This window comes from Lacrimispora sinapis (genome assembly GCF_043633585.1).
GTDB lineage: Bacteria > Bacillota > Clostridia > Lachnospirales > Lachnospiraceae > Lacrimispora > Lacrimispora sinapis.
Genome location: NZ_CP141832.1, coordinates 749,064 through 806,734 on the forward strand (window position 1 = coordinate 749,064; position 57,671 = coordinate 806,734).

General features: G+C 43.8%; 48 protein-coding genes and 2 pseudogenes (1 of these 50 only partly in view). 35 read left to right on the forward strand and 15 right to left on the reverse strand.

Features of this window, described 5'->3' with window-relative positions; genetic code table 11:
* On the forward strand, window positions 1–964 hold the 3' portion of the coding sequence (locus VIG27_RS03420; protein WP_394525218.1) for an aminotransferase class I/II-fold pyridoxal phosphate-dependent enzyme. Its footprint begins 323 nt before the window's first position; 964 of the gene's 1,287 nt are visible here — the last part of the coding sequence; the start codon falls outside the window, past its left edge; it ends in the stop codon at window positions 962–964.
* 89 nt (window positions 965–1,053) lie between these two features.
* On the opposite strand, the gene VIG27_RS03425 is transcribed toward VIG27_RS03420, so the two are convergent.
* The 4 genes from VIG27_RS03425 to VIG27_RS03440 form a co-directional block, all read right to left on the reverse strand.
* Window positions 1,054–1,932 carry a LysR family transcriptional regulator gene (locus tag VIG27_RS03425; protein WP_394525220.1) on the reverse strand — a complete coding sequence of 293 codons (879 nt, stop codon included), beginning with the start codon at window positions 1,930–1,932 and terminating at the stop codon, window positions 1,054–1,056.
* 100 nt (window positions 1,933–2,032) lie between these two features.
* A complete protein-coding gene (locus VIG27_RS03430) occupies window positions 2,033–2,581 on the reverse strand; it encodes a GNAT family N-acetyltransferase (RefSeq protein ID WP_394525223.1) in 549 nt (182 codons plus the stop codon).
* An 82-nt stretch (window positions 2,582–2,663) separates the two neighbouring features.
* Window positions 2,664–3,860 (reverse strand): NADP-dependent isocitrate dehydrogenase, encoded by a 1,197-nt coding sequence (locus tag VIG27_RS03435; RefSeq protein ID WP_394525225.1) that lies wholly within the window; start codon window positions 3,858–3,860, stop codon window positions 2,664–2,666.
* Between the two features lie 72 nt (window positions 3,861–3,932).
* Window positions 3,933–4,352: a metal-dependent transcriptional regulator gene (locus tag VIG27_RS03440; protein ID WP_394525227.1), complete on the reverse strand. Its 420-nt coding sequence runs from the start codon at window positions 4,350–4,352 to the stop codon at window positions 3,933–3,935.
* A 155-nt stretch (window positions 4,353–4,507) separates the two neighbouring features.
* On the opposite strand from VIG27_RS03440, the gene VIG27_RS03445 reads away from it, so the two are divergent.
* The 10 genes and pseudogenes from VIG27_RS03445 to VIG27_RS03490 all read left to right on the forward strand — a co-directional run bounded on the left by VIG27_RS03445 (window position 4,508) and on the right by VIG27_RS03490 (window position 15,166).
* Window positions 4,508–4,819 (forward strand): FeoA family protein, encoded by a 312-nt coding sequence (locus VIG27_RS03445; protein ID WP_394525228.1) that lies wholly within the window; start codon window positions 4,508–4,510, stop codon window positions 4,817–4,819.
* Window positions 4,810–6,168, forward strand: a complete 1,359-nt coding sequence (locus tag VIG27_RS03450) for a FeoB small GTPase domain-containing protein (protein WP_394525230.1) — start codon at window positions 4,810–4,812, stop codon at window positions 6,166–6,168. The genes VIG27_RS03445 and VIG27_RS03450 overlap by 10 nt, the downstream gene beginning before the upstream one ends.
* Before the next feature lie 118 nt (window positions 6,169–6,286).
* Window positions 6,287–7,555 carry a cytochrome c biogenesis protein CcdA gene (locus VIG27_RS03455; protein WP_394525232.1) on the forward strand — a complete coding sequence of 423 codons (1,269 nt, stop codon included), beginning with the start codon at window positions 6,287–6,289 and terminating at the stop codon, window positions 7,553–7,555.
* 4 nt (window positions 7,556–7,559) lie between these two features.
* The gene (locus VIG27_RS03460) at window positions 7,560–9,071 is read left to right on the forward strand and encodes a VanW family protein (protein ID WP_394525234.1); all 1,512 of its coding nucleotides are present in this window, start codon (window positions 7,560–7,562) and stop codon (window positions 9,069–9,071) included.
* Between the two features lie 114 nt (window positions 9,072–9,185).
* Window positions 9,186–9,329, forward strand: coding sequence for a hypothetical protein (locus VIG27_RS03465; protein ID WP_394525235.1), 144 nt, complete (start codon window positions 9,186–9,188; stop codon window positions 9,327–9,329).
* Complete coding sequence (locus tag VIG27_RS03470) at window positions 9,326–10,927, forward strand: recombinase family protein (protein ID WP_394525240.1); 1,602 nt, start codon at window positions 9,326–9,328, stop codon at window positions 10,925–10,927. The genes VIG27_RS03465 and VIG27_RS03470 overlap by 4 nt, the downstream gene beginning before the upstream one ends.
* A 22-nt stretch (window positions 10,928–10,949) precedes the next feature.
* A pseudogene (locus VIG27_RS03475) lies at window positions 10,950–11,795 on the forward strand (nucleoside recognition domain-containing protein); the annotation flags it as partial.
* Window positions 11,796–11,859: 64 nt separating this feature from the next.
* The gene (locus tag VIG27_RS03480; RefSeq protein WP_394525241.1) at window positions 11,860–12,087 is read left to right on the forward strand and encodes a hypothetical protein; all 228 of its coding nucleotides are present in this window, start codon (window positions 11,860–11,862) and stop codon (window positions 12,085–12,087) included.
* A 238-nt stretch (window positions 12,088–12,325) separates the two neighbouring features.
* Window positions 12,326–13,834, forward strand: a complete 1,509-nt coding sequence (locus tag VIG27_RS03485; protein WP_394525242.1) for a metallophosphoesterase — start codon at window positions 12,326–12,328, stop codon at window positions 13,832–13,834.
* Between the two features lie 123 nt (window positions 13,835–13,957).
* Window positions 13,958–15,166, forward strand: a complete 1,209-nt coding sequence (locus VIG27_RS03490) for a YibE/F family protein (RefSeq protein WP_394525243.1) — start codon at window positions 13,958–13,960, stop codon at window positions 15,164–15,166.
* A 58-nt stretch (window positions 15,167–15,224) separates the two neighbouring features.
* Here the strand turns inward: VIG27_RS03490 and VIG27_RS03495 are convergent, their stop codons facing one another.
* Entirely contained in the window at window positions 15,225–15,623 is a 399-nt protein-coding gene (locus tag VIG27_RS03495) for a bacteriohemerythrin (protein WP_394525246.1), read from the reverse strand.
* Between the two features lie 216 nt (window positions 15,624–15,839).
* On the opposite strand from VIG27_RS03495, the gene VIG27_RS03500 reads away from it, so the two are divergent.
* The 9 genes and pseudogenes from VIG27_RS03500 to VIG27_RS03540 all read left to right on the forward strand — a co-directional run bounded on the left by VIG27_RS03500 (window position 15,840) and on the right by VIG27_RS03540 (window position 24,114).
* Window positions 15,840–16,637, forward strand: a complete 798-nt coding sequence (locus tag VIG27_RS03500) for a pseudouridine synthase (RefSeq protein WP_394525247.1) — start codon at window positions 15,840–15,842, stop codon at window positions 16,635–16,637.
* Window positions 16,618–18,576: an NAD-dependent DNA ligase LigA gene (ligA, locus tag VIG27_RS03505; RefSeq protein ID WP_394525248.1), complete on the forward strand. Its 1,959-nt coding sequence runs from the start codon at window positions 16,618–16,620 to the stop codon at window positions 18,574–18,576. Before VIG27_RS03500 ends, ligA begins: the two co-directional genes overlap by 20 nt.
* Before the next feature lie 3 nt (window positions 18,577–18,579).
* Window positions 18,580–19,512, forward strand: a complete 933-nt coding sequence (gene metA, locus VIG27_RS03510; protein ID WP_394525250.1) for a homoserine O-acetyltransferase MetA — start codon at window positions 18,580–18,582, stop codon at window positions 19,510–19,512.
* Between the two features lie 567 nt (window positions 19,513–20,079).
* Window positions 20,080–20,499 (forward strand): hypothetical protein, encoded by a 420-nt coding sequence (locus VIG27_RS03515; protein WP_394525253.1) that lies wholly within the window; start codon window positions 20,080–20,082, stop codon window positions 20,497–20,499.
* The gene (locus tag VIG27_RS03520) at window positions 20,496–21,119 is read left to right on the forward strand and encodes a hypothetical protein (RefSeq protein WP_394525254.1); all 624 of its coding nucleotides are present in this window, start codon (window positions 20,496–20,498) and stop codon (window positions 21,117–21,119) included. Before VIG27_RS03515 ends, VIG27_RS03520 begins: the two co-directional genes overlap by 4 nt.
* Before the next feature lie 112 nt (window positions 21,120–21,231).
* Window positions 21,232–21,636 (forward strand): annotated as a pseudogene (locus tag VIG27_RS03525) (IS66 family transposase); the annotation flags it as partial.
* Window positions 21,622–21,831: a transposase domain-containing protein gene (locus VIG27_RS03530; RefSeq protein ID WP_394527386.1), complete on the forward strand. Its 210-nt coding sequence runs from the start codon at window positions 21,622–21,624 to the stop codon at window positions 21,829–21,831. The pseudogene VIG27_RS03525 and the gene VIG27_RS03530, both read left to right, overlap by 15 nt.
* Before the next feature lie 676 nt (window positions 21,832–22,507).
* Window positions 22,508–23,305 (forward strand): polymorphic toxin type 44 domain-containing protein, encoded by a 798-nt coding sequence (locus VIG27_RS03535; RefSeq protein WP_394525255.1) that lies wholly within the window; start codon window positions 22,508–22,510, stop codon window positions 23,303–23,305.
* 320 nt (window positions 23,306–23,625) lie between these two features.
* On the forward strand, window positions 23,626–24,114 hold the full coding sequence (locus tag VIG27_RS03540) for a hypothetical protein (RefSeq protein ID WP_394525257.1): 489 nt from the start codon (window positions 23,626–23,628) through the stop codon (window positions 24,112–24,114).
* A 229-nt stretch (window positions 24,115–24,343) separates the two neighbouring features.
* Here the strand turns inward: VIG27_RS03540 and VIG27_RS03545 are convergent, their stop codons facing one another.
* The 4 genes from VIG27_RS03545 to VIG27_RS03560 all read right to left on the reverse strand — a co-directional run bounded on the left by VIG27_RS03545 (window position 24,344) and on the right by VIG27_RS03560 (window position 27,638).
* Complete coding sequence (locus tag VIG27_RS03545; protein WP_394525258.1) at window positions 24,344–25,045, reverse strand: ABC transporter permease; 702 nt, start codon at window positions 25,043–25,045, stop codon at window positions 24,344–24,346.
* The gene (locus VIG27_RS03550) at window positions 25,033–25,959 is read right to left on the reverse strand and encodes an ATP-binding cassette domain-containing protein (RefSeq protein WP_394525259.1); all 927 of its coding nucleotides are present in this window, start codon (window positions 25,957–25,959) and stop codon (window positions 25,033–25,035) included. Before VIG27_RS03550 ends, VIG27_RS03545 begins: the two co-directional genes overlap by 13 nt.
* Window positions 25,960–26,068: 109 nt before the next feature.
* Window positions 26,069–26,938, reverse strand: a complete 870-nt coding sequence (locus tag VIG27_RS03555; protein WP_394525261.1) for a sensor histidine kinase — start codon at window positions 26,936–26,938, stop codon at window positions 26,069–26,071.
* 4 nt (window positions 26,939–26,942) lie between these two features.
* Window positions 26,943–27,638: a response regulator transcription factor gene (locus VIG27_RS03560; protein ID WP_394525263.1), complete on the reverse strand. Its 696-nt coding sequence runs from the start codon at window positions 27,636–27,638 to the stop codon at window positions 26,943–26,945.
* A 1,545-nt stretch (window positions 27,639–29,183) separates the two neighbouring features.
* Between VIG27_RS03560 and VIG27_RS03565 the strand changes: the two genes are divergently transcribed.
* Window positions 29,184–30,464: a LysM peptidoglycan-binding domain-containing protein gene (locus tag VIG27_RS03565; RefSeq protein WP_394525265.1), complete on the forward strand. Its 1,281-nt coding sequence runs from the start codon at window positions 29,184–29,186 to the stop codon at window positions 30,462–30,464.
* A 25-nt stretch (window positions 30,465–30,489) separates the two neighbouring features.
* Here VIG27_RS03565 and VIG27_RS03570 read toward each other — a convergent pair whose 3' ends face one another.
* From VIG27_RS03570 to VIG27_RS03580, 3 genes are all read right to left on the reverse strand, one after another.
* Window positions 30,490–31,200: an alpha/beta hydrolase gene (locus VIG27_RS03570; RefSeq protein WP_394525266.1), complete on the reverse strand. Its 711-nt coding sequence runs from the start codon at window positions 31,198–31,200 to the stop codon at window positions 30,490–30,492.
* 310 nt (window positions 31,201–31,510) lie between these two features.
* Window positions 31,511–32,845: a serine hydrolase domain-containing protein gene (locus tag VIG27_RS03575; RefSeq protein ID WP_394525267.1), complete on the reverse strand. Its 1,335-nt coding sequence runs from the start codon at window positions 32,843–32,845 to the stop codon at window positions 31,511–31,513.
* Between the two features lie 13 nt (window positions 32,846–32,858).
* A complete protein-coding gene (locus tag VIG27_RS03580; RefSeq protein ID WP_394525268.1) occupies window positions 32,859–35,105 on the reverse strand; it encodes a helix-turn-helix domain-containing protein in 2,247 nt (748 codons plus the stop codon).
* A 324-nt stretch (window positions 35,106–35,429) separates the two neighbouring features.
* Here VIG27_RS03580 and VIG27_RS03585 point away from each other — a divergent pair, with 324 nt between their 5' ends.
* From VIG27_RS03585 to VIG27_RS03630, 10 genes are all read left to right on the forward strand, one after another.
* The gene (locus VIG27_RS03585) at window positions 35,430–37,013 is read left to right on the forward strand and encodes an extracellular solute-binding protein (protein WP_394525271.1); all 1,584 of its coding nucleotides are present in this window, start codon (window positions 35,430–35,432) and stop codon (window positions 37,011–37,013) included.
* Window positions 37,014–37,031: 18 nt separating this feature from the next.
* The gene (locus VIG27_RS03590; RefSeq protein ID WP_394525273.1) at window positions 37,032–37,991 is read left to right on the forward strand and encodes an ABC transporter permease; all 960 of its coding nucleotides are present in this window, start codon (window positions 37,032–37,034) and stop codon (window positions 37,989–37,991) included.
* Window positions 37,992–38,008: 17 nt separating this feature from the next.
* Entirely contained in the window at window positions 38,009–38,845 is an 837-nt protein-coding gene (locus VIG27_RS03595) for a carbohydrate ABC transporter permease (protein ID WP_394525278.1), read from the forward strand.
* Window positions 38,846–38,926: 81 nt separating this feature from the next.
* The gene (locus tag VIG27_RS03600) at window positions 38,927–40,447 is read left to right on the forward strand and encodes a glycoside hydrolase 43 family protein (RefSeq protein WP_394525279.1); all 1,521 of its coding nucleotides are present in this window, start codon (window positions 38,927–38,929) and stop codon (window positions 40,445–40,447) included.
* On the forward strand, window positions 40,410–42,188 hold the full coding sequence (locus VIG27_RS03605) for a family 43 glycosylhydrolase (RefSeq protein ID WP_394525280.1): 1,779 nt from the start codon (window positions 40,410–40,412) through the stop codon (window positions 42,186–42,188). The genes VIG27_RS03600 and VIG27_RS03605 overlap by 38 nt, the downstream gene beginning before the upstream one ends.
* Window positions 42,142–42,822 (forward strand): rhamnogalacturonan acetylesterase, encoded by a 681-nt coding sequence (locus tag VIG27_RS03610; RefSeq protein ID WP_394525281.1) that lies wholly within the window; start codon window positions 42,142–42,144, stop codon window positions 42,820–42,822. Before VIG27_RS03605 ends, VIG27_RS03610 begins: the two co-directional genes overlap by 47 nt.
* A gap of 10 nt (window positions 42,823–42,832) precedes the next feature.
* Window positions 42,833–44,620 (forward strand): ABC transporter ATP-binding protein, encoded by a 1,788-nt coding sequence (locus VIG27_RS03615; protein WP_394525282.1) that lies wholly within the window; start codon window positions 42,833–42,835, stop codon window positions 44,618–44,620.
* Between the two features lie 80 nt (window positions 44,621–44,700).
* A complete protein-coding gene (locus tag VIG27_RS03620; RefSeq protein ID WP_394525284.1) occupies window positions 44,701–44,892 on the forward strand; it encodes a YwbE family protein in 192 nt (63 codons plus the stop codon).
* 244 nt (window positions 44,893–45,136) lie between these two features.
* Window positions 45,137–48,001: a penicillin-binding transpeptidase domain-containing protein gene (locus VIG27_RS03625; protein ID WP_394525286.1), complete on the forward strand. Its 2,865-nt coding sequence runs from the start codon at window positions 45,137–45,139 to the stop codon at window positions 47,999–48,001.
* Window positions 48,002–48,013: 12 nt separating this feature from the next.
* A complete protein-coding gene (locus tag VIG27_RS03630; protein WP_394525289.1) occupies window positions 48,014–50,131 on the forward strand; it encodes a penicillin-binding transpeptidase domain-containing protein in 2,118 nt (705 codons plus the stop codon).
* 49 nt (window positions 50,132–50,180) lie between these two features.
* On the opposite strand, the gene VIG27_RS03635 is transcribed toward VIG27_RS03630, so the two are convergent.
* Window positions 50,181–51,971 carry a BlaR1 family beta-lactam sensor/signal transducer gene (locus tag VIG27_RS03635; RefSeq protein WP_394525292.1) on the reverse strand — a complete coding sequence of 597 codons (1,791 nt, stop codon included), beginning with the start codon at window positions 51,969–51,971 and terminating at the stop codon, window positions 50,181–50,183.
* Window positions 51,971–52,354, reverse strand: a complete 384-nt coding sequence (locus VIG27_RS03640) for a BlaI/MecI/CopY family transcriptional regulator (RefSeq protein WP_394525293.1) — start codon at window positions 52,352–52,354, stop codon at window positions 51,971–51,973. The genes VIG27_RS03635 and VIG27_RS03640 overlap by 1 nt, the downstream gene beginning before the upstream one ends.
* A gap of 265 nt (window positions 52,355–52,619) precedes the next feature.
* Between VIG27_RS03640 and VIG27_RS03645 the strand changes: the two genes are divergently transcribed.
* Window positions 52,620–53,792 carry an MFS transporter gene (locus VIG27_RS03645; protein WP_394525295.1) on the forward strand — a complete coding sequence of 391 codons (1,173 nt, stop codon included), beginning with the start codon at window positions 52,620–52,622 and terminating at the stop codon, window positions 53,790–53,792.
* On the opposite strand, the gene VIG27_RS03650 is transcribed toward VIG27_RS03645, so the two are convergent.
* On the reverse strand, window positions 53,782–54,762 hold the full coding sequence (locus VIG27_RS03650; protein WP_394525298.1) for a substrate-binding domain-containing protein: 981 nt from the start codon (window positions 54,760–54,762) through the stop codon (window positions 53,782–53,784). The genes VIG27_RS03645 and VIG27_RS03650 overlap by 11 nt on opposite strands.
* A 272-nt stretch (window positions 54,763–55,034) precedes the next feature.
* Between VIG27_RS03650 and modA the strand changes: the two genes are divergently transcribed.
* From modA to VIG27_RS03665, 3 genes are read left to right on the forward strand one after another with little or no spacing between them, the layout of a single operon-like run.
* Window positions 55,035–55,898 carry a molybdate ABC transporter substrate-binding protein gene (modA, locus tag VIG27_RS03655; RefSeq protein ID WP_394525299.1) on the forward strand — a complete coding sequence of 288 codons (864 nt, stop codon included), beginning with the start codon at window positions 55,035–55,037 and terminating at the stop codon, window positions 55,896–55,898.
* 28 nt (window positions 55,899–55,926) lie between these two features.
* Window positions 55,927–56,625 carry a molybdate ABC transporter permease subunit gene (gene modB, locus VIG27_RS03660; protein ID WP_394525301.1) on the forward strand — a complete coding sequence of 233 codons (699 nt, stop codon included), beginning with the start codon at window positions 55,927–55,929 and terminating at the stop codon, window positions 56,623–56,625.
* Between the two features lies 1 nt (window position 56,626).
* On the forward strand, window positions 56,627–57,655 hold the full coding sequence (locus VIG27_RS03665; RefSeq protein ID WP_394525304.1) for a sulfate/molybdate ABC transporter ATP-binding protein: 1,029 nt from the start codon (window positions 56,627–56,629) through the stop codon (window positions 57,653–57,655).
* Window positions 57,656–57,671 lie beyond the last annotated feature (16 nt).

The window sequence follows — 57,671 nt, forward strand, 5'->3', positions numbered from 1 at the left end:
CGACACGGTTTCCCGCTCTATGACCCACGGGGTCATGGGAAGCACCCCCTGGTGCAAGCTGGACAAAGTAAAGTTCCTTTGTCCGGTCCCTGGATATGACAGACATTTTGCGATTACCGAATATTTCGGGATTGAGATGATCAATGTTCCCATGACCTGTGACGGACCGGATATGGATATGGTGGAAGAACTGGTGGCAAACGATGAGTCCATCAAAGGGATCTGGTGTGTGCCCAAGTATTCCAACCCACAGGGGATTTCCTACTCTGACGAGACCGTAAGGCGGTTTGCCCGCTTAGAGCCTGCTGCCAGCGATTTCCGGATTTACTGGGATAACGCATATTCTATCCATCATTTATATGAACATGACCAGGATCATTTGATTGAGATTCTTGCCGAATGCAAGAGAGCGGGCAACCCGGATCTTGTATATAAATTCGCATCGACTTCAAAGGTAAGCTTCCCCGGTTCCGGCATCGCAGCCATTGCGGCCAGCCAGAACAACCTGGTGGACATCAAAAAGCAGTTAAAGATCCAGACCATTGGACATGATAAGGTGAATCAGCTTCGCCATGTCCGGTTCTTTGGGGATATTCATGGAATGGTTGAGCATATGAAGAAGCATGCCGATATCATAAGGCCCAAATTCGAGGCCGTCATCAACATTCTGGAAAAGGAGATCGGCGGACTCGCCATCGGGGAATGGACCAATCCCAAAGGCGGCTATTTTATTTCCTTTGATTCCTTAAACGGCTGTGCCAAGGCCATTGTAACAAAATGCAAAAAAGCCGGTCTTATTATGACTGATGCCGGAGCCACTTATCCATATGGCAAAGATCCCTATGACAGGAATATCCGCATTGCCCCTTCCTATCCGATGTTAAAGGATCTGGTTTTGGCGATGGAGTTGTTTGTCTTGTGTGTGAAGATCGTGAGCATTGATAAGATTCTGGCAGAAAAATAAACCATACTATTATGGAAAAAGGCAGGTTGGGAATGGAAGTAACAAACCATTCTCAACCTGCCTCTTTTCTATATTAAGTTCCTTCTATCCTATTCAAACAGAACCAGATTAATAAACGCCTGAAATGCTTCTGTCTGGAATTTATCCTTATGGAATACCACATGGTTCATGCAGCTAAGCTCCAGGTCCTTGACTTCAATCTCAACGATGTCTCCCTGCTTTATGGATTCATCGGCAAAGATCCTCGGTACAATCCCGATTCCAATGTTTTGCTTTACTGCCTGTAAAATCACATCGGAATTGGTGCTGGACCAGAGAGGTTCTGCGGACAGATTGTGAAGTGCCAGAGCATAATCAAAGGTATCCCGTAACGTACACCCGGATTCTCTTAACAGCAGAGGCTCCTTGATGAGCCTGTCTAATGGGACGGGCTGGGCGGTACGTTTGGCCAGTGGATGAACGGGAGAGCAGATCACAGCCATAGGATAAGAGGAGAAAGGGATCTTCTCCAGCTGGTCATCGGTGATGACACCTTCAATCAAACCGATATCCAGCTCATTTTTTAAGAGCTTGCTGGTGATCTCCTGGGAATTGGAGACCGTGACCCTGGTCTGGATGTCCGGATTGGAAATGGAAAAACGGGAGACCGCCTGGGGGAGTAAGTAGCTGGCAAGAGTCACGCAGGAGCCGATTCGGAGAGGAGCCTGCATGTGCAGTGTGCCGGAGTAGTTTTCCAAATCCTGATAAAGTTCCAGAAGGGGGATGACTTTAGACAAATAAAATTTTCCATTTTCGTTGATCACCACTCGCCGGGATACACGGTCAAATAAAGGAGAGCCAACGGATTCTTCCAGTTCATTGATGGCGTGGGAGATGGCGGGCTGGGTCATGGACAGAGCCTTGGCTGCTCCGGTAATACTTCCTTGCTCACACACCGTTTTAAAGATAGTAAGATGTCTTAAGTTCATGATAGAGTTCCTTCCATTACCAACGTGTTATATGATAATATTCATTATATCATTTTGATAATGGTATGAACAGACATTTTGTAAAAAATGTCGAATTTAATCAAAGCCTTAACATCATTAAGGATTCCGAAGCGTAGGTTCCGTCCCGGTACTTAAAGGCGTGCTCTCTGGTTCCGTAGGCTTCAAACCCAAATTTACGGTAAAGGGCCACGGCACGCTGGTTTTCCGAAACCACTTCAAGCTCCAGCTGTTCATAACCGATTTCCTTGGCTCCGCTTATGAGCGCAGACAGCAGATGGGACCCAATCCCCAGCCCCCAATAGTCCCGGCAGATTGAGATTCCGAAGGAGGCCCGGTGGGCATACCGCTGGTGCAGGGCAATGGGATTGATTCCTGCACTCCCCACCAGTATGCCATGGACAAAGGCACAGATCATCAAATCCTTTCTGCTTTTCAGACAGTTATGTAAAAATTGCTGTTCCTGAGGAATGGTGATGTCGATTTCATCCGGGTACCGGGCTAAATAATTGGTTTCCTCCGAAGCGGTTTTCATGGCGAGGAGCAGGGCGGCGGCATCTTCCGGGCCGGGGCTTCTCAAAATGCAGGAAATACCATTTTTTAATCGGACTTCTTTCGGTTTGAATTTCATGGCGTTACCTCCTGAATAGGAAAAAGAAAGCGGCAGATATGCGGCTTTCTTTTTCTGTGCGGTCAATCAAAATCAGGCAGTTTTACAGACGTTTTGCAACGGCTTTGATAAAAGCTTCGCTGTTTAAGACCGTTGGGTTTGGCAGGGTGGTAATGATGGCTAAGTCTTTTGTCATCTCACCGGCTTCTATGGTATCTATGGTGGCCTTTTCAAGCTTATCTGCAAAGGAAACCAGTTCGCTGTTTCCGTCCAGCTCCCCGCGCTTTCTTAATGCTCCGGTCCAGGCGAAAATGGTTGCTACGGAGTTGGTGGAAGTTTCCTGGCCCTTTAAGTGATTGTAATAGTGGCGCTGTACGGTTCCGTGGGCAGCTTCATACTCAAAATCTCCCTCCGGGGAAACCAGCACGGAGGTCATCATGGCGAGGGAGCCAAAGGCAGAAGAGATCATATCACTCATAACGTCCCCGTCGTAATTTTTACAAGCCCATATGTATCCCCCCTCGGATTTCATGACACGGGCAACCGCATCATCAATGAGGGTATAGAAATAGGTGATCCCTGCTTTTTCAAATGCCTCCTGATACTCCTTTTCAAAGATTTCCTGGAAAATATCTTTAAAGGTGTGGTCATACTTTTTGGAAATGGTATCTTTAGAAGAAAACCATAAATCCTGTTTGGTATCCAGTGCATATTTAAAACAGCTTTTTGCAAAGCTTTTAATGGAGTCGTTTAAGTTGTGCATGCCCTGGACAATGCCTGCGCCCTGAAAGGTATGAACGGTTTCTCTTGCTTCAGATCCGTCCTTGGCCGTATAGACAAGTTCCACCTTACCGGCACCGGGGATCTTCATCTCGGTGCCCTTGTAAACGTCACCATAAGCATGTCTTGCAATGGTAATCGGCTTTTTCCAGCTTTTCACACATGGTTCGATTCCCTTGACAACGATGGGAGCGCGGAATACGGTTCCGTCTAAGATGGCGCGGATGGTGCCGTTGGGACTTTTCCACATCTCTTTTAGATCGTATTCTTTCACGCGGTCCGCATTGGGAGTGATGGTGGCACATTTGACGGCAACTTTGTATTTTTTTGTGGCATTGGCGGAATCTACGGTTACCTGATCATTTGTCTCATCGCGGTGCTTCAGCCCCAGATCATAATACTCGGTCTTTAAGTCAATGTATGGGAGCAAAAGATTGTCTTTAATCATCTGCCAGAGAATCCGGGTCATCTCATCGCCATCCATCTCAACAATGGGGGTTGTCATCTTAATCTTATCCATGTGTTTGTCCTCCTGATAAATGTTGGTATTTTGCTATAGTATACGACAAAACTGGACATGGTACAAGTCTGTCTATGCAAATTTATTCAACCATTTTTGTATATTATACACAGTTTGGGGATCAATGAAATGTTCCACCTTTTCCACCTGTTCCAATTCATCGGTATTTTGATTGATATAGCAAAAAAAACGGTGGAGGACATTATGGCGGAACAGCAGATATTCCCCAAGCTCCATGCCTTCTTCTGTCAGAGAGACAGTGCCGTATTTTTCAAAGGCGACCAACCCCTGTTTCTTTAGATTCCCGGTCATTTTAGAAGCGGATGACGGCTTTACATGAAGGCATTCGGCCAGCTCTTTAATCCGGACAGGATGTCTTTCATGATGCAGCCTGCAGATCATCTCCAGATAATCTTCCATGGAGGAGGTTATTTTTGTCTGCTCCAAAAGAGAATAGCCTTTGAGCGTATAGAAATTATCAGCTTGGGTCATGCATATGTCTCCTTTTCCTGTAGTCATAATTCAATCCTATTCCAGGATAAGCAGTTCTATGATTCTGTAAGTATGAAATACCGGTATCCTCCATTGGAACAATATTTTCACTTGCTGCATATGTTAGGATATGGAAACTTGCGGAGGTAATCTGAATGAAGGAAAAGGTATGTTTATCTGATTTAAAAAGAGGCCAGAAAGCGATTATCTCAAAACTGGCAGCTTACGATGACATGAGAAGACGGTTGCAGGATATCGGTCTGATCGAAGGTACGGTGGTGGAATGCATGGGAAAAAGTCCTCTGGGGGACCCGACTGCATATTTAATAAGAGGAGCGGTAATCGCGCTTCGCAGCGAGGACGCAGGCCGTGTTCTGGTAGGGCCCCGTCCGGAAGAAGATATGACGCCTCATCAGGAAGAAGTGGCTGCAGCAGCGGTCAGCCAGGAGGAGGAGATATGGGACTAAGCAGGGATTCCGTAGGAATCAAATCTGTGGACCTTGGACTGGAAATCAAGAAACGAAGTAAAACGGATAAAGTCATTGCTTTGGCGGGAAATCCCAATGTGGGTAAGAGTACGGTGTTCAACCAGCTGACTGGGATGAATCAGCACACGGGCAACTGGCCTGGAAAAACCGTAGCCAACGCCCAGGGCTATTGCAGTGACGGCAGTCAGGGATATGTAATGGTCGATATCCCCGGCTGCTATTCCCTTATGGCACATTCTGCCGAAGAAGAGGTTGCCAGGGATTTTATCTGTTTTGAAAACCCGGATGCGGTGGTGGTGGTCTGTGATGCCACCTGTCTGGAGCGAAATTTAAATCTGGTCCTGCAGGTTCTGGAAGCCTCGCCTCATGCCGTGGTCTGCGTCAATTTGATGGATGAGGCGAAAAAAAAGAAGATCAGCCTCCGGCTTGATCTTTTGGAAGAGCGTCTTGGCGTGCCGGTGGCGGGGACCGCGGCAAGAAGCAAAAAGGGGCTGGATCAGCTTTATTCCGGCCTAAAACGCTGTCTGGAAGAAAAAGAAGAAGGAATGGAACGTCCTGTTCTCATTTGTTATCCGGAATACATTGAAGAAGCAATTACAAAGCTAACCCCAGTGGTAGAAAACATATCAGATATTAATGTCAACACCCGCTGGCTCTGTGCCAGACTTTTAGATTCCAATGAAAATCTTATGGGCGCTGTAAAAAAATATCTAAAACCGGTTGCAGAATCAAAAGAAGTGAGAGCCTGTCTGGAAGAACTGAGGAGAGAATGGAAGGACAGAGGGATTGATCAGGAAAAAATAAGTGATGATATGGCTTCCGCCTTTGTTAAGAAAGCGGAATATTTATGTACAGGAGTGGTGATTTACGAAAACCAGACCTACAACCGGAAAGACCGGAAACTGGATTGGCTCTTTACCAGCAAAATTACGGGGTTTCCCATTATGTTTCTGGTTTTGCTTTGCATCTTCTGGCTCACCATAACCGGAGCCAATTATCCGTCTCAGTTTTTGAGCAAGGTATTGTTTGGCCTGGAGGACTGGCTGGCCCGGACTGCAGACTGGGCCGGTGTGCCGGCTGTCATATCCAACCTTTTGATTCACGGCGTTTACCGGGTCCTTGCCTGGGTCGTGTCCGTCATGCTTCCGCCTATGGCCATATTTTTCCCACTGTTCACCCTTTTGGAAGATTTTGGTTACCTTCCCAGAGTGGCTTTTAATTTAGACCGCTGTTTTAAACGGTGTTCCGCCTGCGGGAAGCAGGCACTGACCATGTGTCAAAGGAAATCTATGCTTTTTTCGGACCGGAAACGGCCATTCTTCTCTTGACACATTTTCCTCAAAATGGTATAGTTACAACATCAAACTGTAACTAAAAATAGTACAGAAATTTTGGCTAAAAGCCGTATTATTTTTTTACAGAAGGGTAAAAAAGGAGGTACTGTGAGTGGGTTTTTCAATTGATGTGAGTGTTCCCGTTTTGACCGTATTTCTGCAGGGAATCGTAAGCTTTCTCTCCCCCTGTGTCCTTCCTCTGATTCCGCTTTATATCGGATATTTGTCGGGAGGGACAGGAAGGACCGGAGAAGATGGACATATCCATTACGACCGCAGAAAGGTCATGCTTCACACCATTTGTTTTGTCATCGGAATCAGCTTTGCATTTTTTCTGCTGGGATTTTCCGTTTCTGCCTTAGGCAGCTTTTTTAAATCCAATCAGCTGCTGTTTGCCAGAGCCGGAGGCATTTTGATTTTTCTGTTTGGTCTGTATCAATTGGGGGTGTTTGGAACCTCTTCTGTGTTGGAGAGAGACCGGAGACTTCCGTTATCCCTGGATAAATTTGCCATGTCTCCCCTTACCGCACTTCTTATGGGATTCACCTTTAGCTTTGCCTGGACGCCATGTGTGGGCCCGGCGCTGGCCAGTGTACTCATTATGGCTACTTCCGCTTCTACAAAGGCATTGGGCTTCGCCCTGATCGGCGTATATACCTTGGGGTTTGTCCTTCCCTTTCTGGCAGTCGGATTCTTTACAACAACCGTTCTGGAATTTTTCAAAACCCATCGGGATATAACCAAATATATGGGAAAGCTGGGCGGAGTGCTGATGCTGTTTATGGGGATACTCATGTTCACCGGAAAGATGAATGCAGTGAGCGGATATCTCTCTTCTCTTCCTATTCCATCCGTAACACAAGAGCAGGAGACAGAGGAACCCTCTGCGGCAAACGAGACCCCTCCGGAAACGGAAACGGAAGAGGAACAAAAGCCCCTTCCAGCCGTTGATTTCACATTAAAAGATCAGTTTGGAACGATCCACTCCCTGTCTGATTATAAAGGCAAGACCATATTCCTTAATTTCTGGGCGACCTGGTGTCCTCCCTGCCGTGCGGAGATGCCGGATATCCAGAAGCTGTATGAGACCCAGGATACGGAAGGCGATAACGCGGTGATTATTCTTGGAGTAGCAGCACCAAACTACGGAACCGAAAAAGACGAACAGGGAATCAGGGATTTCTTAAAAGAGAATGGATATACGTATCCGGTACTCATGGATACAGATGCAGAACTATTTGAAGCTTACGGCATTTATTCCTTTCCCACCACCTATATGATCGACCGGGAGGGAAATGTATTTGGATATGCCAGCGGGCAGTTATCAATGGATATGATGCACAGCATTATTGAACAGACACTGAAAGGAGAGCGGGATTAATACTATGGATAAAAACAGGGCAAAAAGGCTTCGGTCCAGAAGAAGAAACAGAAAGATCGCTTATGGGGTATTGACATTATCCGTCCTGACATCTGTCTGGTTATTATATTCTAATGTATTCTCAGCCAGTCCGACGAATACAGACAGGAAAAAAGACGGAAGCGGACAGGAAATAAGTGAACAGACCGCAGATTTATCGAAAAAGCTGAAATCCGCCAAAATCGGAACCACGGATCTGACAGGTCTTACCATTCAGGAGGCGGAAGACACCATCGAGGAACGGTATCAGTGGGAGCTGATGGTAAACAACGGTTCAGACAGCGTATTGCTGGATAATCTCATAGACAGCCAGATTAAGGATATCAAAAGAAAGCTGGAAGAGACGTCTCCCGACGAGACGCAGGAGTATCATATTGATTATGAAGCGATGCGGGAACCATTTACCAGACAGGCGGCGGAATTGGCCGGGAAATGGAAGGAAAGCCCGGTAAATGCAGAACTGGAATCCTTTGATAAGGAAACCGGAACTTACCGCTATACCCAGGGTAAGAACGGACGAACCCTGGACCAGGAAAAGCTGGTGGAGCAGCTGATGGAGGCCGTGAAAGCAGAGGATTATCAGGCGGAGATACAAGCGGAGTTTGACCAGACACTCCCGGACAGGACCCAGGTTCAGGCAAAAGAACAGTACCGGGTTATAGGAACCTTTACCACCACCACCACAAATAATAAGAACAGGAACAAAAATATCAGCCTGGCGGTGGACGCTATCAATGGAATGGTTTTAAAACCGGGGGAAGAATTTTCCTTTAACAATGCCACCGGAAACCGGACCAGGGAAAAAGGATACCAGCCGGCAGGCGCATACCGCAACGGCGTGCTGATCGAGGAACCTGGCGGAGGAGTCTGCCAGGTCTCCACTACCTTGTATCATTCCATCATAGAAAGCGGATTTAAGACTACGGAGCGCAATTCCCATAGCTTTGCACCTGCTTACGTGGAAAAAGGACAGGACGCCATGGTCAGCTTTGACGGATATGCGGGACCGGATTTAAAGTTTAAGAACACCAGCAGCAGTTCCATTGTTATCCGTGCTTCCCTGGATGGAAGGACCCTAAAGATTTCCATCGTAGGCATTCCGTTTCTAAAAGACGGCGAAAAGGTAACCATTCGTTCCCAGAAGGTAAGGGATTTGGAGCCTGTGACACCGGTTTATGAAGAAAATCCCTCCCTTCCTTTTGGAACAGAAAAAATCGTTGACAAAGGAAGCACAGGCAGCGTCTATAAGAGCTACCGTGTCCTGAAAAAGGGAGATACGGTTATGAAGGAAGAACCGCTTCATAACAGCACGTACAAAGGAAAGCCAGCAGTCATCCAGAGAAATACCACTCACAAGCCGGTTGAAACAGAGCCAGAGACTACGGCAGAGACCCAGCCGGAGACAACCGCTCCGGAGATTCATGGCCCGGGTGCTGCTCTGCCCCCTGCCGAAGCGCCAGAGCAGCCGCAGGTGTAAGGCCGGATAAAAAAGTCAGTATTTTGCTAAGGCAGAATGCTGGCTTTTTTTGAAAACTTTGAAAACGTATATCGTACAAGCCGGACGGAATAAGATTTTCCAGGAGGTGTTCCCATGGATACGATCAATCATGCGACCGATGAGAAAAAGCTTACCGACGTAAAGGTGGAACGGATCTACGTTGGAGAGAAGACGGCAAAGCAGCTGGTCCTGGAACTTCTTAAAAAACGAAGGGAATCCGGAGGGCAATTTTCATGAGCCCGGAATATCAGGCCGGCTTATATATGCGGCTTTCCAGGGATGACGGAGCCGGTGAGAGCGCCAGCATCAGTACCCAGAGAAAAATGCTCCGTTCCTATGCAAAGGAACATGGGTTTGTAGTTTACGGGGAATACGTGGATGACGGCTTCAGCGGCACCAGCTTTCAACGCCCTGCATGGGAACGGCTCATCAGCGATATTGAAGCCAAAAGAGTGAATCTGGTGATTACCAAGGATTTGTCCCGCCTCGGCAGGGATTATATTTTAACCGGGCAATTTACGGAAATCTATTTTCCGGCTAAAAAAGTACGCTATATTGCCATCAACGATGGGTATGATTCCGATAGTCCCTTAAATGATATTGCTCCATTTAAAAATATAGTCAATGAAATGTATGCGAGGGACACGTCAAAAAAGATCCGCAGCGCGTTTCAGACCAAGATCAGGGAAGGCGCCTTTATCGGCAATTTTGCCCCATACGGATACCAAAAGGACCCTGTAAATAAAAATCATCTGGTAATTGATCCCATAACAGCTCCCATTGTCCGGGAAATCTTTGAACGGGCGGACCGGGGAGAATCCCCCTCCACAATCGCCGATGCCTTAAATCAGAGACAGGTACTGACACCCGCCATGTACCGCTGTATCAGACACCCTTATCTGCAGCCGGCTGAGCCCTCCGGCCGGAAGGGGTGGACCTCAGGGACCATTTGCAAAATGCTTAAAAATGCCGTTTACCTGGGTCATGTCGTGCAGGGAAAGACCTCCAAGCTTTCCTTTAAAAGCAACATCACCCTTTCTCACCCGAAAGAAGAATGGGTGGTGGTAAAACATATGCATGAGCCACTTATTTCCCAGGACGTATTTGAACGGATTAAAAGAAGGAGTGTCCCTCGGAAAAATCTTCGGGAAACAGATTTTATCAATGCTTTTTCCGGAATTGCCGTATGCGGGGACTGCAAAAGAAACATGTCTGTCACAGGAAAAAAAGGAAAGCCCCGGTCTTACCGCCTGGTATGCGGAGGATATAAGCAGTATGGAACCAAAAAATGCACCAGTCATTCTATAGACTATGATCTTTTATATGAGACGGTATTAAAAGAAATCAAAGATTTACTTGATCTTACGAAGCAGGAAAAAGAGGAGATTAAAAGAAAACTTAGGCAGTCGGAATCCATAAAAAAAGAAACCTTTGAAGAACGGTCAGCGGCACCATTAAAAAAGCGGAACCGAGAGATTTCCCGTATCATTGGTCAGCTCTATGAGGATAAAGTGAACCAGAGAATCAGTGAAGAACGCTTTTATGAAATGCTGGCTTCTTTGGAAAAAGAGCAAAAGGAGATTACGGCAGGATTACGGTCTTTAACGGAAAGAAATGCTGAAAGGGAACCTGGGGAACAGGTGCAGACGTGTCAGGGAGAAGAGCTTTTCAAAGAGATATCAGGCGAAAGAAAACTGACCAGGGATTTCATCGGAAAATTTATTGAAAAAATCGAAATATGTCAGAGCCGAGAGGACGTTCATGAGGGGAAATGCCGCAGGTGTCAGACCATCCGGATCTACTTCAGGACCAATGGTCCGTCACAAGAAGAATGAAACGGCATAAATTTCCCCTGTCATGTGCATGGGCTTTGGCTGCAATGCGGCAGGGATCGTCGGGTGCCGGATTATTGATTCCCCAAGAGAACGGTTGATTGCTATGATCACCAACAATTTTGTCCCTTGTAACGGGCGGTTTCCCACCATGATCGCCATTATTACCATGTTTTTTGTAGGAGGGGCCACCGGTTTATTTTCCTCTGTTTTATCGGCTGCCATCTTATCCGGAGTGATTGTTCTTGGGATTCTGACTACGTTGGTGATTTCAAAGGTACTTTCCGTTACTATTTTAAAGGGGATCCCCTCATCCTTTACGCTGGAGCTGCCGCCATACCGGAGGCCCCAGGTGGGGAAAGTCATTGTGCGATCCATTTTTGACCGTACCTTATTTGTGCTGGGCCGTGCCGTAATCGTTGCGGCTCCCGCCGGTATGGTCATCTGGCTTATGGCCAATTTAACCGTTGGAGATGCCACCCTGCTGTCCCTCTGCTCCGGATTTTTAGACCCGTTTGCTCAAATGATTGGATTAGATGGCGTCATTTTGCTGGCGTTTATTCTTGGTTTTCCGGCAAACGAGATCGTGGTTCCCATTATTATCATGGCTTATATGGCGGAAGGAAAACTTCTGGAAATTGATGATTTGTCTGTATTGAAAAATCTTCTGGTGGCCAATGGCTGGACCTGGATCACAGCGGTCAGCACCCTGCTGTTTTCTCTGATGCACTGGCCCTGTTCGACCACCTGTCTTACCATCAGAAAGGAAACCCAGAGTATGAAATGGACCATAGTTTCCTGGCTGGTCCCCACCATAACCGGCGTTCTCGTATGCTTTGTGTTCACCACCGTTGCCAGGGCCTTTGTGTAATGTTTAAACGTTCTCCGTTCTGTCCACAATCATAGTAGACTATTTAGTGAAAGGAGGGAGAAGCGTGAATCGGAGTTACCGCGTTTACGCCCTGTCGGACCGGAGAAAAGCCAGAAGTATTGTAAAGGAAATCTCCAAAGTCGACGGAGTGCAGGGGATACAAATTTCAGATGATTTAAAAGAAATGAGCATTAAAATGGAAACCGGAAAAACGACCGCTGTCATGGAGCGGGTGGTAAACATCTGCAACCGCATCTCTTACGGCTGTGAAGTAAAATACAAGTTCACATAGCCCTTGTTTATAGGAAACTGCCAAACGCCGCGGGATACTGAAATCCAGTATATCCGTGGCGTTTTCCATTGCGTCAAATCCAGTATTTGTAAACTTTAGATATAGTTTGTAAAGCTTTGGAAAAGTCACTTGAATAATGAAGCCGTTGGATTTATTCTGGGGAGGTGAGAAGTACTTCCATCATGGTATAAAAAAGCAATCACGCAAAAATGAGCGTGGCAACTAGGAGGAATGATGTATGAACAGGAGAAAGAAGTATGGAGCTGCGTTTCTTTCCGCTGCCCTGACACTGGTATTGGCGGGAGGATATGCGTATGCGGCAACCAAACATTTTGCAGATTCCACGAAGGATGAAGCCTGGGATAATTGGGTACAGAAATGGGAAAACCAGGTGAGCACAGATTATGAAAAAGTTGCGCTGACTCCAGGGGCGGATGAGACTCAGATGAATTTTGCCTGGTACTCCAGGGCGGACAAGGAAGCAACACCGAAGATCGAACTTTCCACCAACAGCAATATGAGCGGTGCAAAGGTATTTGAAGGTGAGGCCACCCAGGCAATTGACGGATATAGGAGCAATAAGGCGACTGCTACGGCTCTGCAGGAAAATACCACGTACTATTACCGTTACTATAAAAATGGAGAGCCAAGCCAGATCTCTTCCTTTAAAACACACAGCTTTAACAGCTATACCATGCTTTATGTAGGAGATCCCCAGATCGGCGCATCCAAGGGACAAACCACCTCCAGAGGGGATAAGCTGGAGAATTCATCCCCATTGAATACGGCAGCCAGAAATGATTCCTTTAGCTGGAACAAGACCTTAAATATGGCCATGGCTGCAAACCCGGATGTCAGCTTTGTCCTTTCCGCCGGCGATCAGATCAATAAAAATGTAGAAGGCAGAGATCCGGGCAATGAAGTGGAATACGCCGGTTTTCTCAGTGCCGACTGGATGGATTCCCTGCCCGTTGCCACAACCATCGGCAATCACGATTCCACCAACGAAAGCTACAGCTATCATTTCAATAACCCCAATGACACCCAGCTGGGAAAGACCGCTGCGGGAGGAGATTATTTTTATAAATACGGCCCGGCTCTGTATGTGGTTTTAAACACCAACAATTATAACTGTGCGGAGCATGAACAGGTGTTAAAACAAGCAGTAGCCGCCTATCCCAAAACGGCCTGGAGAATCGTAATGATTCATCAGGATATCTATGGCAGCGGGCTGGATCATTCCGATTCGGACGGCATCGTGCTGAGAAGCCAGCTGACCCCTCTGATGGACAAATACGATGTGGATGTGGTGCTGCAGGGACATGACCATACCTATTCCAGAAGCTATCTGTTAAAATCCGATTCCAAAACCCATGCGAAGTATGATTTCTATGACTGGGATCATGTCAAGGATGAAGCAGGAGAGGTACTTCCTTATAACAATTCTGTCTATCAGGATGAAAATAACTGCTACACCATTGCCAATACCATGTCCGGAAGCGTGACCAATGCGGATGGCACCCTTTACATGGAAGCCAATTCCTCAACCGGCAGCAAGTATTACGAATTGATCCCCACCCAGCAGGATTATATTGCGGCGAGAAACCAGAACTGGAATCCAACTTATTCAGTGATCCGTATCAATCAGAATACCTTTACCATTGATACATATGAGATTGCAGGCGGACGGCTGCAGAATATCGACCAAACCTTTACCTTAAAAAAGACCAGCACTTCGAGAAGATAGAAAAATGTATTCTGTATTTCATGGGGCGTCTGATTCCGTCAGGCGCCTCGCCGCTTCCTTAAAAGCCGGTGCCAGTACCATTGCCGGCCTGTGGAAGCGCAGAGAAAGTGAGGAAGTATAAGCATGGAGCAGATTTCTAAATCGGTAAAATTTTTACATAGTCATGGAGGAAAGCGGATCCAGTGGGTGTTGTTTGCCGTTTTTATGGCAGCATTTGCCCTTTTTTTGCTTCGGTTTAATCAGGTGGATATCGCCAGTCTGGTATCCACAGAGGGAAGGACCTTTGAGCGGGCAACGGTGGTTAAAATTTTAAAGGACAATGTACAGGAAGATGGAAACCGGGTGGGGCAGCAGAGTGTTTTAATAGAGGTTAAGACAGGACCTAAGAAGGGGGAGATTGTGGAGGCCACCAGCAACAACGGTTATCTCTTTGGAGCCGCCTGCCGGCCTGGAATGGGGGTAATAGACATACAAAGTCTTGCCGGGGACATCTCCCTTCATACGGTGTACAGCTTTGACCGGGAATGGGCGGTTTTAGGATTTATTGCAATATTTCTGGCTGTGGTTTGTCTTATCGGAGGGAAAAAGGGGATTCTCGCCTGCGTGGGTCTGATTTTTACGTTCATCTGCATCATCTGGTTTTATATCCCCATGATCTATAAGGGATATTCGCCCTTTCTTGCGGCGATCCTTGTGGCCGCCGTTACCACGTTTGTGATCATGTATCTTCTTGGAGGCTGGTCCGGGAAAACCATCTGCGCCGTAATCGGAACGGTAGGGGGAGTTGTGATTGCCGGGATTTCGGCTTTCCTGTTTGGAAAGGCGGCCCATTTGACCGGATACAACGCACCGGAAATCGAGTCTCTGCTGGTACTGGAAAACATCCGGGGAATCCGGGTAGGAGAGCTGTTGTTTTCCGGACTATTGATCTCCGCTCTGGGAGCGGTTATGGATGTGGCAATGGCCATTTCCTCTACCGTATTTGAAATCCATGATCAGATGCCTCACCTGGATAGAAAGGGACTGTTCCGTTCGGGAATGAATGTAGGACGGGATGCCATGGGAACCATGGCTAACACTTTGATTCTGGCCTTTGTGGGGAGCGGAGTCAGTACCCTGATTTTAACCTATGCCTATGAATTGCCTTATCTTCAGATCATCAATTCCAATAATATGGTAATTGAAGTGATGCAGGGAATTTCCGGAAGTATGGGAGTGATTCTGACGGTACCCATCGTTTCGCTGATCGCATCGTTTGTGGCAGCAGGAAGAAAGCCAGAGGTGTCCGGACGCTTATCTTCAGAAACCATCACTGAGACAGTATCAGACTAAAAAAGGACTGCCTTTGATGACATCATCTGTCATCAAAGGCAGTCCTTTTATAATTCGATTAATGAGCCTTTTTTGCGTATTCACCGATCTTCTTGTCCATGTTGGAAATATGCTTGGTAAGCCATTCCAGGATCATCTGGTTGGCATTCAAAATTACCAGTAAATTTCCTCCGGACGCATTGTAATCATTTTTTAGCTTGGTTAGCTGTGAAATAAAGGCAGTATGTGCTTTTTTCTGTTCTTCATATCCCGGATAATGGATGCTGAGCATGTATTTTTCCTCATCCGCAAAATGTTTTTTGGTATAATCATCCAAAAAGGCAAGAAGCTCCCCCACATATTCTTTGGCCCGGTTGTTCTTTCCTGCTTCAAAAAGGGCCTCTGCTTTTTCAAACCACATCTTATGCTGATCATCTATCATTGATATTCCAACGGATAAATTCGTTGTCCATGGCATAAGTACTCCCTCCTTACTGGTATTTATTTGATATCTATGATTATAAACCCATAATATGGAAAAATCAAGCAAATTAGCCAATACAAAAAATAAAAACTATTATTAATATTTCCTTTGATATAGGTAAAACCTAAGTCCAAAAGGTACATATAAAATTGACGTACCTCTGCTGCAATGTTATAATTTTTATTTAGTAAACTGTAAGGGAGAAAGAACATGGAGGCAGAGGGAATCCGTCTGAATAAATTTTTAAGTGAAGCAGGGATCTGTTCCCGCAGGGAGGCGGACCGTCTCATAGAAGCAGGTAAGGTACGGATTGATGGACAGGCTGCATCAACCGGACAGAAGGTTCTGCCGGGCCAGACTGTTTTGGTCAATGGGCGTATCATAACGGCAGCGGGAGGGAATAAGAGTCATAAGGAAAAACCGGTCCTTCTGGCAGTTTATAAGCCCAAAGGCATCGTATGCACCACATCCCACAAAGACCGTGCTCCAAATATTGTGGACATGATAGATTATCCTGTCCGCATCTATCCCGTGGGCCGACTGGATAAAGATTCCGAAGGCCTGATTCTTATGACGAATCAGGGTGAACTTGTGAATAAAATAATGCGCAGCGGAAATGCTCATGAAAAGGAATATCTTGTGAAAGTAAACCGCCCCGTCACCGATGACTTTATCCGCAAGCTGAAAAAAGGAGTGTTCCTGTCCGAGCTGGACGTGACTACAAAACCCTGTTTTGCAGCTAAAACCGGAGAAAAGGCATTTAAGATCGTTTTGACCCAGGGCCTGAACCGCCAGATCAGGCGGATGTGCGGAGAGTTAGGCTATGAAGTGCGGCTGTTGAAACGAATGCGGATTATGAATGTGGAACTGGGAGATTTAAAACCCGGCGCTTACCGGGAGCTTTCAAAGAGAGAATACCACCAGATGAAGGAAGCCTTAAAAGGCTCAAGCAATCTTTCCTATAAAGAACAAAAAAAGGAGTTATCTGATGGACGCCAAACTAGATAGAATGAAAGAACTGATCCAGGTTTTAAATGAGGCGGGGAAAGCCTATTACCAGGAAAGCCGTGAGATCATGAGCAATTTTGAATACGACAGACTCTACGATGAACTGCAGAAGCTGGAAAAGGAGACCGGAGTGATCCTATCCAAAAGCCCCACCCAGAACGTGGGCTTCCATGTGCTGAGTGAACTCCCAAAAGAAGCACACGAAAGCCCTATGTTATCCCTTGATAAGACAAAAAGCGTGGAAGAGCTGGAGGAATGGCTGGGCAGCCAGAAAGGGATTTTATCCTGGAAGCTTGACGGTCTGACCGTTGTTCTTAACTACAACCACGGAACTCTTCAAAAAGCCGTGACCCGGGGAAATGGGGAAATCGGGGAGGTCATAACAAATAATGCAAAGGTATTTTCCAATATTCCTCTTACGATATCCCACCAGGAAGAGCTTGTACTGAGAGGTGAGGCGGTCATCAAATATTCCGATTTTAACCGGATCAATGAAGAAATTGGTGATGTGGCAGCCAGGTATAAGAATCCCCGAAATTTGTGCAGCGGTTCTGTCCGGCAGCTAAACAACGAGATCACAGCCCAAAGAAACGTCAATTTTATGGCATTTGCTCTGGTATCTGCAGAAGGGGTTGACTTTAATAACTCCAGAAGAGTTCAGTTTGAGTGGCTGAAAGAGCAGGGCTTTGATGTGGTGGATTACAAGACCGTAACAAGGGAAACACTGGCTGACACTGTGAAAGAGTTTGCAAAGGAGGTTGGGAACTATGATATCCCATCCGACGGGCTGGTGCTTTTATTAGACGATATTTCTTACGGCCAGTCTCTTGGCCGGACGGCAAAGTTTCCCCGCAATGCCATCGCATTTAAATGGGCAGACGAGATCAGGGAGACGACCCTTGTAAAAATCCTTTGGAGCCCGTCAAGGACCGGTCTCATCAACCCGGTTGCCATCTTTGAACCCGTAGAGTTGGAAGGGACCACCGTAAGCCGTGCCAGTGTCCACAACCTAAGCATCATGGAAGCGTTACAGCTTGGAGAAGGAGATCAGATCACCGTGTATAAGGCGAACATGATCATTCCTCAGATCGCCGACAATCTGACAAGGAGCGGAACCATTAAGATTCCGGAAGAATGTCCGGTTTGTTCCGGAAAAACAGAGATCCGAAAGGTCAATGACGTAAAGAGCTTATACTGTACCAATCCGGATTGCCAGGCAAAGAAGATAAAGAGCTTTTCACTCTTTGTCAGCCGGGATGCCTTAAATATCGACGGACTTTCCGAAGCCACCCTGGAAAAATTTATCGGCGCCGGCTTTATCCGGGAATATGCAGACATTTTCCATTTGGAGCAGTATGAGGAAAGCATTACTCAAATGGAGGGATTCGGGAAAAAGTCCTACGATAATCTGATACAGGCGGTGAAGAATGCGTCCCATACCACCCTTCCAAGGCTGATCTATGGACTTGGAATAGCCGGGATCGGCCTGGCAAATGCCAAGATGCTCTGCAGAGAGTTCCGGTTCGATTTTGAGAGAATGCGCCATGCAGAAGAAGAGGAACTGATTTCCGTCCCGGGAATCGGAAAAGTCCTTGCGGATGCCTGGATCAATTATTTCAAGCAGGACAAGAACAATGAGATGGTGGACCGGCTTCTTAGTGAAGTCACCATCGGGCAGATGGCAGAAACAGAAGAAAATACAAAGCTGGAGGGGAAAATTTTTGTCATCACCGGTTCGGTGAATCACTTTGAAAACCGGAAAGCGCTTCAGGAAGCCATTGAAGCCCAGGGAGGAAAGGTCACTGGTTCTGTTACTTCAAAAACCACGTATTTAATCAACAACGACACCACGTCCAATTCTTCCAAGAATAAAAAGGCGAAGGAACTGGGAGTGCCTATTATATCAGAGGAAGATTTTATAAAAATACTGGAGGAATAAAGTATGCCCATTAAAGTACAAAAGGATTTGCCTGCAAAAGCCATATTGGAAAAAGAGAATATATTTACCATGGATGAGGACCGTGCGTTAAGCCAGGACATCCGACCTCTGGAAATTCTGATTGTAAATTTAATGCCCATCAAGGAAGAAACAGAAACTCAGCTTTTACGCGCTCTTTCCAACACACCGCTGCAGGTGGACTGTTCCTTTTTGATGCTGGAGAGCCATACTTCCAAAAATACATCTGCCAGTCATTTGAATAAGTTTTATATTTATCTCGATGAAGTGCAGAATAAAAAGTTTGACGGAATGATCATCACCGGTGCACCGGTGGAGCATATGGAGTTTGAAGAAGTAAACTACTGGAAGGAGCTGGCTAAGATCATGGAATGGAGCAAGACCCATGTGACCAGCACCCTCCACATCTGCTGGGGCGCGCAGGCAGGCCTTTATTACCATTATGGCATCAGGAAATATAAAAGAGACAGCAAGCTGTCCGGCATCTATTGCCATAAGATTCTGGACCGCAAGATACCTCTTGTAAGAAGCATGGATGATTTTGTGATGGCACCTCATTCCCGGTATACGGAAGTGCGAAGAGAGGATATTGAAAAGCACCCGGAGCTTCAGATTCTTGCCGAGTCAAAGGAAGCGGGAATTTATCTGGTCATGAGCGAAGATGGAAAACAGATATTTGTCCAGGGACATCCGGAGTATGACCGCATGACACTGGACGGGGAGTATCACAGGGATCTGGAAAAAGGTTTAAACCCCAAGATCCCCTGCAACTATTATGAAGATGATGATCCCAATACGGTTCCAATGCTGAACTGGCGGAATGCGGCGAATACGCTGTATGCCAACTGGCTGAATTATTATGTATATCAGGTAACGCCGTATGAGTTGGACGCGGACGAGCCGGAGTATGTGATTTAAGGAGAATTTCTGACATTTTTATGCTCAATGCAGAATAGGCAAAACTATCGTAAAGTATTGCAAAATATCATGTTTTAGGGAAAGATCGGGGTACGATTATTTATGTATAATGACCTCGCATAATTAATATGTTTAGATATATAAATAAGTCCATATGCTTGTAGGTGAAACTATGAGTATATGGGCTTATTTTAGTGCCTTAAATTACAATGCAAACTTATCCCCCTACCATTGCTTCAAACGTCCATATGGGCATTCTGAAATATCACAGGGATGTTCATAGGCACAAGTTGAAATGTTAGTTTCATATAAAAAATAAACCAGCTTTCTTCTCTCGGGTATAATGGTTCATTCCTTTCTTCATATTAGTTTACTGTATATGGCCTTAAAATAGCTGTCCAGTTTATTGGAGCCGATCCACAAACCAGTAACAGAAATAGAAATAACTATTGCAAATATTGGAACTAAACATGTATAATATTGGAACTTAAGTTGTAATGAATTTCAACTAGGAATATATTAATAAGAAGTATCCATATTAAAATATAATTATTAGGGAGATAACGAATGTTGAAACATTATAAAACTAATAGTGAAACAATGTTAGCATTAGGGTCTACATGTTGTCTATTAATTATGAAGTATTATGAGACAGTATTTTATTACAGAAATATAAATTTGATTTTAGACACATTATATGGATTTGTTGTAATCCCTCTTTTTTATTTTTTTCTCTCCTCTTGTCTTGCAACAATATTTGTTAAATTATCTAGTGTTCAGGTATCTAAAACAACAAAAAAGATTTCCAAACTGATAGATATTTTATTGTTAGTAATTTATATAATTGTTCTTGTTTTAAAACTATTAGGATTTATCACTATTGGAAACATACCTTTTATTTCAATCTACTGGATTGTTTTTATTGCATGGGGATGCATATTTACTATTGATGTTAATGCACAGTTAAAGAAAGGGGAAACTATTTGAAAAAGGGATTAAAGATTATTTTAGGATTAGCTATTGTACTTAGTTTTGGATCTATTTCTGCATTTGCAGCTCCTACTGGCACAGATAGTTCAGCACCTCATATAACGACTGTTCTGACTATATCAGATCCAGAAACAGGTCAGAAATGGGAGTGGGAATTACCAGAAAATGAGGTTAAAGTTACTCCTTCAAACAGCCTTTTAAGATCAGGAAATACTATCACAGAAGCAGTCGTAAGTTTTGATGCTGGAAAGTATTTAAATGCGACGTTACTTGCTAATCCTAGTCAATCCGCAACATTGGAGGACGATATTACAATAAAAACTGGATTAACGTATTCTACCAATGCGGCGAATAATACGGTGCGTATTTATAATGTTTTCGGTTCAACTACACCCAAAGGGCTTTATTATGCAGAAAATAGAAAAGTATATTGGAGAAATCCAGGTGCTTCTATAGGTGGGACACTAACTCCAACTTCAAATTCTTGGAATTATTCAGTAGATTCCACAGCAGGAATGTATTCATCAGATGTACCTCTATATTCACTTTTGGATTGTAGAGTGAGAGTATCTGGAATGAGTAACTACAGAGATCTAAGTGTTAAATGTACATTATAGTTCTATAACCATAAAATACTTCCCCCAAGCAATAAATTTTCAATAGTTAAAGTCTTCTATAAAACATTTAGAAGGTTTAAGATAGTCAAAAAAGTCAGCATCTGTTGGCTTTTTTGGATGCTGGGCACATTCGAGACGGAGATTTGACGAAGCCGTTAAGGCTTTGCCAAAAGCGAGTCAAAAAAATGCACTTGGATATCTTGCATTGAAACAAATCCAGGCTATTTACAGAGAAGAAGCCAAACTCAGTGATATGAGTTCCAAAGAACGACTGGAACATCGCCAGCTGACCATAAAACCCTTGGTCGATGCGTATTTCGCATGGGCAAAGGAAAGCGAGAGCAAAGTTCCGGCCAAAGGAAAAACTCACAATGGCTTCACCTATTCCATTAATCAAGAGAAGTATCTTAAAGTATTCCTTGAAGATGGGGAAGTTCCAATGGATAACAATTCAGCAGAACAATCGATTCGTTCTTTCTGTGTAGGAAAGAAAAACTGGGTTATGATTGATACAATCGCAGGAGCTGACTCCAGTGCTATTATTTACAGCATAGCAGAGACAGCCAAAGCCAACCATTTGAAGCCTTATGATTATTTTGAATATCTGCTGACAGAGATTCCAAAACACCTGGAGGAAAAAGATAACAGTTTCTGCGAAGATCTGTTGCCCTGGTCAGATAAGCTTCCGGTTAATTGCAGAAAATCACTGTAAAAACATACCGCTCATATGAGCGGCATGTTTTTGTGATGGTACTTACTATGGAGCGCTTACTTTATTATTAATAAAAAACATTATCGGAGAATAGGTACTTGACATTATTAATAAATAAATGATAATTTAATATTATAAATAATATATAAGTAAATTAAATAATTAAATACTATGGAGAGGAGGAGTTAGTAGAGGTGAGAAGCGCTGTATAATTGTGGCTAAAAGAGACATCAAGAGAAAGGGGAGGATTACTGGAAAAAATTTTTAAATTTAATATAAATCTTAAATTATGAGTTTTTTGCAATTAGTTTAGATATCTTGATTTTGAAGCGGGTTACATTATTTTTAATAAAGGAAGTGTATAAAAGTGAAAAAAATTAAACTATATTTTGGGATTAGTCTAATAGTAATTATTTTAAGTATTGTAACTTTGCTATCTATGGTTAAAGGTATAGAGAGTATAATAACATGTGCTTTTTTTATCTATTTATTATTACTAATATTTTTGATTTTTAATTTATCCTCATATATAACCGCATTTTGTCTTCAACGTGATCAGATGAAAAAAAAGGATTTGATCATGGGAGGTATATTTTTAACAGTCAATGTTTTGTTTGTTATTATTTATTTGTACATAATTACATTACTTTATTTCTTTAATTAACGAGGAAAAAACATGAAGAAAGTATTTGGTTTGGTATTAATGGCAATAACGTCATTTACATTAACGACTAGTGCATTAGCTGCAGAAACAACAAATGTTAATGATATTGACAGTTTATACAAGAATGCATACAATCAAGCGAAAAATGAAGTGAAAAATGAAATTAACGATGATTATGGTGCTTATGCATATTTAGTAGATAATTTAGACCAGATTATTGTATCGGAGAGAGGAATTAATTTAAAGCCTACGGTATATAGTAATTTGGAAACAGAAGAAAAGCCTCTGGTAAAAGATTTTGTTACACGACTTAACACGCTAATTAAAGAAAATGCAGTTACTGTTAATAACAATTTAGTAATTTCACACAAGAAAATACCAGAAGATTCAAGAGTAATATTGCATTCAGAAATAATGGAGCTAATGCCCGAAGCAAGAGCTCATGCGAAACAGTTGAAAAAGGTCTATGATAATGCAATTTTCAGTCAAAAACATCTAATAGCTGGGGCATATTTTACTGAACGAGTAAAGAGTGGTGGAATTTGGGATTATAAACAATATTTAGGTCTAAAAACTAGATATTTCGAATCAGAGTTACAAGCAATAATGACAGGAGAGACGATTGGAAACTTCCATTATGGATATGTTGGTAGTGTTTGCTTTGGACCAACAACATTAAAAAGTGCTGCTGGTCTTGTTCAAATTATTTCAGGTACATCTAGTACAAAGTATTGGAAAAGCTATTTTGATGATCCTAGTGATCAAAAAGATATTCAGTGGGGAATTAATAAATATAATGCTGATAATTAATTGTATTATAAAAAAAGAGAAGAGTATTGATGGAGGCAAAAGCTATATTACATAAAGGTTTGGGAATTGAAATTTACATTAGTTTGCACGCCTTACTATATATATCAGGTAACGCCGTATGAGTTGGACGCGGACGAGCCGGAGTATGTGATTTAGTGAGATTTGCAGAAAATAAGAGGATGAAACAGTATGAAAAATGATACTATAAAAATATACAGCCCTTTTACTTGCGGTGGAAACTAAAAGATTAAAAAGGTGTAAGAGTTGCTTCATTAATTGAAAATGGTGAGGTGTTAAGAGATTAAGGAGGTATGACTTTTATGTTTGAGGTAATTGAAAATCTTCAAGATATGGAAGAGTATTATTATATTGATTTTATTCCATATGAAACATCGGACGTGCATTTTTTAGAATTGGAGGAATATTTTGAAACCTCTTATCTGCATTTGTTTGCTGAAAAAATATCACATATTGCTTTGAAGTTGATTTATTTCTATCAATGCGAGATTTATCTGACGGAATCTCCAAAACTTGCTAAGTTGAAGCATAAGTTTCCTTTTAATGTAAATATTAGAAACAGTTCTCCTGATAAATTAGCGTATATTATAAAGAAAATTGTATCAAAGGATTTTTCTTCGGTACAGATTCTATTTTCAGAACCTCAGTTTCTCATGAGTATTAATGGTGGATTTTTAGTTAGTTTTTATCAACTGACGGATGAAGTTCTGCAAATATTACAGAAACTAGTCTCACAAGAGGGATTATTTTTGAAATTTAGAAACTCTGCTGATGAAAGAATATTAATGTAATATGGAACAAAGGCCATTCGCTGCAGACACATCAATAGGGTGATTGGATCTGATATTCCCTATTTTTTACTTGGAAGGTGTTTCAAACAAGAAAAACAGGTCATCTGGACATAGAAATACCCCCATATAGGACTTTTATATTTCATTGTCCTATATAGGAGTAGTATATCATTCTTCGTGCGATAGCCCAATTCTTATAAACGAAATACATCTTTATTAGTACCGTGTTTTACATTACATCTTCTTTTTCAACGTTATGCACGGTAAGAAATCCGCAAATCAGAGAAACAATGAATAGTAAGACCGGAAGAATTGTATTTCCCCTTAAAGTCAAATCTCCTATGGTTCCGTTCATAACAGAAAACAGTAAAAAGGAAGAGATAATAGCTGCCTTTGATGACTTCATCCTTTTACCAATATACAAAGGAAGAAAGCCCAGGGTCACCGTAAGAACCGTCTTTAAAATGGTCTGTATATAAAAACTGACACTTGTCATATCATAGCCGAGCAAAAAACCGTCCTTCACCATGGAGGTTAAGGCCAACAGCAGATAAATAAACAGCTTTCCAAAGAAAAGACCTGCCGCACAGAAAATCCATACGGCCATCATTTGAGAGAAAATTATTTTTTTCCTGGAGATGGGATAGCTGAACATAAGGCTCTGAGTTTTATTTTTATATGCCTTGATAATAAAGGACGACAGCATGACTGAAGTAAATATCAAAAACGAGAGATTGGTAAGAAGATCAATCTGTACTGCCATATCATTGATCTCCGGTACGGAATCCGTCATTCCCATTTCCGCATCAATCGGAATGTAAAAGCACATAGCAAATAACAAAAATCCGAGGACTGCAATTATTATTGCCTGATAAATCATATATTTTTTTGTATCGTTTTTCTTCCATTCAAGCCGAATTAATTTCCACATTTGTTTTCACCTCCCGTAACTTTCAGAAAATACTCTTCTAAGGACTCTGAATGGGAATGGAACCCCTGAATTTCAATCTGATTTTCCGTTAAAGCCTTCATAATCTCCTGGGACGAGGCTTGTTTTGCATAGATTCTGATATGAGTGTCGTTTATTACCTTAAAATTTGTAATAGAAAGACGGTCTGTAATTATATAAGAAACTTTTGCTGTTTCCGGCGTTTTGATTTCCAGATACTCAAGTCCACTATCCGAAATCTCTTTCATAGAAATTTCTCTTACCAGCCTGCCTTTGTGAATGATTCCAATAGTATGTGCAATGCTTTCGATCTCCGAAAGCAAATGACTGGAAATAAGAATGGTCATTCCATACTCTTTGCACAGCATCAGGAACAGATCACGAAGCTGTTTCATACCTGCCGGGTCAAGGCCATTTGCCGGCTCATCCAGCACCAGGAATTCCGGCTTTGTAAGTACGGCTCGGGCAATGCCCAGCCGCTGCTTCATTCCCAGAGAAAATTCCGCCACCCTTTTTCCGCTGGATTCTGATAGAGACAGCAAGGACAATGCTTTTTTAACACTGTCAGGACTGTAATAGCCCATGTATTCACAATGCAGCTTTAAATTCTCTTCCGCCGTCAGTTCATCGTAAAATACCGGAAACTCAATCATGCTTCCCATACGTTTTAAAAATGAATATGATTTCGGGAGCAGTTTTTCACCAAATAAAATAATATCTCCTGAAGTTGGTTTCCATTGATTCGTGATCATCTTCATCACCGTTGTTTTTCCTGCGCCGTTTGGCCCAAGAAAGCCATAAATTTCTCCTTTGGCAATATGCATGTTCAAATCGGATACAAGGGTTTGTGCCCCTATTTGTTTGTTTAAATGATCGGTTGTTAAAATTGTCTGCATTTTGTCACTTCCTTTCCATATCCAAAATTCTAGCATATGATATCTTCAAAACTCTTGAATAAATCTTACGAATTTCTTTCGCGTACAAAAATTCATAAAAAGATATTTTTTAATAATTAAACTGCTGGAGTTTTAAAGTGAATACGGTTTCCTCATTTTGGATACTTTTTAAAGTCAGTGTGCCATTGAGTTTTTCTGCCAGACTTTTTGCTATGGTAAGACCTAATCCATTGCCCTGGATCTCCCGGTTCCGGGAATCTTCTAACGTATAGAGACGGTCAAATACACGGGAAATTTCTGAATATGCAATTCCCTTTCCATGATCAATGACATCCACAAAAACAAAGCTGTCCTCGCTGCGAAGGGTCAGTCCCAGGTAATGTCCTGCATCTCCGTAGCGGACTGCATTGCTGATCAGATTATTAAGAATACGTCCCAATGCTTCCCGGTCCGCATAAACGAAAACTGGGGTATCCGGAATTTCTATGTTTACTTCAAATGCTTTCTCTGTTAGAAGATGATAGAAATCAACAATGGTCTCCCTGCAAAATTCATTTAAGTTTATTTTGGACATCGTAAGCACCGTATCTCCAGCTTCCAGCTTTGCTAAAGTGAAAAAACGGTCCATTTGTTCCTTTAATTCATTGGCTTTATGAGAAACTTTTTTTACCATATCCTTTTCAAGGGTTTCCTGCATCAAAAGCATTTCCAAATATCCGATGATAACGGTCAGAGGCGTCTTCAGATCATGAGAAATATTAGATAGCATCCGTTTGGTATTTAATTCTGATCTGCGGTAGCCGGCATTTGCATTTTGCCTGTCTTCCAGCGTGCGGTTGATCTGTTCCAAAAGATGCTTGATTTCCTTATCTTCGGTAAATAACATCAATTTTTCATCATTATTTTCATCTAAAATCCGTTCCAGTTCATCGGCAATCGTTTGAATCTGTTTTAAAATCTTTTTGTTTAATAGAGACATGAATTCACTCCTTTAGACTTCCTAACTTATATCCGATTCCCCAAACGGTTAAAATATACTTTGGTTTTCTGGGATCATCTTCAATCTTTGTGCGGAGGCGGCTGATATGAACATTAACGGCATTTTCATCACCCAGATAATCATCCTGCCATATGAAAGAATAAAGCTGTGCCTTGGTATAAACCTTTTTGGGATTAGAAAGAAGCAAACGAAGAATCTCATATTCCTTTGCTGTTAAGTCCACGGCCTGTCCGTTTTTGTGCACCGTGTGACTTTCCAGATTCATTTCCAACTCTCCCAGACCAAGACAAACGGAGGCAGGTTCCCCACCGGAAGAATACTGGGTGGTGCGCCGCAGATTTGCCTTCACTCTGGCAAGTACCTCTGTAAGAGAAAACGGTTTCGTAATATAATCATCCGCCCCCAGTCCCAACCCAAAAATCTTATCTGAGTCCGTATCTTTGGCGGACAGAATGATAATAGGAACCACACTTTCCTTTCTGATTCGTTTCATGACCTCCAGTCCGCTGATTTTCGGAAGCATTAGATCCAGAATGACCAGATCATAGGATTCGCTGAAAAATGTCTTTACCGCCTGCGCTCCATCAAAAGTTCCATGGACTTCAAAGCCCTCCATCTGTAGAAAATCGATTAACATCTCACTGATTTCTTTATCGTCTTCCACCAATAATATTTTCATCTTCCAAGTTTCCTCCCTGTCAAGTACAGAATAATATCAGAAAAATGAAAGTATTCTGCGTAAATAAAAATTATTGTTTCCATGTATATGATAACTGATTCTATCGGATTGTTCAAATGGCGTTCAAAGATATTGTGTACAAAAGGTGAGACCGGAAAACGAAATTGTATTTTTATGATAGAAATAATTAATACTGCACATAAATTGCAGTGTTATTGAAAAAGGCCTTGTCAAACATCATGGAACTGTTTCAGAAATACAAGGTAGAGCTTGCACAGGTAGAAGCGGAGATTGAAATGCGTTTGGATCTCCTACGCAAACGGCAGGATTAAGAAATTAGACACAAAACGGCAATCACTGGCGAAAGCGATTGCCGATATGGATGCCGAAGCTGTCTCACCAGATCACAGGAAATGTATTTCCTGTGATCTAAAAAATAGGGACAGTTGGTTTTGAGGATAGGAGGCTTGTTGCTGATGGACTTATCTCTACGACCAGAGCCACAAGTGAAAATATCCAATTGAATGAAAAATTTTATTCATTTTTCCAAAAAATTGAAATTAGAAAAAACACAATTTGTGCTGATGAAAAAGCATGGAATAAAGAATAAATTATCCAGTTACTATTAATGACATTTAAAAAAGTTAAAAGTACAATATTAACAAGTAAAATAGCAATAAATATGACAACTTTAGTTCTGGTTTTTTGCTTAAATATATAGTGCTTTATGAAAAATGTTCTTTTTTTATATAAAACATACAACATGAAAGATAACATAGTAACATAAAATATTGATTCAAGTAATTTTACAAACATTGTTTACTCCTATAAAATTAAATCTATATATCCATTGTTAGGATCACTGTCCTTACTATCTAAGTATTCTGCTATTGCAGTTGCCGGATCAAAAATATTGAACTACAACATAGTAATTTCTTTTCAATTAATTAAGTTTACAGTTCACTGGGATACTTAAAGCGGAATCACATCCTAGTGTGTATGATAATGTAATTAACATTTTGTATTTTAATTATATTTTGTTTAAACTAATATGTAAATGTTAAAATTAGCATTATCTGAATCTTTTCTGCTGATTTTATGTACTCCCGATAATTTCCAATCAGGCAAACTTATTGCAAGTAGCACATTTGTTTACAAGGCTTTACGAATAAATAAAAAACAAAGCAGCAAAATCGGCGTACATCTACTCTGTGGCTGGTAACGAAAATCCGCATATTGTATAAACAAAAGATGCACGAAGCTATGGCGTAAGGGACAGTCTGGTCGCAGAATATGATATTGATGAGTTGTCTTTTTGGACGATTATGTGGTTTAATGCGCAGATGTGGCTTATCATCAATACTGAATATTATATTAAAAGACTTGTGGGAGTCACCGGGCAATGAGGGGTTTTGTTTGGCAGGTTTTTGTTCCAGGTGGATTTGATGGAGCATACTACATGCCCCTATGCAATTATTTATATAATAGATATGAACATGCATGACCCGCATATAATAGAATTAATAAGATTATTTGAGGGGAACCATGACCATACACGTTGTTCAGCCCGGTGAGACCATTGATTCCATATCAGAATTTTACAAGATCCCTGTTGACAGATTAATATTAGAAAACGGAATAACAAACCCTGAGAATCTGGCAATAGGCCAAACCATTGTGATCGTCCAGCCGGAAACACTCTACACGGTCCAGGAAGGCGATACACTGGACAGCATTGCAGAGCAGTACCGCATTACCCCAATGGAACTATTGAGAAATAATCCACATCTTTCCGATGGAGCACTGTATCCAGGGGAAACCATAGTCATCACTTATCAAACCGATAGAACTAAGACCATTGCTACCAGTGGTTATACTTTTTCTTACATAGAAAAATCTGTATTAATAAAAACACTTCCTTTTTTGACCTATTTAACGATATTCAATTACAGGGCTACGAGGGAAGGCGATATCATCACCATAGGTGATGATACAGAACTGATCTCCCTGGCTTCCTCCTATGGTGTGGCGCCCATGATGTTTGTTTCCACCATTACGGAGGAGGGAATGGTGAATCTTGAAACAAATAATGTGATTTTAAATAATCCGCTGATTCAGGACCGGATCATTCGCAATGCGCTTGAGATCCTAAAGGAGAAAGGGTATTATGGGATCAATCTTTATGTGGAAGAGATTACCTATGACAACATAAATAAAATTTCAGCTTATATAAAAAAAGCCTCAGAGGTATTTCATTTAGAAGGTTTCAGAGTCGTCATTACCATAACGCCTGCAGTGGCTCTAGGTGCTTCCAACATTGGCTTTGAGAGAGTTGACTATTCGCAATTATCAGGTTACGTGGAAGGAATCATATTTGCTTCGTATGAATGGGCCAGGACGTTCAGTTATCCAAGCTCTCTTTTTCCGGTTAATGTTACAAGAGATTTGTTAAATTATGCAGTCAGCATTATTCCTTCGGAATTGATCTTTTTGGGAGTCACCACGCTGGGGTATGATTGGACACTCCCCTACATTCCCGGTGCAACAGGAGCAGATGCGATATCCAATGAAAATGCCATAAGATTTGCAGCAGATAACGGGATACCGATACAATTTAATGATGCGGCACAATCCTCTTATTTCTATTATACGGACAGCGATGGGACGATGCATATTGTATGGTTTAAAGATGCAAGAAGCTATGCGGCGAGAGTCGGTCTGGTAGCTGAATTTAACCTTCAGGGCTTATCCATTTGGACCATAATGAGATTTGATGCCCAAATGTGGCTGATCATTAATACACAATATTACATTGAGAAGCGTTGAATGCATCAAGGTGGAATCAGGAATATCATGTTTGAGAATTTGACTTTTCGATAAAAGTGTAAATGGCATTTATGGTTTGTTCCTGTTGTTCTTCCCGGCTGATGAACCCATCATGGTCTTTTTTTTGCTTTCCGTAATTCCCGAAGTTTGCATGATTGCCTCCGGTAATTGACACAACATTTTCCCTATAATTTATTTTGCTCATGTTCAGTACGCCGTCCTCGGTTCCATACACAGTAAGGACCTTTGACGGCGAAACGTCACCATAAATGTATGCACCAAGGAGGATGGTCCCCTTTAATTTATCAGGATTCTTTTCCATATAGCTGCTTGCCATTGCCCCGCCCAAAGAATGTCCTCCCACATACCAGTTGGTTATCTCCGGAAATTTTTCATAGAACCGGTCTGCGGCGGAAGCATTGAATACTGCAAGATGAAAGGGCATCTTGACTAAAATGCAGGTGATTCCCTGATCCGAAAGTTTGGACATCAATGGATAATAGGCAGCCGCCTCCACTTTTGCCCCAGGATAAAAAATCAGGGCAGTATTGGTTTTTTCTTTTGCAGGTATAAGGATGAAATCATCTTCCGCCTTTACACCATTGTTTTTCAATCCCGTTTGAAGCGCTGCAAGAGCCAAATCATCGGCTTTATAGTAATGGGAGCCATAGATAAAAAAGCCTGAAACAAGTATCAAAAGAACACTGGTAAAAATAAAAAGGATTTTTTTAAACATTGGAATGGTACGTCCCCTTTCTGAATCCGTTTGATTTCCTTTCTTTCCTCTTTAAAATAATCAAGATTTCAAATAATTATAACCACCAATTACCTTCCTATTCTCCTGCAATATGATTAAGAAAGAAAGCATATCATGTTTTATTATAAAACAAAACCCATTGGAATGGCTTGTTTGTCATTGAAGTCGGAGTTTTGCATACTTTAAATATGGAACGCTCACGTTAGGACCAATAAGCGTGTTTTTGATAAAAATCAAAACCAAGTCTGCCAAACATTATATTTGGGTCGGCTTGGTTTTTTTGCGGAATTTAATGGGGTTCCTTTTCCCCTTCTAAAAATCCCTGGAATTCAGTAAAATAGGTCTCCTCGATTTTCTTCATCCAAACAGTAATCTTCTCCCGGGACAGTTTCAGCATGATATGAATGGACCCCACACATTCCCCCACCACCTGTACCGGAAGATAAAGAGAACTGGAATCGGCCCACACAGCCTTTACGGCAATCCGTTGCTCATAGCTTTCTAAGAGGCTGACTTTAGGCTCTTTGAATGAAAAAGGGATGGAAAAACGTTTCTCTGAACCGAAAAGGGTCAGCATCCCCTCTTTCTGGTCAAGACAAAGAGAGAGCTTATGAAATCCTTTTTGATTGTCATAGAGCCGGTAAGATTCGTTCCATGAGCCGGGCGGGTCAAAATCTGTTGTTTGCCCCTTATGATTTTTAAAAACCTTTTTATCTAAAGGCAAAGCCTCCACGGCCTTGCCGATCATATTCAGGATCATCTGGTTTCCGCCTTTGATATTCTGGGTATCGGCGGTCACCACAAAGACCAGATCGTGCTGCGGATAAAAAAGGACATACTGTCCGCCCATGCCGTACATGGTAAACCCGTTTCGGATCCGCCAAAACTGATATCCATATCCCTGCTGCTCATCAAAGGTCTGTCCAAAATGGACCGTGGGAACCAGAAAGGACACAGCTTCTCTTAAATAACAGGCAAAGTCATCCTGTCCATAAAGGATCGTATCCATGCAGTAACGCCCAAGCTTTAGAAGATCGGAGGGCAGAGCCATAAGACCAGAACCTCCCATCTCAGAACCAAAAGGGTCATGAATGATATAGGCTTCCTTTGAAAATCCGATTTGGTCCAGGCATTTTTCTCTTAAATAATCCAGCACTCCTTTTTGGGTCAGTTTCTTTACCAGAGCGGCCAGCGTGTGGCTGGAGGAAGTGTCATAAAGAAAGATTTGCCCGCTCCGGTGGGAGGGCGGAGTGATAAAAAAGCTTTCCACCCAGTTTTCATGGGAATGGACCTTGTACGTGGTGGAGGTGTGGCAGGTCTCCATGGACAGCATGTGGCGTATGGTCATTTCCTTTAACCAGGGGTGGGTGTTATCCGAACAGTATTCCGGAAAATAATCTACAATATGGTCCTCCAGCTTCAGCGTTCCCTCTGCACAGAGAAATCCTATGGCAATGGAACAAAAGCTTTTGGTAATGGAGAACATACGGTGCAGATCGGAGGGCCCATAGGGAGCCTGATACGCTTCCTTTCTTGTGATGCCGTTCCAGTCCATTAAAAAGCTGTGGATTGGAAGACCGCTTTTGGAAAGCCGGAGCCAAAGGGCTTCCGATAATTTTTCCATAAGGAGTTCCTTCTCATTTGGCATTGACTTTATCCCTCATTTCTTTTGGTGATACACCAAAATTCTTTTTAAATGCCCGCCGGAAAGAGGCTGCATTGTTGTAGCCAAGATACTGGTACAGGGTGGAAAGACTGGTATCTGTCTCGGAAATAATTTCCTTGGCTTTTGCCATCCGAAGCCGTTCCAGATAGATGGAAAAGTTTTCAGAGACTTCCTTCTTAAACAGATAGCTGAAATAGTTTTCCGAGATACCGAATTCCTGGGATATCTTTGACAGACATAGATCCGGGTCATGATAGTTGGTGTTGATGTATTCCTGGATCTTCAAAATCAGCTCATTTCCTTCCGAACCGCAGACATCGCATAATTCCAGCGCAATGGTTTCCAGAATATTTAAGCTCATTTCTCCTTCAAACTGTTTGTCGATCATATCCAATAGCTTTAATTTTTCCGCAGGCATTCCCTCTGTCAGAAGGTTATGGCGTTTTTTAAATACGGTGGCGCGCACATCGGAAACGAGCCAGCTAAGCTGGGTGTAGGAAAGGTTTTTCTTTTTTGTGTTTTCATTTTTTATAAGCTTGAACAGTTCCTGTACCTGGTCCTTATTTCCGCTGGAAATAAAACCGCTCAGCTGGACGGAAAGGCTTTCCGGATAGTAATAGACATCGTTGGATTGGTTCACATCACAGCTTAAAATGTATTTTTCCATAGTGGTGATGGATTTTGCTTCCTTGGCCTGCTGGTAGGATTTCCAGGTGTAGGAGATCATGCCGTTCCGGTCCCCGAACCCTCCGCTGATCCAGATTCCGTATTTTTCCAAAAGCTCCCGGTGGAGGGCGTTAAAGGTATCCTTGTTTTCCGCTATGACTGTCTCATAGGGAACTGTTTGGTCAGAAGCAATCAAAATAGCAAAGATCCGGTCGGACGGTTTATAAATATATCCTGTATTGGGATAATAGCGGCGCAGGGCTTCTCTTACCAGGGTGTCATAATTTTGTATCAGCAGCTCCATATCATGGGAATGAATGTGGGTATCTTCGGAGGGAGATACCTCGGTATAAAGCACATGGTATTTTACTCCGGGCTGTTCCAGAGCCAGTTCATTGATGAGGTATTCTTTTTCTTCGTTGGTGGTGATGCTTCCCTCCATGATCCTCCGCATATAGGATTCCAGGACCATAGGCTTCTGCTTTTCCACAAGAAGGTTCAAAGAAGTTGCCACGGATTCCTTTAATACCAGTTCATTGTACAGCTGGGCCAGATACCGGCTTCCAAAGGAGGAGAAAATGATGACCAGGATTCCTCCGGCCACAAAGGAAGCAATGGTGATGATGGTAAAAAAACGCTGGTAGGGCGTGATGGAGTAGTAAGCCTGATTCTCCGGCTGTACCAGGTAGTACGTCCAGTTATTATAAGAAGAAGAGACGGAGGTCACTAACATCTCCTGGCGGTTGTCCTTCGAGACCATATGGGCGATCTGATTCTTGTAATTTAAATTCTTTAAGGTGTCATAATCTGCCGCCTGTGCTCCGTCTGAGAAGAAGAACATGGGTTCCCCGTTCTTGTCGTAAGCGATCAAATATCCGTCTCCATATAAATTAATGCCGGAAAAATATTCCGTTACCATATCATAGTCAAATAAATAGCACAGTACGTTGGTAGGCTTGCTTACCGAACGTATGGAATGGAACAAAGGATAAACATAGAGAAAATTTTTGGAATTCCCTTCAAAATCCGTCATGGGAGTGAAACGGTTCCAATGGGCTTCACTCAACAGTGCTTCCGAAAAGGAATTTGGTTCCAAACGGTATTTTGTATTGTTTGCGGCAAAAAAATCAAAGTCTAAAAACATGGTGGAGGAGACCACATACCTGGATTTTTCCATGAAAATAAAGGAGTTGCTGATTGGAAGCAGCAACTCCACCGGAGTTACTGATTTTAAACTGCGCTGGGTCTGATAGCCCAGATAGTAAAATTCATTGCTCTCCTCTCTGGATAGACCGGATAAATTGTTAAATAGACGGTCGGAAGTGATCTGCTTCACCGCTGCGTTCATCAGTTCCATGGTGCTGTCAAGCTTTGTGACAGAGGCGGACATAGAAAGCCGGTTCTGCTGATTGATCCCATGTTTCACCTGTTTGTAGGATATGTAATACAGCGTCACTCCAATAATCAGGATGATCGCCAGAATAATGGTATAGGAAAGAATTAATTGATTTTTAAATGGAATATCGTGATTTTGTTTGTTGTCATTTTTCATAGGCACCGTTCCTTCGTTTATATAACCAAATTATAGTATGAAATTGGCATAAAATCAATCAAATAGACGATAAATTAAAAACTGTATACGGATAGTAAAGAATGTACCCATAAAAAATGTTGATTTTCCGTGCGTTTTTAGTAAAAAAATGCCGGTCTGTTCAAAGAGCATGTAAAATGTGCATAATAAAATATAGTGGAAAATCACTTATTAGAGAAAAATGAACAACAATATTAAAATCTGTGCGTTGTCAAAGACATCTGCGGATGATATGATTGCATTGCGTCAAAGACGTGTAGCAAAATAATTGTTGGGAGGTTTCATATGAGAGTTAAAAAAATGCTTGCAGCCGGAATGGCTGTAACGATGGCTGCGTCTGTAGCCTTGAGCGGATGTTCCTCATCATCAGGCTCAAAAACAACCGGGGAGGCAACAAACGCTGAATCAGGTTCTGCTGCTGGAAAAACAGCAAGCGGTGAAGTGAAGAAACCGGAAAAAATTACCATTATGGTAAACGGTACGGTAACGACAAAGCAGAACAACAGAGATGCCTTTGAAAAGAGATGGGAAGAATTGACCGGGATTGATTTAGAAATCATCCAGCCAGACCATGATGCATATTTTGATGTTCTGGGACAGACCTTTGCTTCCGGTCCGGAGAACTGGCCGGATGCCATTTTGCTTGCAGGAAGCTTTTATCCCGGTTATGCAGAAGAAGGTGCGCTTTGGGACATGACAGAGGCTTGGAACAACTCAGAGTTGAAGAAATCCGGCCGCGTCACCGATGAAAGCGTTATTGATAATATGAAACTTGACGGTAAGCTTTACGGATTTCCTGTTACCAGAGGAAACGGCTGCATCACTTATGTAAAGAAAGCCTGGTTAGACAGATGCGGGCTGAAGGCACCGGAAACTTACGACGAATACTTAAATATGTTAAAAGCATTTACCGAGGGTGACCCGGATGGTAATGGTGTCAACGGAGATACATATGGTGTTTCAGCAGCCGGATTTGTTGGACCGGAGGAACCATGGACCAATTATCTTCCTGAGTTCTACCAGGATGCCAATCCTTCCTTTGTAAAAGGAGAAGACGGAAAATGGCAGGATGGATTTACACAGGATAATTTTAAAGCTGCCCTTAAGAGACTGAGAGATGCTTATGCCGCAGGGTATATTGACAAGGAAACGTTGACAAACGGAACCAAAGACTGCCGCAATAAATTTTATGAAGATAAATTCGGCGTGTTTACTTACTGGGCGGGAACATGGGCAACCAACTTAAAGAAAAACCTGGAGGCCAATGGCAGAGACGGAGAGCTGGTTCCGTTAAAGCCCATCAAGGAAGTAGGCAAGTATATTGAAAGAACTGCACCTGTATGGGCGATCACCTCTTCCTGTGAGAATCCGGAAGGCGTTTATAAATACTTTATCGAATCCATGCTTGACGGAGGAGATACCCAGCTGCTGTGGAGCTACGGTGTGGAGGATGTCCATTGGTCTAAAAAGGCTGAGACCATTCTTGATAACACCTATGAAGAAGGCGTGTTCCACATGAGAGAAAGTCTTGAGCATCCTGGAACACAGTATACCAAACAGCACATTGATCCAATGTTATCCATTGCAAATTGGGAAAATGATCCCGGAAGAGAAACTGTAAAAGCAGAAGCGAAAGAGTCTCAGACTGTGTTCAATGAGAACGCCAAACAGGCGATTATTATTCCGTCAACGGATGTAATGGCAACTTACAACGGAGATCTAACGACCCTCAAGAACTCAATTGTTGCAGATGTTGTTGTACAGGGAGTTTCTATAGAAGACGCTTATGCACGCTTTGAAAAAGAAGGCGGAGCAGACTGGTCCAAGCAGATTGTAGATTCTCTCAATGAGCTTGAAGCCAAGAAATAAGTTCAGGAAGGTTATCATATGAATATAAAGAGGAAAGGGCCTGCAGCAAATGCTGCAGGCGAAAATAAACGGCCTTTGTTAGTTTCTATCCGGTACTACAAGGGATTCTATCTGATGTTTTTACCAGTGCTCATTTTTGCAATCGTGTTTCATTATTTGCCCATGCTTGGAATCCGGTATGCCTTCTTTTCTTACAAGGGCATCAAAGAGCCTGTGTTTGTAGGTCTTGCCCACTTTGAAAAAATGATGAACATGCCGGGATTTTGGAGTGCATTTGGTAATACGATTACGTTAAGTGTCATTAAGCTTCTGTTGAATACGGCAATGGCTGTTGTGCTTTCTCTTATGCTCAATGAGATACGGTCCTTAACATTTAAAAAGGCGGCACAGACCATCGTATATCTTCCCCATTTTATGTCATGGGTTGTAACAGCTTCCGTATTTACACTGATTCTTTCTCCCACCAATGCCGGTCTTATCAACTCTATTTTAATAAAACTGGGCATTGTAAAAGAAGGGATTTATTTCCTGGGTGACCAGAACTGGTGGCGTCCCATGTTCTATACCATCAATGTTTGGAAGGATACGGGCTGGGGGACCATCATATTTATCGCGACTCTATCCGGAATCAATCCGGAGCTTTATGAAGCGGCGTCCATGGATGGGGCAAACCGCTTTAACAGGCTTCGTTACATCACCCTGCCTGCACTGAATAATACCATCATTACAGTCCTTATTTTGAATCTTGCAAAGGTTATGAATTTATTTGAGTCTGTATTCGTTATGCAGAATGATGCAGTAATTAAGAAAGCGGATGTACTGCAGACTTATATTTACACACAGACATTTAATTCCGGTGCTCTTCCTGATTACGGCTATACGACTGCAGTCGGTCTTACTTCCTCGCTGGTAGGCTGTTTCCTTGTTCTTCTATGCAACAAAGCCAGCCATAAGGTCAGAGGAAGAGGAATTGTGTAGGGGAGGAGGAGAAAAACATGAAAAAGAAAGCAACCGCATTTGATTACATGCTGGTGATCATATTTTTAATCATATGTCTAATCATGATTATTCCCATATATAAAGTCCTGATCGATTCCTTTGATCTAAAGACTGCTTATGGTATGAAGCTGTTTCCGGAAGAATTCGGTCTGCAGGGATATATTTCCGTATTCACCAATCCTACCCTGTACCGGCCGTTTCTGGTTTCCTGCTTTACAACGGTGGTAGGGACGTTTACGGGCCTTGTCATTGCCACACTGGGAGCCTACGTGCTGATCCAGTGGAAGATGCCGGGAAGGACTCTGTTTGCGAATCTGATGCTGTTTACCATGATATTCAGCGGCGGTATGATTCCGACGTATCTGGTTATGAAATCGTTACATATCACCAATACCTTATTTGTAGTAATACTGCTTCCGGCAATCAATGTTTATAATATGGTTCTTATGAGAAACTTCTTTGAAGGGATTCCAGCCAGTCTGTTTGAATCCGCGGAGATTGACGGCTGTTCTCCTATGGGCATATTTATTAAGATCGTACTGCCCCTGTCCAAAGCAGCGCTTACGGCAATCGGACTTATGTACGCAGTATCCTACTGGAACGATTATACCCATTATAAGCTGTATATTACCAATGAAAATCTTTATAACTTCCAAATGAAGTTGAGGTCTGTTATAATGGGAAGTGACCTGCCTCAGGCAATCGGCGGAGCGACGGAGAACACGGTGAAAAATGCGGCGGTTATCGTTGCGATCCTCCCGTTTATGATCATTTATCCGTTCTGCCAGAAGTATTTCATCCAGGGTGTTAATATCGGAGCTGTAAAGGAATAATGGGGTTCCGGCAGAAAAAAGGGGCAGAATTTCTGCCTCTTTTTTTAACAATTACTATCTTATGATACAGGGGGTAACACAATGTACCAAAATCCAATTTTGTATGCTGATTATTCGGATCCGGATGTGATCCGGGTGGGAGAAGACTATTATATGGTCGCTTCTTCCTTCACTTATTTACCGGGGGTACCGCTACTCCATTCCAGGGATCTGGTTCACTGGGAGATCATTAATTACTGCGTAAGCTCGCTCCCTTTTGAAAAGTATGACCGTCCTTCCCATGGTTCCGGCACATGGGCACCTTCCATTCGTTATCATGAGGGGACCTTCTATGTGTTTGTTCCCCTTCCGGATGAAGGGATTTTTGTTGCCACAAGCAAAGATCCATACGGAGAATTCAAGCTTCATTGTCTGCAGGAAGCGGTGGGCTGGATTGATCCCTGTCCATTTTGGGATGAGGACGGAAAAGCGTACATGGTATTTGCCTATGCCAACAGCCGCAGCGGCATTAAGCATCGTCTGGATCTGGTGGAAATGGATGTGACGTGTACCAAACTTCTGGGGGACCCGGTCACTATTTTTGACGGGGAACAATTAGGGCCGACCACAGAAGGGCCTAAGATGTATCAATATCAGGGGTATTATTACATTCTGATGCCGTCAGGCGGCGTGGCAGTGGGATGGCAGTCCGTTCTGCGTTCCAAATCCCTGAAAGGACCTTATGAGTACCGCATCATCATGCATCAGGGGAATACGGATATCAACGGGCCTCACCAGGGCGGCTGGGTCACCTCTGTAGATGGCAGACACTGGTTTGTCCATTTCCAGGATGTCCATGAGCTTGGAAGGATCATCCACCTTCAGCCCATGTGTTTTAACAACGGCTGGCCGTTTATCGGGACCGAGCAAAATGGAGACGGAATCGGAGAACCGGTCAGGGAGTGGCGGCTTCCGGCAGAAGGACAGCCGGAATATGAGATCGCTCAGTCGGATGCATTTGAAGGAGATCGGCTGGGACTTCAGTGGCAATGGCAGGCCAATCCTCAGGAGTTTTTCTATTCCATGAAGGGGCATGCAGGACTTCGGCTGTTTTGTCTTTCCAATAAAACGAGAGAGAATTACCTGTGGTATGCACCGAATGCACTGACTCAGATCCCGCAGCACCGGGCATTTTCCGTCACCGCAAAGGTCAGGCTTCAGGGAAAAGAGCTGGGAGATATGGCTTCCATCGGTATGATCGGCCACCAGTATGCGTATCTTGGCATTCAGAAGACGGAAGAGGGCCATGCACTTACCCTCTATACGGGAGACGTGACTGTCAATACCTTTGAAGGAGAGGCAAATGAGACTCTCAACGTTTCCTGCCCTTATAAAGGTGATACGGTTTATTTGAAATTTGAAGTATTTGAAAACAAGACTTACCGGTTTGCATGGTCGGAGGATGGAATCCGTTATACTTCCATAGGCGGAGCCAATCCGCTTCGCAGAGCCACCTGGACCGGAGCAAAGCTGTGTCTGTGGAGTGCAAACAAAAACAACTGGTTATCGGAAGGGTATGGGGAATATGAATTTATATACATCGAAGACAGAAGCAACTGCTAAGCGGGCCTTTGAGGCAGCCGGGAACGGGGATGAGGCATTGGTAAGGCATTTGATTGACCACTCCTTTCAGGTAGAGGATTGTGACGAGGAAGGGAACAGCCTCCTCCATTATGCGGTAAAAGGAAAGAATCAGGAACTGGTAGCATTTCTGGTGGAAAGATGCTCTCTTGACCCCACCTGGTCCAATCAAAATATGGTGACCCCTTATGATCTGGCAAAGGGGACTCCCATCGAAGCGTATTTTAAGACGGTCTGCGGGTTTGGATTGGAGGATTGTTACCGCAATCCTGTGCAGAGGGGGATGCATCCCGATCCCAGCATCGTCCGGGTGGGAGAAGATTATTATATGGTCAACTCCAGCTTTATTTATTTCCCCGGTATTCCCATTTCCCATTCCAGGGATCTGGTCCATTGGAACGTCATCGGGTATGCGGTGACAGACCCCAAATGGTCGGAAGAAAACCTGGGAAAGCTGGAGGGCGGAAGAGGCTTTTGGGCACCGGACATCAGTTACCATAACGGGCGGTTTTATATCTGTGCCACATTACGGCAGAATGATGATGCCCCTTATATTCAGACCCAGATGGTCACCAGCTCTGAGTTTCCCCAGGGACCTTATGAGACTCCGGTGGTCCATAACGTACTTGGGATTGACCCATCCATATTTACCGATGATGACGGAAAACGGTATATGCTGGTCAACCGGGGAGCCAGGATCATGGAGATTTCCGAAGATGGAAAAGAAATCCTCTCCGAGCCGTCGCTCATCTGGTATGGACATTCCGGCCATGCTCCGGAAGGCCCTCATCTGCTTAAAAAGGATGGGTATTACTACTGCTTTCTTGCAGAAGGAGGAACCGGCAAGGGACACATGATCACGGTTGCACGATCCAGGAATTTGTTTGGCCCCTACGAACCCTGTCCCTTTAATCCAATCCTGCATCAAAAGGATGAGATGGGAGTGATCCAGTGCTGCGGTCATGGAAAGCCGGTCCAGACGGCCGACGGCCGGTGGTTCGTGGTTTATCTTTGCTCCCGCTTGATTGACAGTAAGTGGGGGATGCTTGGGAGAGAGACCTGTCTTGATGAGATCACATGGACTTTAGAGGGCTGGCCTGTGATCAATCAGGGAAAAGGACCTTCTTATATGGCACCGCTGCCATTTCCCCAAAAAACCGGGGCAATCACAGACATCCCGAACCAGGAGGTCTGGCTGACCCCAAGGACCAGGGACGAGAAACGGATTTGGGAAGAGGAGGACGGAACCATCCTGATCCGTGGAGATAAAAAGGACTTATGTGAGAAAGACTGCAGAAGCCTTTTGGTGAAATGCCAGCCGGATTTTAAGTTTGACGTGGAATTTGTCATGGATCTGCCGGAGGAGGAAAACGAAGAATTTACCTCAGATGCAGGGGTGACTCTTTACTACGATGAAAATACTTATATAAAATTCGGTGTGACAAAGGATGAGGTATTCTTAACGGAATACATAGATAATGCCTATGTCAGAACAGAGAAAAAGCCCTATGCCTTTCACGGACCGGTGACCTTCCGGGTGGAGACCGACGGGCTGAAAAGAACCTTTTTATTCAATAACAGCTTCCTGTGGCAATGGACGGATGTGACTTCCATCTGTTCCGAGGGCCTTGTAAAAGGCAAACGCTTCACAGGCGCGATGTATGGAGTGTACGTAAATGGCAGCAATCTTTTACGCTGGAGACAGCACAGTAAAATTCAATAAAATTTCCACTTACCCGCAGACCGGAATCTCTCAGGGCTTGCTCTGGTATTTAAAGGATTCGGTAGAAATGAAAAGTTTTGCACAAAATGGGCGCAGTACCAAATCCTTTTTGGAGGAAGGACTCCTTGCCCGGATCGAAAAGGAGCTGAAAAAGGGAGATTTTCTCTTTATCCAGTTCGGTCATAACGATGAAAAGCCAGACCCCCAGCGTCATACGGACCCGGATACCACATTTCCGGAAAATCTGATGATTTTTATTGAGACAGCCAGAGCCAAAGGGGCATACCCGGTGCTGATTACGCCCATAGCGAGGCGGCATTTCAATGACCAGGGAGAATTTCTTCCGGGAAGCCACGGAGCGTATCCGGAAGCAATGAAACGGACCGGAGAACGTGCCGGTGTTCCTGTCATTGATTTAACGTCTGTGACCGAGAAATATCTTTCCGCGGTAGGTGATCTGGCATCAAAAGCCTATTTCATGTGGCCCAAAGACGATACTCATTTAAAACCGGAAGGAGCGGTCCTTATGGCAGGCTTTCTCTGCCAGGGTCTGAAAAAACTTGGTGCCCCCTATTCCGATCTTTTGGATGATGGAATCCTGATAAAAGAAAATGAAGGCCTTGATGTATCGTAAGGAGTGAGTCATGGACAAATATGAAGAAATTGAGCGCAGCTTTGTAAACTGCTATAAGAAGTACGGAAATCGTCCGGTCATGGTCCTTTTGGGCTTTTATAAGGGGCAGTACCACAAATTTTTGATTTCTACCTTCTTTTTTATTGTAAAACATGCACCCAGCTTATTTTCCGCCCTGTTGATTGCCAATGTGATCAATGGGGCTTTAGAGGGCGGCGAGACAGGAAAACAGACCATATTTATTAATGTATCCATATGGCTGGGTCTTCTGGTGATCCATCTGCCGGCCAACTGGCTCCATAATAAATACAAAAGCAGGGTGATCCGTAAAACAGAGGCGGGTCTCAGGGGAGCGCTGGTGCGAAAGCTTCAGGAGCTTTCCATTCCCTATCACACGGAAGCCCAGTCGGGCCGTCTGCAGTCAAAAATCATCAGAGATGTGGAGGCAGTGGAGACGCTATCCTCCCAGCTCTTTGTCAATGCCATGAACATTCTGATGAATCTGGTCATCACCCTTTCCATTACTGCGGTGAAGAACCGGACTGTGCTTTTGTTCTTTCTTCTGGTGGCACCGGTAACCTCCATCATTGTGGTGGCCTTCCGCAAAAAAATCCACCGGGAGAATCGGGCGTTTCGTCAGGAAATGGAAGAAACAAGCGCCAAGGTCATGGAAATGGTGGAATTGGTTCCGGTGGCGAGAGCCCATGCTCTGGAACAGATTGAAGTAGAGAAAATCAAGGAACAGCTGGAGGAAACCGCGGATAAGGGATACCGGCTGGACATGATCCAGTCACACTTTGGTGCGGTCAGCTGGTGCATTTTCCAGGTTTTCCAGGTGCTTTGTCTGGGATTTTCCGGCATCATGGCATTGCATGGGCTGATAAAAATTGGTGATGTGACCTTTTACCAGTCCAGCTTTACCACTGTGGTAAATCAGTTTTCCGCTTTAATCAACCTTCTTCCGATTCTCACCAAGGGCCTGGAATCCGTTTCTTCCATAGGAGAGGTTCTCGTATCAGATGACGTGGAACACAACGAAGGAAAGACGGAGATGAAGGAATTGATGGGCAGTTATTCTTTCCGCAATGTCCAGTTTTCCTATAAAGGCTCCGATGAACCGGTTCTTGATGGGTTTGATTTAGAAGTAAAGGCCGGTGAGACCATTGCTCTGGTGGGGGAATCCGGCTCTGGAAAGACCACGGTCCTAAACATGATCATTGGCTTTATCACTCCGTCAGACGGCAGACTGTTCATTGACGGCATGGATGTGAGCGGCATTAATTTAAGAAGCTACCGGCGGTTTATTTCCGTAGTTCCCCAGACACCGGTTCTGTTTACCGGAACAGTCAGGGAAAATATCGTTTACGGAATGGAACATGTATCAGAAGAAGAACTGTCCCATGCGGTGGAAGCAGCAAACTTAAAATCCGTCATAGCCCGGCTTCCCAAAGGCCTGGATACCATGATTGGTGAACACGGGGCCAATCTAAGCGGCGGCCAGCGGCAGAGAATTTCCATTGCAAGGGCCATTATCAGGAACCCGCGGGTCATCATTCTTGATGAGGCCACCTCGGCCCTTGATACGATTTCAGAAAAAGAAATTCAGGATGCCCTGGAACGTCTGATCAAAGGAAGAACGACCTTTATCGTGGCCCACCGGCTTTCGACTGTCCGGGGAGCGGACCGGATTGTGGTTTTAGATAAGGGAAAGATCCGGGAGGAGGGGAGTTATCACCAGCTCATGGATTTAAAAGGGGAATTCTATGAAATGGAACGGCTGCAGATGGCTTTGAGATAGGACGTATGGGCATGATGGAAAAAAGAATTGTTAAAAGGCACAAATTTAGGATATAATTGAAGTAAAAACAGGGAGTGACTATGAACGGACAAAATAGAAATGATATAAAAATCGGTGCAGCAGTAAAAATTGTTTTAAAAGAGGACCAAAGAACCGGAAAATTAACGGAGGGAGTGGTCGGGAAAATCCTTACAAACAGCAGCTTTCATCCTCACGGCATCAAAGTAATGCTGACCGATGGACAAGTAGGGAGAGTTCAGGAAATCTTATGATTTCAGGCACTTAATAAAAATTGGTGGAATACCACAATGCTATCCGGTTCTCTATGGAAACTTCCTAACGGAGTATTTCGGAGAATTTAAAGAAAAAGGAGTTTACATATATATAAAACCAGTGTATAATCATATCTTACACACGTAGTATTTCGACATTGAAAAACAGGGGGGAATTATCAGCAGGTAATCCCTGTTTTTTATCAGCTAAATATTACAAACGTAAGATTAAAGGAGAACCACGGTGCGCAATCATAGATCATTTAAAAATAAAAACTTTCGGGAAAATCCGATTCTGGAGCGAATTCCAAGATTGGCTGTTTTAGGCCTGTTCTTTGGATTCCTTTTTGTTGTACTCATATTTCGGCTTTACCACCTTCAGATCATGGAAGGAGCCACCAATCAGGAAGCATTTATGAGTTCTATTGTAAAAACCCAGAGGATTTCCGGCAGCAGGGGAAATATTTATGACCGGAATGGGAAGTTACTGGCTTCCAACCGATTGTCCTACGATATTACACTGGAAGATTCCATGAATTATAAAACCAAAAAGGAACGGCAGCGGACTTTAAATGGAATCGCTTACCGCCTGATCCAGATGGTTCATGACGAGAATAAATTAAATAAGACGATTCCGATTGCCGTCAATGAACAGGGGACCTATGAATTTACTGCAGAAGGGTGGAAACTCAACCGTTTCATTGCCGATTTTTACGGAAAAGCCGATGTTTCATCGCTGACAGAAGAAGAAAAGTCAGAGACGGCAGAGGACCTGATGAAAAAAATGGCTGGTGACAAAAAATTCATGATCGATCAGACCTATACGCAGAAGGAACAGGAGCAGTATGGACTTCCGCCTTCCCTTACTTCAAAGGAAATTTTACAGATTGCCAATATCCGTTATGGACTTTCCTTAAATTCCTACCGCAAATACTTACCCTATCTGGTGGCCTCCGATGTATCCGACGAGACGATGGCAGCAGTGCTTGAAAACAAATCCTCACTGCCCGGTGCGGATGTCCAGGAGAGCAGCATCAGAACCTATGAGGGAGGAGAAAGTTTATCTTCTATATTAGGGTATACCGGCGGCATATCCGCAGAAGAACTGGAGACTGCCAACCAGGGAGAAGCCATATATACCAACCAGTCCGTCATCGGAAAAAGCGGCATAGAAAAATCCATGGAAAACTGGCTGAGAGGAGAAGACGGGACGGAACAGTTCTACACCGATGTAGTGGGGAACCGGAAAACAGAACCGGTCATTACAAAGGCTCCCCAGACAGGAAAGGACGTTTACTTAACCATTGATAAGGACTTGCAGGATGCGGTCTATCAGATGCTGGAACAGCAGATCGCCGGAATCCTTCTTTCCAATATGGAGGACATTAAAAAATCAGAGATGCCAAAGGCGGAAACAGCTGCCCAGATCCGTATTTCCTCCGATGAGGTCTATTTTGCCCTTCTGAAAAATCATGTGATTGATACGGAGAGATTAAAGGATGATAAGGCCTCCGATTTAGAAAAATCGGTTTACGGAAGTTTTTCCGGTAAGAAAGAGCGTGTCTTTTCCCAGCTGACGGCTTCTTTTGAAGCTGCAGGCCCTGCTTATGACAATTTAAGCAGTGAGATGAAAGGATATTTGGATTATTTGGTGAGTGAAGCAAAAAAAAGCAAGCTGATCACCTCAAAAGCAGGCAGTCCGGACTGGAAGAATAAAAGTCTCAGGCAATACTTAACAGACTGCATTGCAAACGGCATGGTGGATTTAAGCCAGATTAAAATCAGTGAAACCTATGTGGCCATTGAAGAGGAAGAACGTCTGGTAGAAGAAAAGCTTTTGGCAGATTTAAGAGATAGCCAGGATTTTGATTTAAAGATTTATGAGGCAATGATCGGCGAAGGCTCCTTAACGGGAGAGACCATTGAAAATCTTCTCTACGAACAGGGAATCTTATCGAATGACGATCCGGACCGTGCCCTATTGCAAAGCGGACAGCTGAGTGCCTGGGCGTTTATGCAGAAAAAGATCAGGAATCTGGAGATCACTCCGGCCCAGCTTGCGTTAAATCCATGCTCCGGGTCTGCAGTTATCGTCAATCCCCAGGACGGGGAAGTACTGGCGTGTGTAAGCTATCCGGGATATGATAATAACCGGCTGGCCAATCAGATGGATGCAGATTATTACAACCGTCTGTCCAATGATTTGTCCCTTCCTTTATTTAACCGGGCCACCAGCCAGCTGACCGCTCCCGGTTCCACCTTTAAGCCGGTCACGGTCATTGCAGGGCTGAATGAGGGCGTCATACAGCCGGACACCAGTATCGTATGTACCGGTACCTTTGATAAAGTGGAACCGGCTCTGCGGTGCTGGAAGAGAACGGGCCACGGTCTGATTACCTCACCTGCGGATGCCCTTAAAAATTCCTGTAACGTGTATTTGTCTGAGATTACTTACCGCATGGGAACACAGGCAGATGGAACCTTTTCCGAAGGAATGGGACTGAATAAGCTTCAGAAATATGCGGATTTGCTGGATCTTAATAAAAAGACGGGGATTGAAATCGGTGAGGCACAACCGCATGTAACGGATCAGTTTGCCATTCCTTCCTCCATCGGCCAGGGAACCCATAACTATTCCACCACCCAGCTGGCAAGATATACGTCTACACTGGCAAACCACGGAAAAAGCTATGATTTGTCTCTGATCAGCAAGATTACAGATTCTGACGGAAAGGTGTTAAAATCCTTTGAGCCTGTGTTAGAAAGCACCGCAGAACTTCCGGAATATATCTGGGCGGAAGTGGCAAAGGGGATGAATGAGCTGGTCACTTCAAATGCTACATTAAAAGATTTAAAAATCAGTGCGGCAGGAAAAACCGGAACGGCAGAGGAAGCAAAGAACAAGCCCAATCACGGACTTTTTATCGGATATGCACCTCTGGAAGATCCAAAGATCGCAGTTACGGTGCGGATCGCCAACGGCTACAGTTCCGGAAATGTGGTAGGTGTCGGAAAAAGTATTTTTGAGTACTATTTCCAGCTGAAGGAACCGGAGGCAATTTTAACAAAGACCGCTTCCAATGTAAAAAATAATCTGAGGACCGATTAACAGGAGGAAACCATGAATCGTGGAAAAAAGAGATTTTTGTTCAGTACCCTTGTTACCCTTTTGATCCTGCTGGCTGGTCTGGCTGGTTCCTTCCTGTTTTTTCAGATTAGGGAGAAGCTGGAAGCATCAAAAGTGAAACCGGAGACAATATTTGGGAAATACGTGGAAAGTCTGAACCGGCGGGATTATGCGGCCATGTACGGGATGCTTTCGGAGCAGAGCCGGATCAATATCAGCCAGGAGGATTTTACCGCCAGAAACAAAAACATTTACGAGGGCCTGGAAGCTTCTGAAATCAAGGTGCAGATTACCGGAGAAGAACGCGTGGATAAGACGGTTACGCTGAATTATGATACCGGCTTTCAAACCATTGCCGGAGAAATTCATTTTAAGAATAAGGCGGAGTTTCAGAAAGAAGGGAAAAAAGGATATAAACTGGTGTGGAGTGACAGCCTTATTTTCCCGGAACTTGGCCGCAGCGATAAGGTGAGGATCTCCACGGACAAAGCGGTAAGAGGAAGTATTTTTGACCGGAACGGTCTGGTTCTTGCAGGAAAAGGAACGGCTTCCTCCGTAGGACTGGTGCCGGGGAAGATGAGCGAAGATCCCACCGGTGACATTCAAACGCTGTCGTCACTTTTGGGAATATCCGCAGATAACATACAGAAAAAGCTGTCTGCCAAATGGGTGAATGAGGATTCCTTTGTTCCATTAAAAACTTTGAAAAAAGTGGATGAGATCAATTTAAAAGCCCCGCAGCCCAGGGAAGACAATTTAAAAAACAAAGAGTTTCAGGACCAGCTGCTTGCCATACCAGGAGTCCTCATATCAGATACGCCGGTCCGCTTTTATCCAATGGAAAAGAGCGGCGCCCATCTGGTGGGATATGTTCAGAACGTGACCGCAGAAGATATCAAAGAGCATGAGGGAGAGGATTATTTGACCGACAGTGTGATCGGCAGAAGCGGAATGGAAGCACTTTATGAAAAGGAACTGAAGGGAACCAATGGGCGAACCGTTTCCATCGTGGACCCCAATGGAAATGTGAAAAAGATTCTGGCCGCAAAGTCAAGAATTGACGGAAAGGATATTACCCTGACCATTGACAGCACCCTTCAAGCCACCATATATAATACCTTTCAAGAGGATAAAAGCTGTACGGTGGCAATGAATCCTTATACAGGAGAGGTCCTGGCCCTTGTGAGCACCCCTTCTTATGATGACAATGACTTTATTTTAGGAATGTCAAATGAGATCTGGAATGCATTAAACAACGATGAAAGAAAGCCTATGTTCAACCGGTTCCGCCAAAGATTTGCACCAGGTTCCTCTTTTAAATCCATAACTGCAGTGATCGGTCTGGCGAGCGGTGCCATTGATCCTGCTGAAGATTACGGAAGCAGCGGCTTAAGATGGAAAAAAGATGAAAGCTGGGGCAATTACTATGTGACCACCCTTCATGACAGCAATCCGTTGAATCTGGAAAATGCTTTTATCTACTCCAATAACATTTATTTTGCAAAAGCCGCCTTAAAGATCGGATACAAGGATTTCATGTCAGGGCTGGATAAACTTGGTTTTGGACAGCAGATTCCATTTGAAATCTCCCTGGCAAAATCCCAGTACTCCAATGGGGAACGGATTGAGTCAGAAGTCCAGCTTGCCGACAGCGGTTATGGACAGGGACAGATTTTGGTCAATCCGGTGCATTTTGCTTCTTTGTATACCATGTTTTCCAATCAGGGAAATGTTATAAAACCATATATCCAGTACAAAGAAAATCCTGCCAAGGAGATATGGCTGAACAATGCCAGCACTCCGGAGATTGCAGAGCTGGTCAAATCAGACTTGTCAAAGGTGGTCAGTTCAGAACATGGTACGGGACATGCCATTCACCGCAGCGATCTTGCCCTGGCAGGAAAGACCGGGACTGCTGAAATCAAAGCCTCCAAAGACGATACCACCGGAACAGAGCTTGGCTGGTTTGTTGTTTTCACCACAGACCCCAATACGGAAAAGCCCATTCTGCTGGTGAGCATGGTGGAGGATGTGAAAAACCGCGGAGGAAGCGGATATGTAGTAAGAAAAGACAAAGCAGTTTTAAATGCGTATCTTCCTCCTGCACAATAAGAAAAGGCTGCCACAGCCGGGAAAATTCCCGGTTAATGGCAGCCTTTTCTTACTTCTTATAGATATTTTGGTTATCAAGGATATCCAGGGTGATCTTTGCAGCGGTGCTTCCATTGGCAGATGTCTTATCCTGGATATTGGTTGCAAAGACGTAAGTTTCTTCCCGGGCTTCTACAAATCCCACAAACCAGCCGTTCACGTAATTTCCGTCGATGTTACCGGTTCCTGTTTTTCCGTAGAGCATACTTCCGCCGGAAGAAGAGACAAGCAGGGAATCCTTGACCGCTTTTATATTTTCTGCAGCAAAGGGTAAACCCCCAAGACAGAAGCGGGCCAGCAGTTCTACCTGTTCCACCGGTGAGATCTTTAAGGAGGATTGGGACCAATAACGGCCCAGACCTCCGGATAAGTCGGAATTGCCATACCTGATCTTATGGAAGTATTTATTCAAAGAGGAAAGACCGGTTTTTTCATCCAGAGAGGTAAAATACCAGTTGACCGAATGACTCATGGCACTTTTTAAGTCCTGGTTCCGGTTCCAGGCATCAAAGGGATAATATTTGCCATTCCAGTCCATGGCAGAGGAATCCGGGGTAATGACCCCTTCCTCAAGGGCGGCAAGAGCGCTGTAGATCTTATAGGTGGAATCGGGGGAAATCCTTTTGATTCCTTCTTCTTCATTATAGATGGAATATTGCCCGGAGTTTAATTCATATAGGACAAAGCTGCCTTTTAAACCGGAGAAACAGGAACCCACCTCCAGGTTATTTATGCCTTCCGCGTTGAATCCATACGCTGCGTCGGGGGATGCCATGGCAGAGAAGGCAGGCATGAGACCGGCGGCCAAAACCGATGCTGCGGCAAAGACCAGACGGCTTTTCCTCTTACACCATTTGGTTTCCGCATGAAACCCTGCAATGCTTATAATCCGTTTGCGCATCTCTTTTTTTGATCCGCCCATTCCTGCGGCAGAATAGGGAAAACGGGACAGGCTCTCTGCAAAATTGATCAAGGTATTCCCGTAGTCCAGATAATCGTCCGGCCGGAGCATGGATAAAACGGAGGCATCACAGGCAATTTCCCGGTCGTTTTGCATCTCATGAAAAGCCAACCATACCACAGGGTGAAACCAGTAAACAATCTGGGCCAAAGCCATCAGCCTATTCACTACAAGGTCCTTATGCCTGCAATGGGAAAGCTCGTGAAGAAGAATATAGCGGATATCTTTTTCCTCCATTTCCGAAAGAATGTGAATGGGTACGATGATCACAGGCTTAAATGCTCCGATGGCGAGGGGGGATTTCACATAGGCACTGCTGTAGATGGGGATGTTCCCTTTGATACCTGATTCCTTTAAGCAGGCATCAAACAACTCCCGGATTCTTTTATTTTGAAGGAGAAGAGAAGCATTCTTTAACTGATTGACCTTATGGCTGGACCATGCGGTGATTCCTGTCATAAACACCATGCCGGCGATCCAGATGCTCATAAGAACCGTGGGAAGGGCAGAAGGAGTCCTGCGGCTTACGGAAACGGAAAAATCCAACAAAAGGTTGTTCCGTGGCAGTAAAGCAGGCTGTACAGCCGTTTTAGAGACCTCCTGTGCATGAGGAAACAGACCGGAAAGAGTATGAAGGAGTGCAGCCCCAGCTTTGGTGCAGAGATCGGAATAGGGCAGAAATGGGATTGCCAGCGAAAACAAAAAAAGAAACCAGAGATTGTATTGGGTCCTTTTGGTCAGATGGGAACCCAGGAACTTTCTTACCCCAAGGAGGGCGAAAAAGAGAAAGGGGACAGCCATGCTGTTTAATAAAAGGCGTACCATTAGTAAATGGATCATCAGCGGTCCTCCCCGTGTTCGTTCAAAAGAAGTTTCCGAAGCTCTTCTAAGTCTTCCTTGGTCATGTTCTCGCTGTTGATATAGTTAGTCACCATGCTGGATATCTTGCCGTTATAAAATCGGTTTAAAAAGTGGTCATTGGCTTTTTTTAAATACTCCTGTTCTTTCACCAGAGGCGTATATACAAAAACCCGGCTTTCCTTCCGGTAGGTTATGGCTTCCTTTAAAACCAGTCTCTTCAACAGAGTGTGTACGGTTTTGGGGCTCCAGTGGCTTGTGTTAGAAAGTTTTTCGGTCACTTCATTGGTACTGATCGGTGCATATTTCCACAGCACTTTCATCACTTCATACTCGGCTTCGGAAATCTGCGGCAGATGTTTCATAGAAATTCTCCTATTCTTACATTTGTAATACATACATTATACAGAGAGGGCAAGCGGTATGTCAATAGCCTTTACAATCCCATGGCGGCATGGTATACTGTTTAAAATCAAATAATTAAAAAGGTTTAAGGAGACACGTCTATGTTATTTTTCATTTTTTCCTTATATGCTCCCACGTAGTTATATAGAAAGAACGGTTCAGTCATACTGGCACTGCATTGGCAGGGCTTATTTTTTGTACAACAAAATGGGAGAAACGGAAAAAATGAAAACAAAACGAAATATATATATTCTGTATGCCATTGCTTTTTTACAGGGAATGGTGTTTTACGGACCGGTCGCAACCCTTTACCGGCAGGCAGCAGGAGTCAGTGTGTTTCAGATCACAGTGATTGAAAGCATTTCCCTGGCTCTATGCATTGGGCTTGAATTGCCCTGGGGGATTGCTGCGGATAAAATCGGATACAAACGTACTATGATCATCAGCTGTGCGGTTTACTTCTTGTCAAAGGTTGTTTTCTGGAGAGCGGACGGATTTGCGGATTTTTTGCTGGAACGAATTCTGTTAAGTGTTGTGATGGCAGGAATGTCTGGCTGTGATGTGAGCATTCTATATCTTTCCAGTAAAGAAGAGGAGAGCCAGAAAGTTTTTGGGATTTATCAGTTTTTAAGTATGACGGGGCTTCTCATGTCTTCCCTTCTGTTTTCGGTATGCATTGGAGAAGATTACCGGCTTGCAGGATTTTTGACCATGGTCTCTTATGGAGCGGCAGCTGTCTTTTCTTTGGGAATAAAGGAAGTAAAGGGGAAGGAAACAAAAAAAGAGAGAGGCCAGCGGTTTTTTTCAGTATTGATTCAGACGGTCAAGGACCGGAATTTTCTGCTTGCAATCATTGGAATGGCATTGCTTGCGGAGACCAACCAGACCGTGACCGTATTTTTAAGTCAGCTTCAATACGTGAAAGCCGGAATGGATTTAAAAACCATGGGGGTGGTTTATATTCTGGTTACATTGGCCGGAATGACCGGAATGTGGTCCTATTGGTTTACCAGAAGGCTTGGCAGTTTTCTATTTGGACTAGTTCTGTTTTTGGGAGGAGCGGCAGCGTGTCTGGTGCTTTCCTCCACAGAATCTGCAGTCATATCGGTAGGTGCCGTACTGGTGCTTCGCCTGTCTGCCAGTTTATTTAGTCCCCTTTCCACCCAGCTGCAGAACCGGAGAATCAAAGGGCAGGACCGGGCTACGGCCTTGAGCATTTATGCGGTTGTGCTGGAGAGTACGGGAGTGGTCACAAATATATTATTCGGTCGGGCGGCAGAGGAAGATATTTCCAATGCTATGGTCTTAGGGGCTGTTTTGTGTGTGGCAGGTGCCTGTTTGTTTTCTATCTTTTATAGAAGAGAAGGAAAAAACCGTGATTTTAGCATCAGCCGTTAATGATGGTACAGTGCCCCGTATCGGTAGGATTGTAACCATGGAACGAAAGGAGGCTGTTTTTAAATTCCCTGCTGTTGACGGCTTCTAAAATCAACGATACAGCAGAATTGTTTAAATAAGATTTTAAGAAAACCAGATCCAGGGAGAACTTGGCAAGGGGGACCGGTTCCAGCTGAGGATAGGACATCAGCAGGGAGAGGTCCCCGATGCTTCCATCCGCGGCATCAGAGGCTACTGCATTTGCGGCGGACATATGGGAGAGACATTCTTTTTGATAACCGGCTGCCGCCTTTTTTTGAAAATTGTTTTTTATAAAACAGGAATCTAAAAATATGCGGTAGCCGCTGCCAGGTTCCCGGTTCAGAAACCGGATGTCCGGCCGCAGAAGGTCTTTGATGGAACGAATGTTTTTGGGATTTCCCTTCTTTACATACAAACCGCAGGATAACTGGCTTATGAACACGACAGCCAGTTCCTTTCCGGGCATGAGGTTTTTGATCTGATTGAGGCTTTGCTCTTTTTTATCAGAGAAAAAACAGGTGAGAGCCATATGGGTTTTCTCATAATAAAGAGAGTACAAGCTGTTATATTCATTCATATAAGAATGAAGCATGGGGAGACTTTCCGGGTTTTTGTCCAACTGGCTCAAAAGCAGTTCCACAACTCTGGACTCCTGGCTGCTAATAATAAGTCCGTTTGTATTTAACAGATAATCCGTCTGCCGGATGGCTGAGACTGCTGTAAAAGGGGGAATGTCGCTGACAGGAATCGGCGGCTGTGAGCCCTTATTATTTCCGGGGAGTGAATCCGCGGAACCTTGTAAATACTGGTCAAGCTGTTCCTGGCTGATGCGTATCTGCCTTCCTATTTTTGTAGCATTTAATTCTCCCCGTTTAATTAATTCATACACCGTTGCTTTTTTTATCTTAAGACGATCTGCAACTTCTTGTGCTGTAAATATTTTCTCCATACAATACCCTCATTATTTTTTTTGATTTTTATCATTTGATAATAGTTATAACATATTTCAAACTATTGTCAACAAAAAGCATGATAAATAAAATGCTGTGCTAAATGTATAAAAAATATCAGATATCTTACCGATATATTATGAATATATCAACATTGATTTGCAGATAGAATTCATCTAAAATGAACAAAACGAAATGAAACAGAACGAAACACAGCAAAACACAACAAGCTACCATAGAATTCAAATAAAATAATCAGGAGGAAAAAGTGATGAGACGAGGAAAAAGGTTACTTGCAATGGTGTTGGCGGTATTGGCCGTGTGTCAGACTGCAGGCTGCAGTACAGCAGCCTCAAAAAGTACGGGGACAGCCCCAAAGGAAACGACAGGTTCCAGGAAGGAAGCATCCGGAGCCGCCGCAGAGCCTATGGATCTGTATGTCTTTATTGCCGCCAGTTTAAAAAACACCATGGAAACCGTAAAGGAAAGCTATGAGAAACAGCATCCGGGCGTGACCATCATTTATAATGCGGACAGCTCCGGTACACTGAAGACTCAGATCGAGGAAGGAGCCCGGTGCGATGTGTTCTTTTCGGCGGCAACCAGGCAGATGGATGAATTAAAGGAAAGGGGATATGTGGTCGACGGATCGGTCCATGATCTGCTGATGAACCAGGTGGTACTTATAAAGCCAAAGGGAGGAAAGACGAAGGTCACCGGATTTGACAATATCACTCAGGCAGCCAATCTTGCTCTTGCCGGAGAGGATGTACCGGTTGGACAGTATGCCAGAAAGATGTTTACCAATATGGGGCTCCTCGATTCCGTTATGAAAATGGAAATCAATGAAGGACCTAATGTCACCGCTGTTTTGACTGCTGTGGCGGAAGGAAGCAATGAAGTGGGAATCGTGTATGCCACCGATGCCGCTTCCATGGCGGACAGCGTGGAGATCATCGCAAAGGCGGATAAGAGTCTGGTTGATCCCGCCATTTATCCGGTGGGGCTGATAAAAGATAAAGAAGCTTCGGAAGAGGAAAAAAAGGCAGCGGAAGATTTTGTAAAGTATTTGACAGAAGACCAGGATGTTAGACAGGTGTTTACGAATGCCGGATTTGAACTGTATTCGCAGTAAGGTAGTCAAGGAATGGAGGTGAAGTAGATTGCTGGAACTTTTAAGTACCATAGATTTGAGTCCTCTTTCTCTTTCACTGAAAACGGGAATTTTGGCTACTGTGCTGACGTTTTTTGCGGGGGCTGGAGCAGCAAGATATGTCATGAAGCTCAGTCACGGGGCAAAATCCATGATAGATGGAATCCTTACACTGCCCTTGGTGCTGCCGCCTACGGTAGCCGGTTTTTTCCTGCTTTTGGTATTCAGTCTCCGCCGGCCATTCGGAGCATTTCTGTTTGAACATTACGATTTTAAAATGGTACAAACGTGGCCGGGCTGTGTGATGGCGGCTTTTGTCATTTCCTTTCCGCTTATGTACCGAAACGCCAGGGCAGCGTTTGAACAGGTGGATGTGACCATGATCCATGCGGGAAGAACGCTGGGACTGTCGGAGCGGAAGATTTTCTGGAAGATTGTGGTTCCCATCGCAGCTCCGGGACTTGCTTCTGGCACAGTGCTTGCCTTTGCCAGAGCCATTGGAGAATACGGGGCAACTATTATGCTGGCAGGCAATATTCTTGGCAAGACACGAACAATATCCGTGGCCATCGCAACGGAAGTGGCAGCAGGCAACTGGAAAACTGCAGGATTCTGGGTATGGGTCATTGTGATCCTTTCCTTTTTTATGGTAGCACTGATCAATTTGTTATCCGGGAAAGGCGGCAGAAAGAATAGCGGGTGGAGATAATATGGCATTGCAGGTGAGAATCAGAAAAAAGTTTTCCGGTTTTGAAATGGATGTGGAATTTGAGACAGATGGCGGGTGTATGGGGATTTTGGGGGCCTCCGGATGCGGAAAAAGCATGACTTTAAAATGCGTGGCAGGGATCGAGACACCGGATCAGGGGAAGATCGTATTAAATGGAAAGATTCTTTTTGACTCTGAAAAAAGGATCAATCTGCCGGCCAGGGAACGGCAGGTGGGCTATTTATTCCAGAATTATGCCCTGTTCCCAACCATGACGGTGGAAGAAAATCTGGGAATCGTGATTCAGAAAAGGAAAAAAGAAAAGCGGACCTTGATTGATGAAATGTTAAGAAGATTTCAGCTTACCGGACTGGAAAAACGAATTCCGTCCCAGCTTTCGGGCGGGCAGCAGCAGCGGGCAGCGCTGGCACGTATGCTGCTGAGCACACCCGAAGTGATTCTGCTGGACGAACCGTTTTCCGCACTGGATGGATTTTTAAAGGATATTTTGAAGACGGATATGCTTGCGTTTATCAAAGAGTATGGAAAAGATGTGCTGATGGTATCTCATTCCAGAGATGAGATCTATCAATTTTGTGACCGAATGGCAATAATTGCAGAAGGAAAGAGCCTGTTAAACGGAAGGACAAAGGAGATCTTTAAAAAGCCGGGGATATTGGAGGCAGCAAAGCTGACCGGCTGCAAAAACATCTCTTCCGTGGAACGGATCAGTGACCATGAACTCTATGCAAAGGACTGGAACATAAAGCTGAGGACCGAAGAAACGATAGGAGATTCGATTCGATACCTGGGAATCAGGGGACATCATCTGATCCCGGCAGAACAGCCGGGGGAAAATGTGATGAAGGTCCGGTTATTGGGAGTGACGGATATGGCCTTTGAACGGCAGGTCCTTTTCCAAAATGCAGAAGCAGAATCTTCCGGAAGGATTTGGATGTATCAGGATAGAAAGGAAAGTATTCCATTATTTATACAGTTTCCGAAAGAAGAAATTTTGCTTTTGTCTTAATTTTATTAGTATTTAC

Excerpts from the sequence above, each read along its gene's own strand:
- VIG27_RS03425 (WP_394525220.1), bottom strand. The coding sequence starts at position 1,932 with ATGAACTTAAGACATCTTACTATCTTTAAAACGGTGTGTGAGCAAGGA.
- VIG27_RS03430 (WP_394525223.1), bottom strand. The coding sequence starts at position 2,581 with ATGAAATTCAAACCGAAAGAAGTCCGATTAAAAAATGGTATTTCCTGC.
- VIG27_RS03435 (WP_394525225.1), bottom strand. The coding sequence starts at position 3,860 with ATGGATAAGATTAAGATGACAACCCCCATTGTTGAGATGGATGGCGAT.
- VIG27_RS03440 (WP_394525227.1), bottom strand. The coding sequence starts at position 4,352 with ATGACCCAAGCTGATAATTTCTATACGCTCAAAGGCTATTCTCTTTTG.
- VIG27_RS03445 (WP_394525228.1), top strand. The coding sequence starts at position 4,508 with ATGAAGGAAAAGGTATGTTTATCTGATTTAAAAAGAGGCCAGAAAGCG.
- VIG27_RS03450 (WP_394525230.1), top strand. The coding sequence starts at position 4,810 with ATGGGACTAAGCAGGGATTCCGTAGGAATCAAATCTGTGGACCTTGGA.
- VIG27_RS03460 (WP_394525234.1), top strand. The coding sequence starts at position 7,560 with ATGGATAAAAACAGGGCAAAAAGGCTTCGGTCCAGAAGAAGAAACAGA.
- VIG27_RS03465 (WP_394525235.1), top strand. The coding sequence starts at position 9,186 with ATGGATACGATCAATCATGCGACCGATGAGAAAAAGCTTACCGACGTA.
- VIG27_RS03470 (WP_394525240.1), top strand. The coding sequence starts at position 9,326 with ATGAGCCCGGAATATCAGGCCGGCTTATATATGCGGCTTTCCAGGGAT.
- VIG27_RS03485 (WP_394525242.1), top strand. The coding sequence starts at position 12,326 with ATGAACAGGAGAAAGAAGTATGGAGCTGCGTTTCTTTCCGCTGCCCTG.
- VIG27_RS03490 (WP_394525243.1), top strand. The coding sequence starts at position 13,958 with ATGGAGCAGATTTCTAAATCGGTAAAATTTTTACATAGTCATGGAGGA.
- VIG27_RS03495 (WP_394525246.1), bottom strand. The coding sequence starts at position 15,623 with ATGCCATGGACAACGAATTTATCCGTTGGAATATCAATGATAGATGAT.
- VIG27_RS03500 (WP_394525247.1), top strand. The coding sequence starts at position 15,840 with ATGGAGGCAGAGGGAATCCGTCTGAATAAATTTTTAAGTGAAGCAGGG.
- ligA (WP_394525248.1), top strand. The coding sequence starts at position 16,618 with ATGGACGCCAAACTAGATAGAATGAAAGAACTGATCCAGGTTTTAAAT.
- metA (WP_394525250.1), top strand. The coding sequence starts at position 18,580 with ATGCCCATTAAAGTACAAAAGGATTTGCCTGCAAAAGCCATATTGGAA.
- VIG27_RS03515 (WP_394525253.1), top strand. The coding sequence starts at position 20,080 with ATGTTGAAACATTATAAAACTAATAGTGAAACAATGTTAGCATTAGGG.
- VIG27_RS03530 (WP_394527386.1), top strand. The coding sequence starts at position 21,622 with ATGATTGATACAATCGCAGGAGCTGACTCCAGTGCTATTATTTACAGC.
- VIG27_RS03535 (WP_394525255.1), top strand. The coding sequence starts at position 22,508 with ATGAAGAAAGTATTTGGTTTGGTATTAATGGCAATAACGTCATTTACA.
- VIG27_RS03540 (WP_394525257.1), top strand. The coding sequence starts at position 23,626 with ATGTTTGAGGTAATTGAAAATCTTCAAGATATGGAAGAGTATTATTAT.
- VIG27_RS03545 (WP_394525258.1), bottom strand. The coding sequence starts at position 25,045 with ATGTGGAAATTAATTCGGCTTGAATGGAAGAAAAACGATACAAAAAAA.
- VIG27_RS03550 (WP_394525259.1), bottom strand. The coding sequence starts at position 25,959 with ATGCAGACAATTTTAACAACCGATCATTTAAACAAACAAATAGGGGCA.
- VIG27_RS03555 (WP_394525261.1), bottom strand. The coding sequence starts at position 26,938 with ATGTCTCTATTAAACAAAAAGATTTTAAAACAGATTCAAACGATTGCC.
- VIG27_RS03560 (WP_394525263.1), bottom strand. The coding sequence starts at position 27,638 with ATGAAAATATTATTGGTGGAAGACGATAAAGAAATCAGTGAGATGTTA.
- VIG27_RS03565 (WP_394525265.1), top strand. The coding sequence starts at position 29,184 with ATGACCATACACGTTGTTCAGCCCGGTGAGACCATTGATTCCATATCA.
- VIG27_RS03570 (WP_394525266.1), bottom strand. The coding sequence starts at position 31,200 with ATGTTTAAAAAAATCCTTTTTATTTTTACCAGTGTTCTTTTGATACTT.
- VIG27_RS03575 (WP_394525267.1), bottom strand. The coding sequence starts at position 32,845 with ATGGAAAAATTATCGGAAGCCCTTTGGCTCCGGCTTTCCAAAAGCGGT.
- VIG27_RS03580 (WP_394525268.1), bottom strand. The coding sequence starts at position 35,105 with ATGAAAAATGACAACAAACAAAATCACGATATTCCATTTAAAAATCAA.
- VIG27_RS03585 (WP_394525271.1), top strand. The coding sequence starts at position 35,430 with ATGAGAGTTAAAAAAATGCTTGCAGCCGGAATGGCTGTAACGATGGCT.
- VIG27_RS03590 (WP_394525273.1), top strand. The coding sequence starts at position 37,032 with ATGAATATAAAGAGGAAAGGGCCTGCAGCAAATGCTGCAGGCGAAAAT.
- VIG27_RS03595 (WP_394525278.1), top strand. The coding sequence starts at position 38,009 with ATGAAAAAGAAAGCAACCGCATTTGATTACATGCTGGTGATCATATTT.
- VIG27_RS03600 (WP_394525279.1), top strand. The coding sequence starts at position 38,927 with ATGTACCAAAATCCAATTTTGTATGCTGATTATTCGGATCCGGATGTG.
- VIG27_RS03605 (WP_394525280.1), top strand. The coding sequence starts at position 40,410 with ATGAATTTATATACATCGAAGACAGAAGCAACTGCTAAGCGGGCCTTT.
- VIG27_RS03610 (WP_394525281.1), top strand. The coding sequence starts at position 42,142 with ATGGCAGCAATCTTTTACGCTGGAGACAGCACAGTAAAATTCAATAAA.
- VIG27_RS03615 (WP_394525282.1), top strand. The coding sequence starts at position 42,833 with ATGGACAAATATGAAGAAATTGAGCGCAGCTTTGTAAACTGCTATAAG.
- VIG27_RS03620 (WP_394525284.1), top strand. The coding sequence starts at position 44,701 with ATGAACGGACAAAATAGAAATGATATAAAAATCGGTGCAGCAGTAAAA.
- VIG27_RS03630 (WP_394525289.1), top strand. The coding sequence starts at position 48,014 with ATGAATCGTGGAAAAAAGAGATTTTTGTTCAGTACCCTTGTTACCCTT.
- VIG27_RS03635 (WP_394525292.1), bottom strand. The coding sequence starts at position 51,971 with ATGATCCATTTACTAATGGTACGCCTTTTATTAAACAGCATGGCTGTC.
- VIG27_RS03640 (WP_394525293.1), bottom strand. The coding sequence starts at position 52,354 with ATGAAACATCTGCCGCAGATTTCCGAAGCCGAGTATGAAGTGATGAAA.
- VIG27_RS03645 (WP_394525295.1), top strand. The coding sequence starts at position 52,620 with ATGAAAACAAAACGAAATATATATATTCTGTATGCCATTGCTTTTTTA.
- VIG27_RS03650 (WP_394525298.1), bottom strand. The coding sequence starts at position 54,762 with ATGGAGAAAATATTTACAGCACAAGAAGTTGCAGATCGTCTTAAGATA.
- modA (WP_394525299.1), top strand. The coding sequence starts at position 55,035 with ATGAGACGAGGAAAAAGGTTACTTGCAATGGTGTTGGCGGTATTGGCC.
- VIG27_RS03665 (WP_394525304.1), top strand. The coding sequence starts at position 56,627 with ATGGCATTGCAGGTGAGAATCAGAAAAAAGTTTTCCGGTTTTGAAATG.